Genomic DNA, 55,955 nt, shown 5'->3' on the forward strand with positions numbered 1-55,955 from the left:
AGGCTTCGAGTCGGTCGAACACGTGAAACGTTATACGGCGATGGGTTTCGGCACCGATCAGGGCAAGCTCGGCAACATCAACGGCATGGCGATTCTCGCGCAGGCGCTCGGCAAGACGATTCCCGAAACCGGCACGACGACATTCCGTCCGAACTACACGCCGGTGACGTTCGGCACGTTTGCCGGTCGCGAACTCGGCGAGTTTCTCGATCCGGTGCGCAAGACAGCGGTGCACGAATGGCACGTGGAGAACGGTGCGGCGTTTGAGGACGTCGGCAACTGGAAGCGTCCGTGGTACTTCGCGAAGCCGGGCGAGGACATGCACGCCGCTGTCGCGCGTGAGGCGCTGGCGGTGCGCACGAGCGTCGGCATTCTCGATGCCTCGACGCTCGGCAAGATCGATATTCAGGGCCCCGACTCCGCGAAACTGCTGAACTGGGTCTACACGAATCCGTGGAGCAAGCTGGAAATCGGCAAGTGCCGCTATGGTCTGATGCTCGACGAAAACGGCATGATTTTCGACGACGGCGTGACCGTGCGTCTCGCCGACCAGCACTACATGATGACCACCACCACGGGCGGCGCGGCGCGCGTGCTCACCTGGCTTGAACGCTGGCTGCAAACCGAGTGGCCGGACATGCGCGTGCGGCTTGCTTCCGTGACGGATCACTGGGCGACCTTCGCCGTAGTCGGTCCGAACAGCCGCAAGGTTTTGCAGAAGGTGTGCCACGACATCGACTTTGCAAACGCGGCGTTCCCGTTCATGAGTTATCGCGAAGGCACCGTGGCAGGCGCAGCATCACGCGTGATGCGGATCAGCTTTTCAGGCGAACTCGCTTATGAAGTGAACGTGCCCGCGAACGTAGGTCGCGCGGTGTGGGAAGCGCTGATGGCCGCGGGCGCGGAATTCGACATCACGCCGTATGGCACGGAAACTATGCACGTGTTGCGTGCGGAGAAGGGTTACATCATCGTCGGTCAGGATACGGACGGCTCAATGACACCGTACGATCTCGGCATGGGCGGGCTGGTCGCGAAGTCGAAAGACTTTCTTGGCAAGCGTTCATTGACACGAACGGACACGGCGAAGGCGGGGCGTAAGCAGCTGGTCGGGCTGCTCTCCGACGACCCGTCGTTCGTGATTCCCGAAGGCTCGCAGATCGTTGCGGGTCCTTTCCAGGGCGATACCGCGCCGATGCTCGGACACGTCACGTCAAGCTATTACAGCCCGATCCTGAAACGCTCGATTGCAATGGCGGTGGTGAAGGGCGGTCTCGACAAGATCGGCGAAACGGTCACGATTCCGCTCGCGAGCGGCAAGCAGATTGCAGCCAGGGTCACCAGTTCGGTGTTCTACGACAGCGAAGGAGCACGTCAACATGTGGAATGAAACTAGAGGGACGGTGTCGGCGGTGGATTGCGCGGTCGGCCAGCAAACGGGCGTGTGGCAGGAGTCGCCGCTGGTGGGGACGGATGCGCTGCTGAAGAAGCATCAGGCGACGGCCTCGGCGGCGTTCCGGTTGAGCGAGCGGCCGTTTCTGGAACTGGTGAACGTGCGCGGCGATACGCGCGATGCGGCGTTCATGAAGGCAGTGGAAAGCGTGATCGGCTGCCGCCCGCCCGAGAAAGCGAATACCTTCGCCCGAGGCAATGGCTATGATTTGCTCTGGCTCGGCCCGGACGAGTGGCTGGCGCGCTCGGCGATGGCGCACGACGCCACCCGCACCGCGCCGTTGCAGGCGAAGCTCGGTGCTGCATTTGCGGGCGTGTTCGCATCGGCGGTGGATATCGGCAGCGGCTATACAGCGCTCGAAATCAGCGGCACGCGTACGCGTGAAGTGTTGGCACGCGGTTGCCCGCTCGATCTGCACCCGAAATTGTTCGGTGAAGGGCAGTGCGCACAGAGCCACTACTTCAAGGCATCGATGACGCTGTTGCCCACAGGCGCGGATAGTTTCGATATTGTCGTACGCCGCAGCTTTGCGGACTACTTCGTCAAGATGATGCTCGACGCGGCCGAGCCGCTGATGTCGTGAGATGCGGCGAGTGGTGTCTTGCTGAGGCACCGCTCGCGGCTCTCCGGGCCGCCGACTGACATGACGTCGACACGTCTCACTACCTCGCGCCTCACTGAGCGCGCGTGCCATCAAGGCGATGCGCACGCCGCGCTCGCGCTGCTCGATCAGAGCATTGTGTTGCGGCACCGGCGCATCGCGCTGATCCGCTATCTGCTCGCGCAACAACTCGGCGCACCGCTTCAAACGCGGCATCACGAATACGTTGAGAAAATCGCCGCCCGGTTGAGCGTGGATGCGCTTGCGCGCATTGCCGGCGCTGCGCGTGCACGGCTGCGACCGTAAGGCTCGCGAACGGCCGGAACGACGCTCCCGTTCCATCCCCATGACGTATTTCTTCTATGTGGCCGATTTATGTCGGCGTCTACTGAATTGCACTGATCGGAACGTCCACGCGGCAGCCGCCGCATCAACGAGGGAATGACATGTCCACCGCTTTTCAGCCTCGCGCGAGCGCAGCCGCCAGACTCGAGCGACTGCCGTTCTCCGGATATCACCGGACCATCTTCATCATCATCGCGGTCGCATTCTTTTTCGACTCGGTCGATCTCGGCACGATGACCTTCGTGCTCGGCTCGATCAAGACCGAATTCCATTTGTCGACCGCGACGGCAGGGCTGGTCGCAAGCGCGAGCTTCTTTGGCATGGTGATCGGCGCGGCCGTTGCCGGATTGCTGGCTGATCGTTTCGGACGGCGTCCCGTGTTTCAGTGGAGCATGGTGTTATGGGGTCTCGCATCGTATCTGTGCTCGACGGCGCAGAGCGTCGAGGCGCTGATTTTCTATCGCGTGCTGCTTGGTTTCGGTATGGGGATGGAGTTTCCCATTGCGCAGACGCTCCTGTCCGAATTCGTGCCTGCCGCGTCGCGCGGACGTTTGATTGCGCTGATGGATGGCTTCTGGCCGCTCGGCTTCATCACGGCGGGCGTGGTGTCGTATTTCGTGTTGCCGGCATTCGGGTGGCGCACGGAGTTCGCGCTGCTGGCGATTCCTGCCGTGTTCGTGCTGATCGTGCGCCGCGTCGTACCGGAATCGCCGCGCTGGCTGGAGCATCGCGGACGCCTCGCCGAAGCGGACAAGATTCTCGCCGAAGTCGAAGTGAAGGTGATGAAAGCGGCCGGCCTGAGCCAGTTGCGTGCACCGGTGATGCTGCAGGAACCGCCGGCCGCGAAGGGCTCGGGCGCATTTCGCGAGATCTGGAGCATGGCCTACCGGCGTCGCACGATCATGGTGTGGACGCTGTGGTTCTTCGCGCTGCTCGGATTTTATGGGCTGACGTCGTGGCTCGGCGCGTTGATGCAGCAAGCGGGCTTTGCGGTGACGAAGTCGGTGCTGTATACGGTGTTGATTTCGCTCGGCGGGATTCCGGGCTTTATCTGCGCGGCGTGGCTTGTCGAACGTTGGGGACGTAAGCCGACCTGTATTGCGTCGCTGGCCGGCAGCGCAGTGATGGCGTACGTCTACGGACAAACCGCGCTGCACGCGCAAGCGCCGACGCTGTTGATCTGTGCCGGGCTCGCCATGCAGTTCTTCCTGTTTGCGATGTGGGCCGTGCTTTACACGTATACGCCTGAGCTTTATGGCACCGGTGCACGGGCTACCGGGTCGGGGTTTGCCTCAGCGATCGGCCGCGTGGGTTCGTTGATCGGCCCTTACGTGGTGGGTGTCGTGCTGCCGGTGTTCGGCCAGGGCGGCGTGTTCTCGCTCGGCGCGATGTGTTTTGTGATCGCGGCTGCGGCCGTGTGGATCATGGGGATCGAGACGCGTGGACTCGCGCTGGAGACCCTGGTGTCCGAGGCAGTTGATTCGGACGCGCATGGGGTGTTGAGTCCTGCGCGGGAGTGACCCAGGCAATAAGGCCGCGAAAATATTCGCGGCCTTATTGCTGACACCCGGTTCGATAGTTTGTGTCGACGTGCATTAGACCGTCGCCCCTTCACGCTTCCTGGACGCCACGCCGTTCGCCACAAAGTAGGGCGTTTCCACCCGGGCCAGTGCTTCCCGACCACGAATCCGATCCGCGATCTTCTCTGCAAGCATGATCGTTGGCGCGTTCAGATTGCCCGTTGTGATCAAGGGCATGATGGACGCGTCGACCACGCGCAATGCTTCCATGCCATGCACGCGCCCTTCGTTATCGACGACAGACATATCGTCGTAACCCATCTTGCACGAGCACGACGGATGAAACGCCGTCTCCGCGCGCATCCGCACGAAAGTGTCGAGTTGCTCGTCCGTGGTCAATTCCGCGCCCGGATTCAACTCCCGGCCACGATAACGATCGAGCGCCGGCTGGCGCATGATCTCGCGCGTTATGCGGATGCCGTCACGGAATTCGCGCCAGTCGAGCGGATCGGCCATGTAGTTGAAGAGGATGCTCGGATGTGCGCCAGGATCGCGCGACGTGAGCTTCACACGGCCACGGCTCGGCGAACGCATCGAACCGACATGCGCCTGAAAACCGTGCATTTTGATCGCGTTAGACCCGTTGTAGTTGATCGCGACGGGCAGGAAGTGATACTGGATGTTCGGCCATAAATCCTCGTCGCGAGTACGGATGAAGCCGCCCGCTTCGAACTGGTTGCTTGCACCAATGCCCGTGCCATTCAGCATCCATTCCAGCCCGATTGCTGGTTGATTCCACCATTGCAACGCCGGGTACAGCGAGACCGGCTCCTTGCATTCGTACTGGATATACATCTCCAGATGGTCCTGCAGGTTTTCGCCAACGCCCGGCAGATCGTGCACGAGCGGCACGTCGAGTTCGCGCAGCCACGTCGAGCGGCCGACGCCTGAGCGTTGCAGCAATTGCGGCGAGGCAATCGCGCCGCTGCATACCAGCACTTCGCGGCGTGCGTGCGCAGTCACTGCACTGCCATGATGCAGATACGCGACGCCAATCGCACGCTTGCCCGAGAACAGCACGCGATCGGTCACGGCATGCGTCACGATGGTCAGATTCGCGCGCGTCTTCGCGCGATCCAGATAGCCGCGCGCGGTGCTGGCGCGTCGGCCGTTCGCCGTGACCGTGCGATCCATCGGACCGAAGCCTTCCTGTTGATAGCCGTTCAGATCGTCGGTACGCGGAAAACCCGCCTGCACGCCGGCTTCGACCATCGCCGCGAACAAGGGATTATTGCCGGGCTTGCTCGTCGTTACATGCACGGGACCGTCGCCGCCGTGATATGCGTTCGCGCCCACATCGCGCGTTTCGGCTTTGCGGAAGTACGGCAGACAATCCAGATACGTCCAGTCTTCCAGCCCAGGGCGTCCGGCCCAGCCGTCGTAATCGAGCGCATTGCCGCGGATGTAGCACATGCCATTGATCAGCGACGAACCACCGAGTCCCTTGCCCCGTCCGCATTCCATGCGGCGGTTGTTCATATGCGGCTCGGGGTCGGTTTCGTATGCCCAGTTGTAGCGCCGCCCCTGCAGCGGATAGGCGAGGGCCGCGGGCATCTGCGTGCGGAAATCGAAACGGTAGTCGGGGCCGCCTGCTTCGAGGAGCAGCACGGTCACGCCCGCGTCTTCGGTCAGACGCAAGGCGAGCACGTTGCCTGCTGAACCCGCGCCGACGATGATGTAGTCGTATTCGTTCGAAGCCATCGTCGCCTCTCCTTAGAACACCGGTTGATACGGGCCGAGTTCGACCTGCACGGACTTGATGCGCGTGTAGTGTTCGAGCGTGGTGATGCCGTTCTCACGGCCGACGCCCGATTGCTTGTAGCCGCCCACCGGCATCTCGGCCGGCGATTCGCCCCACGTATTGATCCAGCAGATACCCGCTTCGAGACGATGAATCACGCGATGCGCACGTGACAGATTCTCGGTCACGACACCTGCGGCGAGACCGTAAGCGGTGTTATTTGCACGCGAGACCGCTTCGTCTTCGTCGTCGAACACGAGGATGCTCATCACCGGGCCGAAGATTTCTTCGCGCACGATACGCATGTCGTCATGGCAGCCGGTGAAAACCGTCGGTTCGACATACTGGCCGTTGGCGAAGTGGCCTTCCGTCAGTCGTTTGCCACCGGCAATGAGTTGAGCGCCTTCCTGCACACCGTTTTCGATGTAGCCGAGTACTTTTTGCAATTGCGCGGCGCTGACCAGCGGGCCGAAGTTGGTATCGGCGTCAGTTGGCGCGCCGACGCGAATCCGCTTGACACGTTGGAGCACCAGCGCTTCGAACCGTTCCAGCACGCTACGCTGCACGAATACACGCGTGCCGTTCGTGCAGACCTGACCGGAGCTGAAGAAGTTGGCGCTCATCGCGATGTCGGCGGCGCGCTCGAGATTGGCATCGCCGAAGACGAGCAGGGGGGACTTGCCACCTAGCTCCATTGTCACTTCTTTCAGCGACGATGCGCCTGCCAGCGACATCACCTTCTTGCCCGTTTCCACACCGCCCGTGAACGAAATCTTCTCGATGTCCGGATGCGCGGCAAGCATCGCACCAACGCGCCCGTCGCCTTGCACGACATTGAACACGCCCGCCGGTACACCGGCTTCGGTATAAATCTCAGCGAGTTTCAACGCGGACAGCGGCGTGATTTCGCTCGGCTTGAAGATCATCGCGTTGCCGGCCGCCAACGCGGGCGCCGACTTCCAGCACGCTATCTGAATAGGGTAATTCCACGCGCCGATACCAGCGCACACGCCCAGCGGTTCACGCCGCGTATAAACGAACGACGACGGCCGCAACGGAATCTGCTGCCCCTCGATCGCGGTGGCGAGTCCCGCGTAGTACTCGATCACATCCGCGCCGGTGACGATATCGACCGCCTGGGTCTCCGCGATCGGCTTGCCGGTGTCGCGCGTTTCGAGCGCGGCGAGTTCGTTGTTGCGTTCCCGCAGGATATCGACTGCGCGGCGCAGGATGCGTGAGCGCTGCATTGCCGTGAGCGCGGCCCACTCGCGTTGACCTTCGCGTGCCGATTGCACTGCGCGATCGACATCGGCCGCCGAGGCCTGTTGCACCGTCGCGAGCGTTTCGCCGGTGGCGGGGTCGAGCGTGTCGAAAGTTTCGCCACTGGTTGCGTCGACGTAGGCGCCGCCTATATAGAGACGTTGCGTTGCGAATACCGCCATGACTTGCTCCTTTCTAAAATGTCGCCGGTCTAGTTGCGTGCTTCCAGGACCAGATCGATGTATTCGTTCGCCACGCGCAGTGCCGCCTTCGTATCGAAGGGTTCACCGGACAACGCGCCGCGCAGCCATAGACCGTCGATCAGCGCCGCGAGACCGCCAGCCGCACGGCGCGCCGCCGGCCGCGGCAGCGCTTTCGAAAAATCCGCGCACAGGTTCGAGTTCAACCGCCGCGTGTTGACGTACTGAAGCCGCCGTAATTGCGGCTTGTGCATGCTCTCGGACCAGAACGCGAGCCACGTTTTCATCACGGGGCCGCTGGTTTGCGCTGCGTCGAAATTCGCCGCGACGACGGCACGGAGTTTCGAGCGCGGATCCGCCTTCGCCGCACGGCGCCTGCGTGAGGTGGCTTGCCACAGATCGCGCAGCACGTGGCGCATGGTGGCTTCGAGCAAACCGTCCTTGTCGCCGAAATAGTGACTGACGATGCCGGTGGAAATGCTCGCGCGCTGCGCGACCGAGGCGAGCGTTGCGCCGGCGAGACCGGCCTGGTCGATGGTCAGCAGCGTGGCGTCGATCAACTGTGCGCGGCGGATTTCGCGCATTCCAAGTTTGGGCATGGTGCTGGAGGCGGCAGGCGCAGGCAGGCCGCCCAAGTGTTCGATGGGCTATGTTAGTTTTTTTATATTGAACGGTCAATCAATAAAAAACGGGTTGCATCAGTGCACACATGAGCATTGCCCGGGAATCAACGCCGCGTTGAAGCGCAGGCGTTTAAGCCTCACGCCTCGCGACTTAGCACACGGAATCGGCCGGGACTCTGTCCGGTGGAGCGCTTGAACGCGATGCTGAATGCCGTGTCCGACAGATAGCCGATTCGCGACGCGATGTCCGTCAACGGTTCCTCCGAATGTTTGAGCGCGGAGCGGGCAATCGTCATGCGCCATTGAGCGAGGTATTCGACCGGCGCGCAGCCCACTTGCTGACGAAAGCGCGTCGCAAACGCGGTGCGCGACATGCCCACCGAAGACGCGAGGCTATCGACGGTCCAACGTTCGCCGGGTTGCGCATGCATCATCGACAGAACTCCGCCGATCTTCGGATCGGCCAGGGCGCCCAGCCAGCCCTCGGGTTGCGGCGTTGACGCCAGATAAGCGCGTAGCACGTGAACGAGAACTAATGCGGCAAGACTGCTGCTCGCGACATCCGCGCCGGCTTGCAGGCCGCTCGTTTCCCATTCAAGCAGGTCGAGGAGACGCGAAAGCGCGTGCGACCCCAGATCCGCAGCACGAAGATGAATCAGCGGCGGCAGATGCCTGAGCAGAATCTCCGTGACGTCGTTTTCGAACGTGAAGCGGCCGCTCGCGATGCTCACCTGTTCGTGATCGCCATCGTCACCCTGGTAGCGAACCACGCCGTTGGCACCGCGAATGCTGCGATAAGCCGCCGGGCCATCGAGCGGCACACGCTCGGGGTCGCTCGCCGAACAGAATTGCTGGCCGTCCGTGAGCATGTAGAAATCGCCCTTTTCGAGCGTCAAAGGCGCTTTGCTGCCGACGATCCACAGATGAAAACGCCCCGATAGCACGCCGCCGAACTTGACGCCCTGGTATGCGGGAAAACGGAAGGCCCACGCGCCACGTCCTTCGAAGCGGGACGACAACACGCTGCTTACCCGCAGCATCGAGAGCACGTCGGAAAGTGCGTCCATAAATGTACGATCTAATAGAAATGAGGGCGTTTCTATTATAGGCACGAATGTTCGTTAGCAGGATCATAGCGTCAACCTTGCATCGAATACCCCGCTTGACGTACGGAGCATCTACCCATGAAAGCCTGGCAACTCGAGCGGCTCGGCGGCACGCTGAGCCTGACCGATATTCCTGTTCCTGAACCACGCGCGGGCGGTGTCGTGGTTCGCATCGAAGCGTCGTCGTTGATGTCGTACATGAAGCAGTATGTCGGCGGCGAACTGCCGATCTATCATGCGCCGCCGCAACCGTTTATTCCCGGCGGAAACGGTGTGGGTGTCGTGCATGCGGTGGGCCGCGACGTGTGGCATCTGCAGCCTGGGCAACGTGTTGTCCTGCAGTCGCATTTCGTCGCGCAGGAAAACGTGCGGGAGCCGGCGCAGATCCTGATCGGCGTGACGGCGAACGGATCCGTCGGCCACCGTGTGCAGGCCGACTGGCCGGACGGCACGCTCGCTGAATATGCATCCTTTCCTGCGAGCGCGGTGACGCCGGTAGACGATCTGCCGCAACTCAGCGCAGTACAGCTCGCTTTGACGACACGCTGCATCGTGCCGTTCGGTGGTTTGCTGCGCGGGCGTCTCGCAGCGGGAGAAACGCTGATCGTGTCAGGCGCGACAGGCGCGTATGGCAGTGCCGCCGTACTCGTCGCATTGGCGATGGGGGCGAGCCGCGTCGTCGCGGTCGGAAGAAATGCGCAAGTACTCGAGTCTGTTGCGGCGCTCGGCCGCGGGCGTGTGGTCACGGTGGTGGCGACAGGCGATGTAGCTGCCGACGCCGAAGCGATACGCGCGGCGGCAGGTGGTGGCGCGCACATGGCGTTCGATATGGTCGGCAACGCGCGCGACCCCAATCTGACGCTTGCCGCGCTGCGCGGCCTCGCTCAGGGCGGCAGGCTTGTGCTGATGGGCAGCATGACCGTCCCGCTGCCGATTCCCTATACCGAAGTCATGCTGAACGGCTGGGAGATTCTTGGCCAGTTCATGTATCCACGCGACGCGTACCGGCGTCTGCTCGATCTCGTTCGCAGTGGACAACTTCACATCGCCGCGCTGCATGCGCGTGTTTATCCGCTCGCTGAACTACCGGAAGCCATGGAGGCCGCCGCGACAGCGAGCGCCTTTGAATGTGTCGTCATCGATCACGAGCAATAGGGACTCATGCAAGTACTCAAAAAGGCCTTCGGCAAAGGCGCGCTCAGGCAGCACTTCATTTCAAGGAAAATCCATGACAAACCTGCAAACTCCGCTTCATTCCGGATTCGGTTCGCGTAGCACCGCGGCCGACGTGATCGCCGGCGTCGATCTGCGCGGCAAGGTGGCGATCGTCACCGGCGGATATTCCGGCATCGGCCTCGAGACGACACGCGTGCTGGCCGAAGCAGGAGCAACGGTGATCGTTCCCGCGAGGACGCCGGACAAGGCCTATGAGGCACTCCACGACATTCCGCGCACCGAAGTGGCAATACTCGACTTGCTCGATCCCGCCTCGATCGACGCTTTCGCGGATACATTTCTGTCGAGCGGTCGCCCGTTGCATCTCCTGATCAATAACGCGGGCATCATGGCTGTGCCTTTCACGCGCGATACCCGAGGGTATGAGGCGCAATTCGCGGCAAATCATCTGGGGCATTTCCAGCTCACGGCGAGGCTCTGGCCGGCACTGAAGCGCAGCGGTTCCGCGCGGGTTGTCACGCTGTCGTCCGGTGCGCACCGGCGCGCCGCGTTCGATTTCGACGATCCTCACTTCGAACGTCGTCCCTACGATAAATGGATCGCCACGGTCAATCCAAAACCGCCGGTGTGTTGTTCACGATAGCGCTCGACAGGCGGGGCTCGCCGCACGGCATTCGCGCATTCGCGGTGCATCCAGGCCGGATCGAGACGGCGCTGCAACGATCGATCACGACGGAGGAGCTCCAGGCGCTGGGTTTTCGCGACGCGGCGGGACAGATTCCCGCGGATCAACGGTCGTTATACAAGACCGTCGGACAGGGCGCGGCCACGACAGTATGGTGTGCCACGAATCCGGCGCTCGAGCATATGGGTGGCGTGTATTGCGAGGATGTCGATATCGCAGAAGCCGTGCCGGCAGATCACAAAGCGTTGAACGGCGTGTTGCCGTGGGCCGTTGAAGCAGATGCCGCGGAACGCCTGTGGGCATTGAGCGAGGACCTGAGCGGGGTGCGTTTGTAGCGGCAGTAGCACGGTCTGGTTCGACACTGACGAAAACAGGTCACCGTTCATACGGTTGCGCCTTGCTTGTCGGTTCCTGCCAAACCGGTGTCGTGTTCGGTGCATGTCCTTTGTTTCGGCGGGCGCTACGCTCGTTGAACGGCGTGTCACGTAGAGACAGGCGCGCCGCTCACGAGACATGGAGACAGACAAATGAGCAGCAATCGCGGCGTCGTGTATCTAGGGCAGGGCAAGGTGGAAGTGCAGTCGATCGACTATCCGAAGATGGTCGATCCGCGTGGCCGGTCGATCGGCCACGGTGTGATTCTGAAGGTGATAAGCACGAATATTTGCGGCTCCGACCAGCACATGGTGCGTGGCCGCACAACCGCCGAAGTCGGGCTCGTGCTCGGCCACGAAATCACCGGCGAGGTGATCGAAATAGGGCGTGACGTTGAAACGCTCAAGATCGGCGACCTGGTGTCAGTACCGTTCAACGTGGCCTGCGGACGCTGCCCGACCTGTAAGGCGCAGCACACCGGCGTGTGCCTGAACGTGAATCCGTCGCGCGCGGGCGGCGCTTATGGCTACGTCGACATGGGTGGCTGGATCGGCGGCCAGGCTGAGTACGTGCTGGTGCCGTACGCGGACTTCAATCTGCTGAAATTCCCCGACCGCGCTCAGGCGATGTCGAAGATCCGCGATCTCACGTGCCTGTCCGATATTCTGCCAACCGGTTATCACGGCGCTGTGATGGCGGGCGTGAAGCCTGGCGCCACGGTCTATATTGCAGGCGCGGGGCCGGTGGGGATGGCAGCGGCCGCTTCGGCACGCTTGTTGGGCGCAGCCTGCACGATCGTCGGTGATATGAACGAGGAGCGTCTTGCACATGCTCGCAAGATGGGATTCCAGACTGTCGACCTGTCGAAGGACGCTACGCTAGGCGAGCAGATCGAACAGATTCTCGGCACGCCCGAGGTGGATTGCGCGGTGGACTGCGTCGGCTTCGAGGCGCACGGCCACGGCAGCACCGGCTCGCATGAGGAAGCACCAGCCACAGTGCTCAATTCGCTGATGGAAATCACCCGGGCCGCTGGCGCGATCGGCATTCCGGGTCTGTACGTAACGGATGATCCGGGCGCCACCGATGCCGCCGCCCGCAAAGGCAGTCTGAGCATCCGCTTCGGTCTCGGCTGGGCCAAGTCGCACTCGTTCCATACCGGGCAAACGCCGGTGATGAAGTACAACCACAATCTGATGCAGGCGATCCTGTGGGACCGGCTGCCGATCGCGGACATCGTGAACGTGACCGTCGTGTCGCTTGACCAGGCGCCGGACGGCTACCGACAGTTCGATGGCGGTGCGCCGAAGAAGTTTGTGATCGATCCGCACGGGCTGTTGAAAGCGGCCTGAGGCACGGAGCGGCATGACACGGGCGGGGAATGTTTCGCGATCTCGCCCGAGACTGCCGGGTAAGCCTGAATAGCGTGACTAAAACATAACGCGTTGAACGGTTTCCCGTTCAACGCGTTATGTTTTCAGACGGTGAGGTTGCCGGCGAGACGAGCGGATCAAGCCGCCATGACCGGCACAGCAGCCAGCGAGGGCGCCTGCTTGCGCCGTTCGCGCGTCGGCGCGGTGCCGAATGCGTCGCGATAGCTCTTCGAGAAGTGGCAAGCCGACTGGAAGCCGCAAGCCATCGTGATATGCATGATCGACATGTCGGTCTGCAACAGTAATTCACGCGCACGCCGCAAGCGCAGCGTCAGATAGTAATGCGTTGGCGTCATGCCCAGATGCTCCCGGAACAGGCGCTGCAACTGCCGTTGCGACATACCGGCGAGCCGCGCGAGTTCTTCGCGTGAAAGCGGTTCTTCGATGTTGTTCTCCATCAGCGAGATCACTTCGAAGAGCGACTTGTTGGCCGAGCCGAGTCGCGCCACCAACGGCATTTTCTGTTGTGCGCTCGTATCGCGTACATGTTCGACAATGAACTGCTCCGCGATCTGCGTGACCCTCGCCGTGCCGACACGCGGCGCGATCAGGTTGAGCATCATGTCGAGCGGCGCGACGCCACCCGTGCACGTGACGCGATCGCGATCGATCACGAACAGTTCTTTCAGAAAACGCGTATCGGGAAACTCTTCTTTGAGCGCCGACATGTTCTCCCAGTGAATCGCGCACGCGTAACCGGCCAGCAAGCCGGCGCGCGCGAGCGCATAGGTGCCGGTGCACAGGCTGCCGAGCACGCTGCCCGTGCGGGCGAAGCGGCGCAGGGCGGACAGATGGGCGGGCGTCGTAGCGCGCTGCACATCGATACCGCCGACCACGAACACGATATCCGGCTGACCGACGCATTCAACTGGGCCGGTGTCGACCGAGAGGCCGTTGCTTGCCGTCACCGGACCGCCTTCGGGGCTCACGATCGACCAGCGGTAAAGCGTTTGTCCTGTCAGGTAGTTCGCCATGCGGAGGACTTCGATCGCGTTACTGAACGCAATCATCGTGAAGTTCGGAACCGGCATGAATGCGAAATGCGACAGCGACGCCGTGCGATCGGTGGACATGGGAGGAATGATTCCTTCGAATCTGTAATGTCGCGTCGCCGTGGGGAGCGGCGACTCCTGCAATTTTGAGGACTAGCGCAACTACCGTGCCATCAGGCTAAACCCTCGGTTACACATTAATAAAGTTGGATAGCTAAACAAACGGCACCAGAACGGCGCCGCCAGCGTTCGTACACGCACCCGAACTGCGCACAGCGATCAGCCGCAGTGCAGCAAAAGCGCGAACGCGCGGACGACCGTTCGAGATTCACCCTCGCCGACTTGTCGAAAAAGGACGCGGATGGCGGAAAAGGCAAAGAACACGTCTGAATTCGTAAATTGACGCGCGGGGCGAACGTCAAGAATAGACGCAATGCAGACCGGTAGCGACAGGGCTTTAGAGCCCGCTTCACAGCCCGCTTTAAAGCCCGCTTCACGGCAGCTTCCGGCCCTCCGCCAACCACCCCACGGACCTTCCATGTCGAACCCGAATCCTTTCTTCGAAGAGTCGCTCGCCACGCGTGATGCGGCGGTGCGCGGCGCCGTTCTGAAAGAACTTGAACGCCAGCAGTCGCAAGTCGAATTGATCGCGTCGGAAAACATCGTGTCGCGCGCGGTGCTCGAAGCGCAAGGCTCGGTGCTGACCAACAAGTACGCGGAAGGGTATCCGGGCAAGCGCTATTACGGCGGTTGCGAATACGTCGACGTGATCGAAACGTTGGCGCTCGATCGCATCAAGCAGCTCTTTAACGCGAAATTTGCCAACGTGCAGCCGCATTCCGGCGCGCAGGCCAACGGCGCGGTGATGCTCGCACTGGTCAAGCCGGGCGACACGGTACTCGGCATGTCGCTCGACGCGGGTGGTCACCTGACGCATGGCGCCAAGCCGGCGATGTCGGGTAAGTGGTTCAACGCGGTGCAATACGGCGTTAATCGCGACACGATGCTGATCGATTACGAGCAGATTGAGGAACTCGCACAGCAACACAAACCGGCGCTGCTGATCGCCGGCTTCTCGGCCTATCCGCGCGCGCTGGATTTCGCACGGCTGCGCAAGATCGCCGATGGCGTGGGCGCGAAGCTGATGGTGGACATGGCGCACATTGCCGGCGTGATCGCGGCGGGGCGTCATCAGAATCCGGTCGAGCACGCGCATGTTGTCACGTCGACCACGCACAAGACTTTGCGTGGTCCGCGCGGCGGCTTTGTTCTGACGAATGACGAGGACATCGCCAAGAAAATCAACTCTGCCGTGTTTCCGGGTTTGCAGGGCGGCCCGCTGATGCATGTGATCGCCGGCAAGGCGGTGGCGTTTGGCGAGGCGTTGCAACCTGGCTTCAAGACTTACATCGACAACGTGCTCGCCAATGCGCAGGCGTTGGGCGATGTGTTGAAAGCGGGTGGCGTCGATCTGGTCACGGGCGGCACCGATAGCCATTTGCTGCTTGTCGACCTGCGCCCCAAGGGCCTCAAAGGCAATCAGGTCGAGCAGGCGCTGGAACGCGCCGGCATCACCTGCAATAAGAACGGCATTCCTTTCGACACCGAGAAGCCGACGGTCACGTCCGGCGTTCGCCTCGGCACGCCGGCGGGGACGACGCGCGGCTTCGGTGTCAGCGAATTTCGCGACGTCGGGCGGTTGATTGTCGAAGTGCTCGATGCGCTGCGCGATTCGCCGGAAGGCCATGCTGCAACCGAACACCGCGTGCGCCGCGAGATTTTCGCGCTGTGCGAACGCTTTCCCATCTACTAAGCACGCCTGGAGCAAACGATGAGCACTCTGCACGACAACAGCATCATCATCGACGGTTTGAACATCTCGAAGTTCGAGCGCTCGGTGTTCGAAGACATGCGCAAGGGCGGTGTGACGGCGGTGAACTGCACCGTGTCGGTCTGGGAAAGTTTCCAGAAGACCGTCGACAACATCGCCGGGATGAAGCAGCAGATCCGCGAATACGGCGAGATCCTGACGCTCGTGCGCACCACCGACGACATCTTCCGCGCGAAGAAAGAGAACAAGACCGGCATCATTTTCGGCTTCCAGAACGCGCACGCGTTCGAAGACAACCTCGGCTATATCGAGGCCTTCAAGGACCTCGGCGTGAACGTGGTCCAGCTTTGCTACAACACGCAGAACCTGGTCGGCACGGGCTGCTATGAGCGCGATGGCGGTCTGTCGGGCTATGGCCGTGAAGTGATTCAGGAGATGAACCGCGTCGGCATCATGGTTGATCTTTCGCATGTGGGCGGCAAGACTTCATCCGAAGCGATTGCCGCGTCGAACAAGCCGGTGTGCTACTCGCATTGCTGCCCGTCGGGACTGAAAGAGCATCCGCGCAACAAGAGCGACGAGCAACTGAAAGAGATTGCAGATGCAGGCGGTTTCGTCGGCGTAACGATGTTCGCGCCGTTCCTCAAGCGCGGCCCGGACGCGACGGTCGAAGACTATATCGAAGCCATCGAATACGTGGTGAACCTGATCGGCGAAGACCAGGTTGGCATCGGCACGGACTTCACGCAAGGCTATAGCACGGAGTTCTTCGACTGGATCACGCACGACAAGGGCCGTTATCGTCAGTTGACGAACTTCGGCAAGGTGGTGAATCCGGAAGGCATCCGCACGATCGGCGAGTTTCCGAACCTGACGGCCGCGATGGAACGCGCCGGCTGGAGCGAAACGCGCATCAAGAAGATCATGGGTGAGAACTGGGTACGGGTATTCGGCGAAGTCTGGACAGTCTGATTCTCCATTCACCGAACCTGAACCTGTAAAAACGGAGCCCCACATGCAACCCCAACTGCCTATCGACGTCGATCCGAATACCGGCGTCTGGACGACCGACGCGCTGCCGATGCTTTACGTGCCGCGTCATTTCTTCACGAACAATCACACCGCCGTCGAAGAAGCACTCGGCCTCGACACGTATGCCGAGATTCTCTACAAGGCCGGTTACAAGTCCGCGTATTTCTGGTGCGACAAGGAAGCGAAACAGCACGGCATTGCCGGCATGGCGGTGTTCGAGCATTACCTGAACCGTCTGTCGCAACGTGGCTGGGGCCTCTTCACGATTTCCGAAGCCGATCCGTCCAGCTCGCGTGCCCGTATCGAATTGCACCACTCGTCGTTCGTGCTTGCGCAGCCGGGCAAGGAAGGCAAGCTTTGCTACATGTTCGCCGGCTGGTTCGCGGGCGCGATGGACTGGGTCAACGACACCGCCCCGGAATCCCAGCGCAAGGGTCCGCCGTCTCATTCGAAGGAAGCGCGATGCGCGGCTGAAGGCCACGATCACTGCGTGTTCGAAGTGTCGCCGCTCGCGTCGTAAAACGCAAAAAAGCCTATTCATTCCGAGGTCGATCGCGATGCGTTACCCGAACCTTTTCAAGCCTCTCACGCTGAACAAACTGACCTTGCGCAACCGCATCGTCAGCACCGCGCACGCGGAGGTGTATGCGGAACCGGGTGGTCTGCCCGGCGACCGTTATATCCGTTACTACGAAGAGAAGGCCAAGGGCGGCGTGGGCCTCGCCGTGTGCGGCGGCTCGAGCCCGGTGTCGATCGACAGCCCGCAAGGCTGGTGGAAGTCGGTCAATCTCTCGACCGACAAGATCATCGATCCGCTCGCGCGGCTCGCCGAAGCGATGCATCAGCACGGCGCCAAGATCATGATTCAGGCCACGCACATGGGCCGCCGTTCGGCGTTTCACGGCGAGCACTGGCCGCATCTCATGTCGCCGTCGGGCGTGCGTGAACCGGTGCACCGCGGCAATGCGAAGATCATCGAAGTAGAAGAGATTCGCCGGATCATTTCGGACTTTGCAGCGGCGGCGAAGCGCGTGAAGGATGCCGGTATGGACGGCATTGAAATCTCGGCGGCGCATCAGCATCTGATCGATCAATTCTGGAGCCCGCGCACGAATTTCCGCACCGACGAATGGGGCGGCTCGCTAGAAAACCGTCTGCGTTTCGGCACGGAAGTCCTGAACGCAGTGCGCGAAGCGGTAGGCGCGGATTTTTGCGTCGGTCTGCGTATGTGCGGCGACGAATTTCATGAAGACGGTCTTGATCACGAACAGTTGAAAGAGATCGCTCAGGCGATGAGCGAATCCGGCCTGATCGATTACCTCGGCGTGATCGGTTCCGGCGCGGATACGCACAACACGCTGGCAAACTGCATGCCGCCAATGGCGTTGCCGCCCGAACCATTCGTGCATCTCGCAGCCGGTATCAAGTCGGTGGTGAAACTGCCGGTGATGCATGCGCAAAGCATCCGCGATGCGGGCCAGGCGGAACGCTTGCTCGCGAGCGGCATGGTCGATCTGGTCGGCATGACGCGCGCGCAGATCGCCGATCCGCATATGGTCATCAAGATCCGCGACGGCCGCGAGGACGAGATCAAGCAATGCGTCGGCGCGAACTATTGCATCGACCGCCAGTACAACGGGCTTGACGTGCTGTGCGTGCAGAACGCCGCGACGTCGCGCGAAGAAACCATGCCGCATGTAATCGCGAAGACACGTGGGCCGAAGCGCAAGGTGGTCGTGGTCGGTGCAGGGCCGGCCGGACTGGAAGCCGCACGCGTGGCGAAATCACGAGGTCACGACGTGGTGCTGTTCGAGAAGAACGATTACGTTGGCGGTCAGATCATGCTGGCTGCAAAAGCGCCGCAGCGCGAGCAGATGGCGGGCATTGTCCGCTGGTTCGATATGGAAACGAAGCGCCTCGGCGTGGATCGCCGTCTCGGTGTCGCTGCCGACGAAAAAACCATCATGGCCGAGAAGCCGGACATCGTGGTGCTGGCCACGGGCGGTTCGTCGTTCACCTCGCAAGTGCCGGCGTGGGGCGTTGAAGACGGGCTCGCGGTCAGTTCATGGGACGTGTTGTCGGGCAAGGTCGAACCAGGCAAGAACGTACTGGTTTACGACGGTGTCAGCACGCATGCCGGCGCAGGCGTCGCCGATTTTATGTCGAGCCGCGGCTCGAACGTCGAGATCGTCACGCCTGACGTGAAGGTTGCCGACGACGTTGGCGGCACCACGTTCCCGATCTTCTATCGCCGTCTCTACGCGCAAGGCGTGATTCATACGCCGAACTACTGGCTCGACAAGGTCTACGAGGAAGATGGCAGGAAGATCGCCGTGATCCGCAACGAGTACACGGAGGAGCAGGAAGAGCGCGTGGTCGATCAGGTGGTGATCGAGAACGGCAGCACGCCGAACGACGAGCTCTACTGGACGCTCAAGCCCGAGTCGGTCAATCGCGGTCAGGTAGACGTGCACAAGCTCTTCGCATCCGAACCGCAACCGTCGCTCAGCGAAGAACTCGGTAACGGCCGCTTCCTGCTGTTCCGCGTCGGCGACTGCATTTCCATGCACAACATTCACGGCGCGATCTACGACGCGCTGCGCCTTTGCAAGGATTTCTGACGATGAGCCCCGTGTTTGTCATCACCGTCCTGCTGTGGTTGTCGGTGGCGGGTCTCGCGTTCGCGCTTGCCAAACGCGCTGCGTACTGGCGCGAAGGGCGCGCCACGGCGGCGGGCGCGTACGGCTGGACCAATCTGCTGTCGATTCCGAAGCGTTATTTCGTCGACTTGCACCATGTGGTTGCGCGCGACCCATACATCGCGAAGACGCACGTGGCGACAGCGGGCGGGGCGATCCTCGCGATGGCGCTGGTGTTCGTCAACTACGGTCTGGCGATCTATTCACCGTGGCTTGATAAGCTGATCTTTCTGGCGGCGCTGGTGATGCTGGTCGGCGCGGTGTTCGTCTGGCGCCGGCGGCATGGCGCGAAGGCCGTGCCGGCACGGCTCTCACGTGGGCCCTGGGATCATCTGCCGTTACTGCTTGGCTCGTTCGCGCTTGGCCTGGTGCTGTTCATCGCACTGCCTGCTGCGGCGATGTCCGGTGCGCTGGCGATTATCGTGGCGTTGCTGATCGCGGTGGGCGCGTTCACGATGACCTTCGGCGCTGCGCGCGGCGGTCCGATGAAGCATGCGCTCGCCGGTCTGCTGCACCTCGCGTTTCATCCGCGTCAGGAGCGCTTTGCCGAGCACAACGACAATGATGTCGTGCCTCCGACCGCGCTGAAGGCGCCGCTGCTCGACGCGAAGGAATATGGCGTTGGCAAGCCGGTCGAGTTTCGCTGGAACCAGTTGCTGAGCTTCGACGCCTGCGTGCAGTGCGGCAAGTGCGAGGCAGCGTGCCCCGCGTTTGCTGCCGGGCAACCGCTCAATCCGAAGAAGCTGATTCAGGATCTTGTTACGGGTATGGTGGGCGGCACGGATGAGGCTTATGCCGGTAGCCCGACGCCCGGCATTCCGGTCGGCAAGCATAGCGGCGCGCCGGGCAAGCCGCTTGTATCGAGCCTGATCGAAGCGGACACGCTGTGGTCATGCACCACCTGCCGCGCGTGCGTGCAGGAATGCCCGATGTTGATCGAACACGTCGACGCGATCGTGGATATGCGCCGCAACCAGACTTTGGTCGAAGGCACTGTACCCGGCAAAGGCCCCATCACGCTCGCCAATCTGCGTGAAACCGGCAGTTCGAACGGTTACGACATCGGTGCGCGTTACGACTGGGCAGTGGACTTGCAGGTTCAGGTCGCGCAACCGGGACGTCCGGTCGACGTGCTGTTGATCGCCGGCGAAGGCGCGTTTGACATGCGCTATCAGCGCACGCTGCGCGCACTGATTAAAGTGCTGAATAAAGCAGGGATCGACTACGCGGTGCTCGGCGGCGTCGAAACCGATACCGGCGATACGGCACGGCGTCTTGGCGACGAAGCAACCTTCCAGCAGCTCGCGCAACGGCTGATCGGCACGCTGTCGCAGTACTCGTTCGGCAAGATCGTGACCGCCGATCCGCACGTGCTGCACAGCCTGCGCAACGAATATCGCGCGCTCGGCGGTTTCTACGAGGTGCAGCATCATACGGCGCTGATCGACGAACTGGTATCGAGTGGCAAACTGTCGCCGAAGGCAGTCGCCGCGTTCACGGACCGCAAGATCACGTATCACGATCCGTGCTATCTGGGCCGCTATAACGGTGAGACGGAAGCACCGCGCCGTTTGCTGAAATCCATCGGCATCAAGGTGGTCGAAATGGAACGCAACGGGTTGCGAGGGCGTTGCTGCGGCGGTGGCGGCGGTGCACCGTTGACCGATATCCCGGGCAAGCGGCGCATTCCGGATATCCGCATCGACGACGCCCGCGCGATCAACGCGGAGATCGTCGCGGTGGGCTGCCCGAATTGCACGGCGATGCTTGAAGGTGTGGTCGGCCCGCGTCCGGAAGTACTGGACGTCGCCGAACTGGTTGCAGCGGCGCTGGAGTAACGCCATGAACACTCTCAAACGAATCGATCCGCGCCGGCCGTTCACGATCACGGCCGAGGGGCTCAAGCGCATCACGCTCGGTATGACGTCTGTTGCCGGTTCGATGGAATTCGCGGTGCATGGCTCAACCGGGTCGGCGCATCGCGAACACGTGAAACCGTGCCGCACGACAGCGACGCCACAGCGTGTGCTGCTGGTAGCCGCGCACACGGACCGCGGCGCGCTGGATGATCACGCGTGCCAGACCCTGGCCGCCGCCGCGCTGATCGCGGACGCGACAACCGAAGTCGTACTGCTCGTATTCGGCGAGTTTACCGGCGACGCCGCCGCGCTCGGTGCCGACAAGCTGATCGAGTTGCCGATATTCGACCGTCGCATTTTCGCGCCACTGGACGAATTGAACGCACTGGCTGCGTGCGTCGCGGCCTATGCCCCTGCGCACATTTTCCTGCCCGACAACGCTACCGGTGACGGCGACCTCGGCCGCCGTTATGCGGCGGCCGCGAACGCGAGTGTCGCGACGCATGTCGTCGAGATCGACGCGGCCCATGTCGCGGCTTATATCCAGACGAATACGGCGTTCGCCGCGCGAGCACTGCCTGAAGTCGTTTTGCTGGCACCGAATGCGGTCGATCCGAAATTGCCGTTTGTCGGCGCGGGTGAGCGCGTGGTGTGGCGTTTTGATGGCGAACCGGCTTCGTCCAAGGGCATCGTGCGCGATTTGGGTATCGAGGAAATCGATGCGGCCCAGCTCGCGCTCGAAGAGGCGGATTTTATCGTCTCGGCAGGCAATGGTGTCCGTGACGTCCCGGCGTTCGAGCGTCTTGCGGCCACGTTGGGCGCCGCGATCGGCGCAAGCCGTGTCGCCGTGGACGACGGCAAGTTCACCCGCGACAAGCAGATTGGCGCCACCGGCAAGACGGTCGAAGCCAGCGTCTATATCGCGTTCGGTATTTCCGGCGCGGTTCAGCATCTGCAGGGCATCAAGGATTGCCGGCACGTGATCGCCGTGAATCTCGACGCCAGCGCGCCGATCGCCAAACGCGCGAACCTGACCGTCATCGCCGACGCGGAGGAAACGATCGCGGCGCTGAACGACGCCGCGGCGGCCGCGCGCACGGCACGCGGTACCGGTGCTGCGCTACTGAATTCAACGGCTGTTGCGGAAGGAGCGCTTGCATGAAGATTGCCGTACTGGTTTCCGTGGGCCGGCATCCGGTGAGCGGCACGGCGCGTTACAGCCGTAACGACGCCGCCGCGCTGACGATCGCACTCTCGCTCGCTAAAACGCACGACGCGACGCTCGACGTGTTGCACGCGGGCGATCCGTCGAATCCGGCGCTGAAGGAGTATCTCGCGCTCGGTGCGCGCGCTGTCGAAGTGCTGGACGTGTCGGCAACGTCTGAATTGCCCGGTGATGCGATAGCGCCGCTCGCCGCACGCCTACGTGGCTACGATCTCGTATTGACCGGCACCCGCGCCGAAGGCGCATTCGATAGCGGCATGCTGCCGTATCGCGTCGCCAGTGCGCTGGACATGCCGCTGGTCGGCGCAGCAGTCGATCTGACGCTCCACGACGGCTGCGCGGAAGTCCGGCAATTCATGCCGAAGGGCTTGCGCCGCCGCGTCGAAGTGCAATTGCCGGCCTTGATCGCCGTGCATCCGATGGCGAATACGGCCCCGAGCTACGCCTATGCAAGGCTGCGCGAGGGCACGATCCGTCCGGTCGCGGCACAAACACCTGGTAACCCCGACGACCTTGCCTGGACCACCCGTCCCGCGACGGCCAAACCGGTGCGCCTCGCCGCCGCCGAAAAGCGCTCCGGCCACGCCCGCATGCTCTCGGCGACGACGACCGAAAGCCGCGGCGGCAGCGTCGTAATAGAAGGGAGTTCCGTCGAAAAAGCACAAGTGATTCTCGCGTATTTGCGCGAGCATCAACTCGTGGATTACTGATTTCCGGTTCGGGCCAGCATGCGACCAGGAGGGCCTGGCGCAGCGCCAGACGTGACATGCAACGGAGCACACAATGAAAGTTTCGGCAGACGTTCGCGCAATGATCGAACGCCGCAAAAAGAATCACACGCTGGAAGCGCCGTTCTATACGGGCGAGGGTATTTTCGCGCTCGATATGGAGGTGATTTTCCGCAAGCACTGGATTCAGGTCGCGGTGGAACCGGATGTGCCAGAACCTGGCGACTACATCACGGTGGAAGTGGGCAACGATTCGATTCTGATCGTGCGCGACGACGATATGCAGGTGCGGGCGTTCCATAACGTTTGCCGCCATCGTGGTGCGCGTTTGTGCAATACGGACAAGGGTTCGCTCGGCAATATCGTTTGCCCGTACCACAGCTGGACGTACAACCTGAACGGCGATCTGATGTTCGCCGAACATATGGGCGACCAGTTCGACCGCTGCAAGCACAGCCTGAAAGCGGTGCACCTCGAGAATCTCGCCGGGCTGATCTTCATCTGTCTCGCGGACGAACCGCCTGCCGACTTCGCCGTGATGCGCGCCGCGATGGAACCGTATCTGTTGCCGCACGATCTCGCCGGTTGCAAGGTTGCGGCCTCGATCGACATCATCGAAGAAGGCAACTGGAAGCTCACGATGGAAAACAATCGCGAGTGCTACCACTGCGTCGCGAATCATCCCGAGCTGACAATTTCGCTTTACGAATACGGTTTTGGCTATCAACGCACGCCCGCCAACGAGGAAGGCATGGCTGCATTCGAAGAGACCGTGGCGCGCCGTACCGCGCAATGGGAGGCGATGAATTTGCCGTCGGTGGAAATCGACCGCCTGGCCGATCTGGTCACGGGTTTCCGCACGCAACGCCTGCCGCTCGATCGTGACGGCGAATCGCAAACCATGGACGCAAAAGTGGCCTCGAAGAAACTGCTCGGCGGTTTCGAGCAGGCCGATCTCGGTGGCCTCTCGTTCTGGACGCAGCCGAATTCGTGGCATCACTTCATGAGCGACCATATCGTCAGCTTTTCAGTGATCCCGTTATCGGCGGGGAAAACGCTGGTGCGTACCAAGTGGCTCGTTCACAAGGATGCACGCGAAGGCATCGACTACGACGTGCACAATCTCACGGCCGTGTGGCGTGCGACCAACGACCAGGACCGCGCGCTCGTCGAGTATTCGCAACGCGGCGCGACCAGCAGCGCCTACGAGCCGGGCCCGTATTCGCCGTTCACCGAAGGTCTCGTCGAGAAGTTCTGCGAATGGTACATCGGCCGTATTGCGGAGTACAGCAATGCGCCCCAAACCCAGGATGCCGGCGATGTGCCGGTTTCGCACGGCGAAAAAGTCGTGTCCTTCATGCGCTGAGCGCAACGCCGCAACCAGGAGCGGGAGAAAATGATGATGCGCGATCAGGCGATGTTTCAGCTAAGCCCCGAGCCGGCTCCAAACCCCGAGACTTCAGGCAGCGAGACATCGAGCCGTGTCACGCAACCCCGATTCTGGGAGGCGTTGCCGGCACGCTGGAACAGCGACACCGACGAAACGCTGGTGTGCTGCCAGGTCCGTCAGGAAACCCATGACGTCAAGAGCTTTTTCTTTCGCGCGCCTTCCGGGCGGGCGTTCGTATTCGAGCCAGGGCAGTTCATCACACTGGAGCTGGAGATCGATGGCGAGGCGGTGAATCGCTGCTATACGATCTCTTCGCCACCCACGCGTCCGCACACCATCTCCATCACCGTGAAGCGTGTGCCGGGCGGCAAGGTGTCGAACTGGCTGCACGACAATCTGCACGCAGGGTCGCAGGTTCGTGTGCTGGGACCGGCCGGCGAGTTCACCTGCGCGCGGCATCCGGCGCGTAAGTTCCTGTTTTTGTCGGCAGGCTCGGGCGTTACGCCACTGATGTCGATGAGCCGCGCGCATCATGAGCTTGGCGAGGACAGCGACATCGTATTCGTGCACAGCGCCCGCACGCCAGACGACATCATCTTCGCGCGCGAGCTCGATCTGATTGCGTCGAATCAGACCCATTTTCGCACCGCGTTCGTCTGTGAACGGCTTGGCGCGCGGACCAATTGGCCCGGCGTCATGGGTTTTCTGACCTTGCCGTTGCTTAAACTGATCGCGCCGGATTTTCTCGATCGCGAGATTTTCACCTGCGGTCCTGCACCCTATATGCAGGCCGTGCGCAATCTGCTAGATGAGGGCGGCTTCGATCGCGGTCATTATCACGAGGAAAGCTTTTCGTTCGAGACGATCGGAGAAGTGGCCGCGCAATTGACGACCGCGCATGTCGCGGATGCGTTGCAGGCGCCGACCGCCACTGCGGAGAGCTTTGCCGAAGCGCGTGAGCAGGCGCCTGGCTTCACCCCCGCACAGGTCCCGCTCGAGACGGACACAAAGTTCAAGGTGAGTTTTGCCAAAAGCAATCGGGAGATTGAATGCGGCAGCGGCCAGCATGTACTCGACGCGGCGAAGAAAGCCGGCGTGCGGCTTGCGGCGTCGTGCACGCAAGGCATGTGCGGTACTTGCAAGGTGAAGCTGGTGTCAGGCGAAGTCGCCATGAAACATGCTGGCGGAATTCGTCAGCGCGAAATCGATCAGGGCATGGTGCTGCTGTGCTGCAGCAAGCCGTTGAGCGATCTGGTGGTCGATAAGTAAGACAAGAACGGGACCCGGACTCGCGGTCGAGGTCGCCTGCGGACAACTGGATGTCGGAAAACAACGCTACCCGGCAATTCTGGCTGGCGATTCTAAATGCTCAATGGGTAGGACGGCGAACGGGAGAACGGCGATGAGACTGGTCAAAAAGATACTGATATTGAGTGCGTTGAGCGCGGCGCTGGCAGCAAGCAGCGTGGGTGTGTCGGCCGATGCCAGGCCGACGATCAAGATTGGTTACGTGGAAGGCTGGGACGACAGCGTTGCAACGTCGAACGTAGCCGCGCGTGTGATCGAAAAGCGCCTCGGCTATCAGGTGCAACTCGTGCCGGTCGCGGCCGGTGTGATGTGGCAAGGCGTGGCGCGTGGCGACCTCGACGCAACGCTGTCCGCGTGGCTGCCGGTCACACATGGCGCGTACTGGAACAACTTCAAGGACAAGGTTGTCGACCTTGGCACGAACTTCAATGACGCGAAGATCGGTTTGATCGTGCCGGATAACGCGGACGTGAATAGCGTCGGCGATCTGGAAGCGAAGAAGGCGGAGTTCGGTTCACGCATTGTCGGCATCGACGCCGGCGCGGGCGTGATGGAGAAAACCAGCGAAGCGATCAAGGCATACGGGCTCAACTATACGTTGATGTCGAGTTCGGGCAGCGCGATGACGGCGGAACTGGCTCGTTCGGAAGCGGCGAGCAAACCGATCATCGTAACGGGCTGGAAGCCGCACTGGATGTTCGCGAAGTACAAGCTCAAATTCCTCGACGATCCGAAGAAAGTGTTCGGCGAAGCGGAGCACGTGGATAGCGTTGTGAATCCTGATCTGGAGAAGAAGGCGCCGTCCGTTGTTGCGTTCCTCAAGAAGTTCCAATGGAAGCCGGGCGAGATCGACAGCGTGATGCTCGCAACACAAAACGGTGAGAAGCCGACAGCCGCCGCCGATGCGTGGATCGGTGCCCATACTGATCGCGTGGATAGCTGGGTGAAGTGACTTCGTGCTTCGCGTGAATGCGTTGCCGCTTCTTTTGAGCGGCAACCTGAACAGGAAACGCCGCTATTTTCAGCGGCGTTTTTTATTGCAGCACGACAGTGCGGTCGCCGTTGATGAATACACGCCGCTCGATAAACGCCTTCACGGCCCGCGCGAGCGTGATGCATTCGACGTCGCGTCCCGTCGCGAGCAGCCGCTCCGGGCTGTACGAGTGATCGACGCGCTCTACGACCTGCTCGATGATCGGACCTTCGTCGAGATCGTCGGTGACGAAGTGCGCGGTTGCGCCGATCAGTTTCACGCCGCGTGTATGCGCCTGGTGATAGGGTTTGGCGCCTTTGAAGCCAGGCAGAAACGAATGGTGAATATTGATCGCGCGAGCCGCGAGCGCACGGCTCGTTTCGCCCGAAAGAATCTGCATGTAGCGTGCAAGGATCATCAGCTCAGCGCCGGATGTTTCGAACAGGTCGAGCAAACGTGCCTCCTGTTGTGGTTTGGTATCGGCACTGATCGGCAGATGATGGAACGGCAAACCATGCTGCTGTGCAAGCGGTTCGAAATCGCGATGGTTCGAAGCGATGCCCACGATATCCATCTTCAACTCACCCATGCGCCAGCGGAATAGCAGATCGGCGAGACAGTGTTCGAGTTTCGATACCATGATCAGCACCTTCGGCCGCATGCCGACGTCATGCATGGCCCATGTCATCTGAAAGTGCCCGGCGATTGATTCGAATTCGCGTTTCAGCGCCGCGATATGCAGGGTTTCGTTGGTGTCGACGCCATGAAACACACAACGCACGAAGAAGCGCTCGCTGAGGTCGTCGTCGAAAACGGTTAGTTCGTCGATATAGCAATGGTGCCGGTCGAGAAAGCCGACGACGGCGGCAACCTGGCCCGCCGCGCTCGGACACGCGACAGTGAGAACCAGTTGATCGGGACGGGAATCGGCAGACATGCACTCTCCACTTGAGGCGATAGGGCAACGCCGCGGGACGCGGCATGCATCATCGCAGTAGAGCAAATCAATGGTGTGCGGGGATAGAAGCTAAACGCCGTCGCAGTGGAATGGGAGCGTCAGGCGAAGCCGGGCCGGGGCGACGGAACGCAAGGGAAGGGCATTGACGTGTCTTAGGCTCATTCGGCATCGAGTCCGCATTCGCCGAGGAGCCATTGGCGGAATGCGCTGACCGCCGGAGTCGCCGCGCGCTGCGTGACGAGCAGATAGCCGCGCTCAGTGACCACGGACGTATCGAACGGTTCGACGAGTTGCCCTGTGGCGAGCAGTTCGTCAACCAGAGGCGCCCAGCCGAGCGCGATGCCCTGGCCCATGATCGCGGCATGAGCCACGAGCGTAAAACTGTTGAATGTGATGCCGCGATGCGCGGCAGGCGCATCCAGATCGTGCGCCGTGAACCAGTCGGCCCATGATAGCCAGCGTGCGGGCTGCGTGGGTTCGAGATGCAGCAGCGGCAAGCTCATCAGATCGGACGGCATACGCAACTGCGGATGCGCCGCAAGAAACGCCGGACTGCACACCGGCGTGACGCGCTCGGGAAATAGCTTGATCGCGCCTCGTGCGGTCCAGTCTGCATCCTCATCGCCGAACGCTATCGCAATGTCTGCCTGATCGTGCGATGGATCGAACACGTTTTGCGACGTGATGATCTTTACGTCTACGTCCGGCATGAACGCCTTGAATTGTGACAGGCGCGGCATCAGCCAATAGGTCGCAAAACCGAAGTCGGTGGAGAGTGTGAGGGTTTGCGGCGTGCGTCGCGCGCGGATCTCGGCGGTAGCGAGGCGGATGGTGTCGAGGGCGTTGCGCACCGCTTCGAAGAGGCGCACGCCGTCTTCCGTCAGCGTGACGCCGCGGTGGCCGCGCTCGAAAAGCGGCGTGCCGAGTGCTTCTTCGAGTTGCACCACGCGCTGGCTGACCGCCGGTTGCGTCGAACCCAGCTCGCGCGCGGCCGCCGTGAAGCTCGCGAGACGCGCTGCGGATTCGAACATCGCCAACGCCTGCATTGGCGGCAAGCGATCCTGCCTCGACATAAGGCCCCCTTATAGGCATATAACGATTTGCCGTCTTCACAGCGGCGAATTGGACGGCAATAGTGGTGTCATGCGGAGCCGGCACGCCGGTTATTCCGCTTGCAACGACACTGCACCAACACTTGCGATTCTATTCGAGGCGCGCTCCAATGCTTGACACGAAACAGAATATTCTCATTCTGATGGCTGACCAGATGACGCCGTTTGCACTTGCCGCATACGGACATCGTCTAACGAAGACTCCTAATCTCGACCGCCTCGCGAAGCAGGGCGTGGTATTCGACTCGGCGTATTGCGCCAGTCCGCTATGTGCACCGTCGCGCTTTTCTTTTTTGTCGGGCAAATTGCCGTCCGCGATCGGCGCCTATGACAATGCAGCAGAATTTCCGTCGCAAACGCTGACATTCGCGCATTATCTTCGCGCTGAAGGGTATCGCACGATCCTGTCCGGCAAAATGCATTTCTGCGGCGCCGATCAGTTGCATGGTTTCGAAGAACGGCTCACAACCGATATCTATCCCGCCGATTTCGGCTGGACGCCGAACTGGGACGATTTCGACACGCGGCCTACGTGGTATCACAACATGAGTTCGGTGATCGACGCAGGCCCTTGCGTACGCACGAACCAGCTCGACTTCGACGACGAAGTTACATTTACCACCCGCCAGAAGCTCTTCGATATTGCGCGTGAGCGGCATGCCGGCAAAGATGCCCGGCCGTTCTGCATGGTCGCCTCGCTGACGCATCCACACGACCCGTACGCAATTCCACGGAAGTACTGGGACATGTATGCGGACGAAGACATCGAGATGCCCGCGCATCGCGACTCGTTCGACGAAGCCGATCCGCATTCGAAGCGCTTGCGGCATGTGTGCGAAACCGACCGCACGCCGCCGACCGATCAGCAGATCCGCAATGCGCGGCGCGCTTATTACGGTGCGATCTCTTACGTCGATGACCAGTTCGGTGCGATCCTCGAGGCGCTCGAACAGTCTGGGCTCGCGGAAGATACCGTTATTGTGGTGACTTCCGATCACGGTGAGATGCTCGGCGAGCGCGGGCTCTGGTACAAGATGACCTTCTTTGAAGGCGGCTGCCGCGTGCCGCTGATCGTGCATGCGCCGCAGCAGTTCGACGCGCATCGTGTGCACGAGTCGGTCTCGCATCTCGATCTGCTGCCCACGCTGGTGGAAATGGCGCGCGGCGAACAACCCGCGGTGTGGCCGGATCCGCTCGATGGGCAAAGTCTCGTGCCGCATCTGCAAGGTACCCAACGTGGTCACGACGAAGCGATCGGCGAATACCTGGCGGAAGGTGCTATAGCGCCGATTGTGATGTTGCGGCGTGGACGCTTCAAGTTCATTCACACGCCGGCCGATCCCGACCAGCTCTATGACGTGGCAGCGGACCCTCTGGAACGCGAGAACCTCGCCGCGCGCGCCGAATATGCACCGCAGGTCGCTTCGTTTCGTGAAGAGATCGCACAGCGCTGGGACCTCGCCGCACTGCACAACGAAGTACTGCGAAGCCAGCGCCGTCGTCATTTCCATTTCGAGGCCACGACGCAAGGCACCGTCGCGTCATGGGACTGGCAACCGCATGTCGATGCGAGCCAGCGCTATATGCGCAATCACATCGATCTCGACACGCTCGAAGCGATGGCACGTTTTCCCGCTGTGACGCGTTGATGTCTTTGCTTACGATTCATCCCACCTACAGGAAGCCGACATGATGAAAAAGCTCTTCAAACAGGCTGTATCCGGCGTTGCGCTGCTGTGCGCGGCGACCACCTTTGCCGCGGCCGCCGAGCCGCAGTCCTGTACGCAGGTCAACATGGCGGGGCCCGGCTGGACCGACATCGACGCCACCAATGCAATGACCGGCGTGCTGTTGAAGGCGCTCGGCTATCACCAGAACGTATCAAATCTGTCGGTGCCGATTACCTATCAAGGCCTGAAGAAAGGACAGATCGACGTGTTTCTCGGTAACTGGATGCCGGCGCAAGCGCCGGTCGTCAAGCCGTTCGAGGATGAAAAATCGATCGAGGTCGTGCATCCGAATCTGAGCAACGCGAAGTTCACACTTGCGGTGCCAGACTACGTGGCGGCCGCGGGCGTGCATTCATTCGCGGACCTCGCGAAGAACGCCGACAAGTTCGACAGCAAGATTTATGGCATCGAACCCGGGGCGCCGGCCAATCAGAACATCAAGAAAATGGTCGACGACAAGGCGTACGGCCTCGGTAGCTGGAAGATTGTCGAATCGAGTGAGACCGGCATGCTCACGCAGGTCGACCGAGCGGTGCGTGAGAAGAAATGGATCGTGTTCCTTGCGTGGGAGCCGCATCTGATGAACACGAAGTTCAAGCTGTCCTACCTCGACGGCGGCGACAAATACTTCGGGCCGAACTACGGCGGCGCTACGGTCAATACCGTTGCGCGTAGCGGGTATGCCGAGCAGTGTCCAAATGTCGGCCGCCTGTTCAGGCAGCTCACGTTCAATGTCGATCTGGAAAACGGTGTGATCACCGAAGTGCTGGAGAAGAAAACCGGCATCGATGTGGCTGCGACCGAAGCACTCAAGCGCCACCCCGAATTGCTCAAGTCATGGCTCGACGGCGTGAACACCGCCAGCGGCAGCAACGGCTTGCAAGCGGTACAAACCGCACTCGGTGTGAAATAACCTCGGCATTCCTGGCGCCCAGGTCGCTACTCGACAGATTCATGTCGCATCCGGTCGAATCCTTATAAATCTGGACCCGTATTCTTGATCCGTCGATGCAGGCATGCCAGATGATCGTATGCAGTGCCGATAGCTTCAATCAGCTTAGTCAGCTTTAATCAGCTTTAGTCGGCTTGGTCTGCGCGAGTGAGCTTCAATCCGTTTCAATCAGTCTCAGCCGGTTTCGAACTGCCCGTCATGCGAGAAGCGCCGCGCGTTGGAAGAAGGCGCGCAGCGGGGATCGCTTTATCCAACGAAATACGCAGGCAAAGAGCAGGGGAGAATTAGATGAAGAAGAAAAATGCCGTTAGTCTTTCGGGGCTCGCCCTCGCGGCAAGCGCGGTATGCGCACCGACGGCGGCCCATGCACAAAGCAGCGTCACCCTGTACGGGATTCTGGACGCCGGCATCACCTACGTGAACAATGCCGGCGGTGCACATCAGTTCAAATTCGACGACGGCATTTCGTACGGCAACCGGATCGGCTTCAAAGGCGTGGAAGATCTCGGTGGTGGCATGCAAGCGGTCTTCGTGCTCGAATCGGGTTTTCACCTGGGCAATGGGCAATATGCATTCGGCGGTGCTGAGTTCGGACGCCAGGCTTACGTCGGCATCAAGAACTCGTGGGGGACTTTCTCATTCGGTAATCAGCTCGATATGACCGAAGAGTTTGTTTTTCTGTACAACATCTCCGCATGGGCGAGCGGCTACGCGATTCACCAGGGTGACTTCGACCGTATGAACGGCGACCGCCTGCCGAACTCGGTGAAATTCCTGTCGAACGATTTTGCCGGCTTCACCTTCGGCGGTATGTACTCGTTCGGTAACACCGCCGGCGACTTCCATCAGAAGAGCGCATGGAGCGTGGGCGCGCATTACGACCACGGTCCGTTCAACATGGGCGCGGCGTATACGCAGTTGAACAATCCGTACGGCATCTATGCTTTCGACCCGTACGCGATGATTGGCACGCGCACCTTCCTCGGCCAGCCGACCGTGTCCGTCGATCCGGCCACCGGCGCGGTGACCGATCTGTATAGCTCGTCGGCATTCCCGGTGGATAGGCAGGGCGCGTTTGCGGTCGGCGCCGCCTATACGATCGGCAACCTGATGCTTACCGGCGATTTCACCTATACGACGATCAAGGGCTTCGGCCAGACCTCGCACATGCAGGTTTATGAAGCGGGCGCCTCGTATAACTTCACGCCTGCGCTGTCGCTCTACGGGGGCTATCAACACACGAGCTTCGAAGGCAATCACTGGAATCAGGGTTCGCTCGGACTGCACTACCTGTTGTCCAAGCGTACCGATGTGTATATTTCCGGCGACTATCTGCGTGCGTCGGATGGCGTGAATGCCGTGATCGGTTACAGCTTCGCGCCGTCGTCGTCGAATACGCAGTCCGATGTGCGGATCGGGATGCGGCATTCGTTCTAGTCTCCAGTCTATTGAAGCGGGCGGCGTTCCGGGTTGCGGGTGCCGCTCGCGTGTTCATTGCCTCACCATCGTATGCATTGCCTGGCGTCGGTTTAACGACGTTGCCGATCATCGTCGACATGCAGGTACTGGTTCTCTCTTACGCGCCGATATGCCGGGCGCTCCGTCATCATCTCTGAAGTAGCCGGCCCCCGCCGCTCCTTGCCTGCCGCCTTTTCCCAATATGTCCGGCCATAAGAAATCTTCGCCGTTTGCATCGCGACGGCCGAAGAATTGACTTTCGAATTAGGTATTTGACGGTTTACGTTATATTATTGACTGAATCCATTGAGTTACCGTCATGTCCGATTCCCAGTCCGATGAAACACGCCTCACTAGCGAAATCGACCGCCTGAAGGCCGAATTCCCCAAAACCCGCGAGCTTTATCGTGAGGTCTGCGCGCTGCTGTTCTTCCGTTTCGGTATTACGCCGACTGCTAACCGGCTGTATCAGCTGGTGAAGCGCGGCAGCATGAGTACGCCGACTCAGGTGCTTGGTGAGTTCTGGGTTGAACTGCGCGAAAAGAGCAGGGTGCGGATCGAGCATCCCGATTTGCCGGCGGAGTTGCGGGCGGCCGCCGGGGAATTGGTCGCGACGCTGTGGACGAAGTCCACAACGTCAGCGCAAGCAGCGCTTGAGACACTGCGGAATGACGCCGAGGCAGAGAAGGTCAGTGCGCGCAATGACGTGACGTCATTGCAGGCCGAGCTCGCGCGAACCGAAACGGCGCTTGAGCAGCGCACCGGCGCGTTGCTGGTGGCCCAGGTGCGGATTCAGGAACTCGAACAGGCGCAGGCTGCAGCGGAGGCGACGCGTCAGGCACTCGAGACTGAAATCGCGCGACAGCAGGACGAGATCAGCGCACGCGACCGGGCGCTGACGCAGGCGAGGGTCGATTTTTCAGGGGAGCTCGACAAACTACGGGGTAGCGCTGCGCTTGCGGAAGAGCGTCTGCGAGCGGCCGAGAAGCGGGCGCTGCTTGAGATCGAACGCGAGCGGGTTGTGAGCACGCGGTCCCAAAAGGAGCATGAGGCAGCCGCGCGCAGGGCGGAGCAGAGCGAAAATCGGCATCGGGAGGAAATCCAGGCGCTGCAGGTCCAGCTTGGCGACGCGCGTCATCAAGCGGGTGTCATGGAAGGGAGCCTGGTGGCACTTCGCGATTCGAGTGCTGCATACGTCGCGGAACTCAACGTATTACGGTTGCAATTGGCAACCGCCAGGACGAATCAGACAACAACACAAAAGCGTCCGCGATCTTCTGCTGAGACTCGTCAGCCTCGCCACGTCACACCCAAGGCCGCGACGAAGAAACGCGCGGCATCCTGAGATGGCAACTTCGGCCGATAGTCCGTCGAAGACGAACACTCAACATTGAGAAGACGATGATAGAACGACATAGGGTTACGACGGCGTTTGAGCTTCCTGGCCTCAGGATAGAGCGATCCTTCGGAGTTGCTCGTGGGATCGTCGTCCGGTCCCGATCCATCGTCGGAGCGCTGGGCGCATCGCTGCAGACGATCTTCGGGGGCAACATCACGCTATACACGTCGCTATGCGAGCGCGCGCGTCAAGATGCGTACGAACGGATGATTGCGCAGGCTGCGGACTTGGGCGCAAACGGCATCATCGGTATGCGGTACGACGCGACCGAGATCGCCAGAGGTATCACTGAGGTGTTGTGTTACGGGACGGCGGTCCATGTAACGTTGCTGGTTTGATGCGTGCGTGCTGGTCGACGCTGGTGACATAGCCATATGACCATGCACAAAGTTCGGAGAGAAGCGGACGGTTATGTGAGCGGTGCAAGCGTGGAACGGTGGTCTTTGGGTTGGACAGTTTCTTGTGATTTCTTAATTTGACATAAGATAAATTATCAACAATTAAGTGGCTATTTAAATAAGAGAGCCGGGTTTGCCCCGGTCCTCTTTGTTTGGTGTTTGTATGTTTTATGTAAGTTATGCGTGGGCACGTCAGGGGCATGTCTTCTTCAATCTCTTACAAGAAAAGCACCATGAAATATCCAAACCTCCGATATGGCAACCCACGCGAAATGGCCTACTACGCGCAAGGCCGCAGCCTTAAAGAGCTTGCGCGTGAATTGCGCCGGTCCGAGCGCAGCGTGCGCGACTGGTTGACCGGCCGGGAACGCGTACCCTGGTGGGTGCCCGAGCTTCTGAGGCTCCGGGACATGGAACATGACCTGCGTCTTCGGCAAATGAATATAGGCCGCCTGGCGCCATCCCTCGGCGTCGTCGGCGAGCCACCTTCAAACGTCTCGCGGCTACGCCCGTTAATTGGCGACAACCTCGCCACCGAACCCAGATCAACCCAGCCGGCGGCCGACGAACAGGAAATGTCGCCGCGCGTCGCCTGACCTTGCAGCAATCATTTATCGTATGTACAATAAATCAAACGGGATCGAGTTCGACCCAGCCAAAGACCAGATCAACCGCAGCAAGCATGGTGTCTCTCTCGCTCTTGCCGAATGCTTTGAATGGGACCGCGCGCTCGACGCACTAGACGACCGACACGCATACGGAGAACCGCGCTTCTTTGCGTACGGGTTGATTGACGGTCGCGTCTACTGTCTGGTCTATACATTGCGTGGCGAAACGCTACGAGTTATCAGCCTTCGCAAGGCAAACAAACGTGAGGTGAATGATTATGTTGAGCAAACGCACGATCGTGATGCCGACTGATGAGGAAGACGCAGCGATCAATCGCGGCATTGCGTCAGATCCCGATACGCGCGAGCTGAGCACCGAAGAAATCCGGCGTATGCGACCAGCGCGTGAGACGCTTCCCCAGCGGATCGGCGAAGGTGCGGCGGCCGAACTGCTGAAGCGCCGCGGCCGGCCGCCGGCCGACGTGACCAAAGTCGCAACGAGCGTTCGTTACGATCGCGACGTGCTCGATGCTTTTCGTTCGACCGGCGAAGGGTGGCAGACACGGATGAACGACGCCCTACGCGACTACGCCAGGTCGCACGGCATGATGTAAAGAAAGCCCGCTTCGGCGGGCTTTTTGTTGTCCCTAAGCTTATATGGGTTCGACGAGGTCCGGCCCATCGGGTCCAGTCCGGTTGACTTTGCGCGACACGGGAAAACTGGCAAACGCCTCGGATGGCTCGGCGGCGGTGCGCGCGAGGTGAACGGCGCGCTCGACGGAGGTTGCCGGGTCCAAATACTCGCGAGCGGCGTCAGCCGAGAACACGACTGGCCGCCGGTCGTGCACGTCTACCAGTCCGGTGCCCGCCTCTGCCGTGACGATCACGAAACCATCGCCTTCCCGTGGCTCTACATCCGGACGAACGTTGGTCAGGCCGGCGACGTACAGAGGCTCGCCGTTCTTTGCCTGAATGGCATAGGGCTGCTTTCCGTTGTTCTCTGTTTTCCACTCGTACCAGTAGTCTGCCGGCACAATGACGCGCCCTTCCCTCCACATCGCTGCCCATGCCGAACTGGTCGCCTTTTCGAGCTTCGCATTGATCATCTGCGGAAGGCCCTTCGCGACAGCCCATGCGGGCCGGTATCCCCAGTGCACCAGCCGCACGACGCCATCTGAATAGATCACGGGTTGCCGACTTCCCGGCGCCGCATTCCAACTTGGTGTATCGGTCGGCGCTGAGTCGTTCAGGATCGGCCAGCGAGTATCACGGTCGCTCGCGAGAGGGATTGCGTAGTCGATGCCGTAACGGGCTCGAGCGTAACGACCGCACATAAGCGCGCTCCTGGTCGTGGGCAAAATTAGCCACAAGGCTTGCATCGAATGATCGCACCATCCAGCAATCGTCGTCCATTGCGGATGACGCCGAACGGCCGGTTCTTGTCCGCCGCTAATCAGCAATTCGCAATTGCTCGATACGACTTGGGATTCGTAGGGCTGCGAAAACCTGGCCTGCACAGCTAGCATTCAGGTACCTGATGGATTGAACTGCCGTCGCTTGCCAGGCACGGCTTGCCGCACGCGTTAAGCCTTGAGATCGCGAAGGCATTAATCGAGTGACCTTGACTTTCAAGGCCGCACGGCTATCACTAATCATTGCTGTCAACCGGTAAGCCGAATGTCCACTCAGGACCGTCGGTCTGGTTTCACCGTGCCGCTGCGAGCTGCGCAATATGTGCGCATGTCTACCGACCATCAGCAATGCTCCCCGATTTTCCAGAGACAGGCGATTGCTGAGTACGCTGCTGCTCACAATATTCGCATCGTTCGCGACTATGAGGACGCCGGTATTAGCGGCCTCACGCTGCGCGAGCGCCCCGCTCTCATCCAGTTGCTGGTGGACGTTGAAAATCCAGCCCGCAAATTCAGCGTGATTCTGGTGTACGACGTAAGTCGTTGGGGACGATTCCAGGATATTGACGAGGCCGCATTTTACGAATACACATGTCGCCGTGCTGGCGTAAAGGTGATTTACGTCGCCGAACCGTTCGAGGACGACGCCAGCCCGACAACGTGCGTCATGAAAGCGCTTAAGCGCGCGATGGCGGGAGAGTTCAGTCGCGAAATCTCGCGCAAGGTGTTCCTGGGGCACTGCGTCAACGTTCAGCGAGGCTACCACTCTGGCGGCCCACCCGGCTATGGTCTTCAACGTGTACTGGTGGACGCCCAAAGCGGCTCCCGCCGACCGCTGGCACCTTATCAGTACAAAAATCTCCAGACTGACCGAGTGATTCTCGCCCCGGGGCCACCTCATGAAACGGCGCTCGTCAGAAAGATGTTTGAGTGGTACGCCGTCCGTGGAACGACCGCTACGGATGTAGCGCGCCGACTGAATGACTTCGGCATCTGCAACGGCGTGGGCCGGCCATGGATGCCCCGCAACATTCTCCAGATTCTCCGCAACGAAAAGTATGTCGGGACTAACGTCTATAGCCGGACGTCTTCGAAGCTGGACGCCGCATGGGAGCAGTTGCCCGCGGAAGAATGGATACGCGTAGCCGGTGCCTTTGATCCCGTCGTGGGCAATCAGATATTTTCGGCTGTTCAGCGCAAGCTCGCCCGTAGCAGACACATTCCCAGCCGGGACGACATCCTCTCTGGCCTGCGCAGGGTCATTGAAAAGGCTGGCAACTTGAACCAGGCAACGCTGCGGCGCTATCGAAGTGCACCCTCGGTTGAACGCATCATGCGGGAGTTCGGCAGCTTGTACGAAGCGTACGAGGCAGTCGGCTACACCCCTCACCTGAATCCTGAGCGCTCGCGGAACAGGCACGTCGAACGACGAACGGAACTTTCAATGGCAGATGTCGCGGCGGAGGAGTTGCGAAGCCGAGGACACGAAGTCAAATTCGAAAAGCACACCAACGTCATGTGCCTGGACAACACGCTCAGGCTGCAGCTTGTGGTGCGAAGTTCATGGCTCATCCGCGGGCATTCACCATACTGGATTGCGCGATGGCCAGATTGTTTCGCCATCGATTTTCTGGTGTACGCCCGTATTGAGCGAGCGGACCCGGACCTGCTCGATTTTCACCTCTTTCCTCGAGGCAGCCTCACGCCCGGGGCTTACACCGTGATCCACAGAAACGGCGTTTCGAGATTTGAAGATTTTTGCCACCCCGACCTGAAGTCGGTCGTCGAACTTTCTGACGTGGTTCCCCTGGAAGTGCTGGGTCGCGCTTCACGTGCGGATGCATGAATCCTCAAACCGCAAAGTTCGACTCAGAAGGCAATGGTAGCGGTCTGCTCACAACATCCGGGGGCAGCATGCACGACGAAGTGGCGGTACCTGAACAGGTTCGAGACAAACAGGCAGCGCGCAAACCGGCTGGGATCAGAATATGGGAAGAGATCAAAGATGAATTTGAACGACAACGTGCTGCGCTCGCCCGGAAAGAAGTTGCGAACGCTCAAATAGCACTTCTTGGAAGCATTCTCGGAGAACTGTTATCTCAGGCCGAGTTTGTTGCCGTGCTCAAGGCCGCGGGATTCACAACAATCCCCTGTCTCATTAGACAGCGTTTGCAACCGCAATTCCCGGAAGCCCGCGCTGTTCCGGCGAGACCAGTCACAGAGTCAGACATCGTCTCTTGTCGGCAAGACAGGCAGATCAATACTCTTGAGGAGGCCGCCACGATCCTCGCGGGGAAAACGCTACCAGTAAGGGCAATTCAGGCACTTGACCGGATGTCCCCGTTGCGCAGGATAGCCGTCGCCAATCTGATGAATGCCGTTGACAACGTGAAGGGAGATTTTGCCCAGGCACTTCTGGCTGCAACACCTGACGGCATGAGAACACACGTCGCTCGATCGCAACGAGTCGATAGCCGCCGTACGCAAAGCTTCGCGAGGATTGAAAAACAGCTGTTGGCAGTACACGCGAGAAACGAGATTCTGTCCGCAGGACACAATGACAGTCTCCACTATCTGGCAGTCTGCGTCAGCTACATCCGTGGCTGGACTCACAATGGTGACGTACTCGCCTGGCTACGGTTACGTTATCCGACCTATGTCGTATCGTTTGAGCGGATCGTTGAGGAAGCAGATTGCGCAAACGAGCCGAAGCGGCCAATGAAGCTACCTTACGTGCGCGACAGGACCACAGTTCCAGCGAAAGAAATCCGGCGACGAGGGCACACACGCGGGACGTAGTGCCTATGAAGGAGCTGGGCCAGTCAGATACGATCAGACGACAACCATTCGCCGGTCAGTTGCCGAGCGACCAGCTCAACGAGAATGTCACGATCAGAATGAATCGATCAAATACGGCGCCTTGTGAGCAGGTCCGCCACCCCGGCACGGGTGGCGATTTCCCAGATATATCCGCGAGAATAGTCAATGCCTACCCGCTGATAAAGCAAGGTGCGCAAATGCGCGGTCGTCCAGTGATCAGCATCTATGTCATGGGCTCGAGGCGACTGCCTGAGCGCCGCGGCAATCCATGCCAGTATTTCGTCATTGATCGGGGAACGCCCCTCCTCTGTTCGCCGCTTCGGCGATCGCATCCGGTGGTCCATTCCAAGCTTCTCGACGACGGTTCTCACGTGTCCACTGGAATGGTAAACGCCGAACTTCTCCTTGATCAACTTTTGAACATCTCCGTTTCTCCAGAGTTCGGTTTCATAGCCATGGCCTATCGGGCTGCCTTCCAATGCCGCCCGTAACCACTCAAGAGCCTCGGGGCCAAGCGTAGCCTTGCGCCCGGATGACTTGAGCTGTTCAACAGCCCCAACTCCATCAGCAACTACCATTGCTCTGTATTTTGTAACGGTGCGCACGCTGATGTTAAGCGCTTTCGAGATGCGCTCGACACTGTCCCCATCCACCAACATTTTCGCAGCAGTCTTCCGACGCGCGGCATAGACGTCGCTCTGCGATTTCTGAGCGCTAGCGGGTGACGCCCTTTCTAGCGTCGAATAAGTGAGGCGATATGCAAGGCCATAGCCTCGAACAACGTGACCAACGTGCGAAGCTGAAAACTGGACTCCGAAACGCCGAAAGATCAGTTCGCGCAGTTGGCCTATAGTCCAGGTCGGCCCCGGATAGCCGTGAAGTTCAGGTGAGTGTTTGATCGCGCTAACGAGCCAGCTTTGCGCAGCATCATCCAAACGAGGGATGTTCCCATGGATACGAAGCCGCGCCAAGGCATCGGGTCCGCCCTGTTCTATCAGGTGCTTGTATTTGCTCACGGTCGGAATACTCAGCCCGGTCTTCCTGGATACGTCGCTGATACCTTCACCGTTCAACAGGAGTTCAGCAGCGAGAGCCCGACGGCGCGGGAGCGGAGCATCGTCTATGTGTTTGCTCATTGTAATTTTCGGAAGTGCTTTGGCGACTATATCGCGCTGGTATTAGCGATATTTATACACGATTTCCAACAGGTTTCGGGCAGCACCAATGGCCGCCGCTCAACAGGATACGAACTCGTACCCATCGGGCATCAGCGGTTTCACTCGAAGTTCAATTTGTGATTTTAGAGATAGCTTTACGGAGAGGGTTGCTTAGGCGATTTGGTTAAATTTAAACGGTCCTAGCCCGGCTTCAACTTAACTTCGCAGGCCGCATAGATCGTTCGGACGATCGGCGACCGGTAGTCCATACGCCAGCCATCGGTGAACAGTTGTGCAAGCGAATCCGAATCTGCACACCCCGGCAACCCAACAAAATCCATCGCTACCTTTTCCGATAGGGCGCCAAGATGCACACGGTCCAGCCAGTTAGCATGGGCTCCGTTGCCGGTTACCCAAATGCTCAGCAACTCCACCACATGATCGGTTCGCAGCCAATCGCCTGTACGCGCTCGCGCGACCAGTTGCCCCACTACCAGGTAGCAGAGCAGTTCAGCGCTGGCTTCGTCGTCAAGGTTGCTCGAATCGGTCATTTATTTGGAGCAAAGGCTACTTCTCTACACGGGCCAACAATGCGCGGCCGCCGCGAATCGCGAGCCAAAGGATCAGGGCAACCGCCACGATTGACGCGAGCAATATGAAGACGAGCGTCAACGTTTCCATGTCATCCACGTTGTCCAGTCGGTTGAGCCCGACTGCTCGCAAGACAAACTGAATTGAATCGGTAAGCGGAGTCATTTCATAGGGCAACCCGGCGACGTAGCGGGCTAACAGATCACCCAAAACGACAGTTGCAACGACAAAGAGAGTAATGCGCGCGAACCTTTTCATTGCACGTCCACCCAGCCGTACGCCTTAAGAGAGCTGCCCGGAACCGGCCACGTAGCGCCCTGCTTCCTGAGGTATGTCGCAAACTGCGCGAAGCTGTGTGGACTGGTCAGCGTGATGCATCCCTCGCTTAGCCCCTGTGGGCCAATCGGATGCAAACGGAACTGGCCGCGGTGAACGCCGTTAATGATTGTTGAATCGCCGGTCTTTTCTCGCCAGAGAGCAAACCATTGATCTCGGTCAGTGCCATAACCGTATTTCCGAACAACGTCGTAAAGCCAGCCAAGATGGCCGCCGGATTGGCGGTCGACTATGTAATAACGGCCGGGCGGCAGCGGTCCAATCATTTCCTTCTCGACGGATGCGGGGTTGTCCCTGCCGCTATCACGACCCGAGAAGGCAACGAAGTTACCAATACCTGCACATTGCAGGACAGACGTTGGTTTGGCGTTTAGCTGAAAAGTGCATGCAACAGGCATAAACGGCCTCGCTTTGCTGTTGAGTGGCCGTCAATTTACCAGAGGATTCACTGCCCGCCTTTTCGAAAGTGCGAGCGGTGCCGCTCGGTCGTCGGGTCGTCGCGCATCTCCATATCGAGCGAGGTCGAAAATCCGCCGTCAGCGTTGATCGTGTGCGTCGCCCTTTTTACAAGCCACGGCGTTTCATCTATCTCCGGTTTGAAGCCCGACACGGTCACGGGCATTTCGGGAAATATCTCAGGCCGCGCCAGTGCCAGCTCGTAACCGAATGTTGCCTGGCTGCGTTGCGTGCGGTCGTATTCGGCTTGCGCCGCCGCACGGGCCTGTGCTTCATTGGGATAGTCTTCAGGCAGTACCTTCACGTTCTTGTTGTTCTCCCCGCCGATCACGACAGATTTGCGCTTGCCTTTCGAATTCGAGTGATAGTGCGCGCGCACGGCCGCGTAACTCTCCCGCTGCGAAACGTGGTATCGATGCCGGTCGCCGCTCGCGCGCGTAATGTCGAGAACGCCTAACGCCTTGCCGCTTACCGTCTTGCCCGTGCCGATCGGCATGAACAGCAGGCGCAAATCCTTCACGTTCATCACGGCGTCGTATCGCTTCGCGAGGCGCGTGAGAAACGACATATCGCTTTCGTGGGTCTGGTCGATGTGGTCGATCAGGATTTTCGCGAGCGCGTCGCCGATTGCCGGCTTGAGGTCGTGCCGGCCGGCGATCGCGCGCACGATCGCGCCGATCGTCTGCCCGTGCCAGCTCTTTTCCCGCCGCTCATGCATTTCGTTGGTCATCGAGGCCGATCGCGCGCGCACGGTGATGATATCGGGCGTGCCGCTGTGTTCGGCTTCGTTGACGGTGAATGTTCCCTTGTCGACGAGCTGGTCGCCGACCCATCCGATCGCCACCTTGATCTCAGCGCCGCGTTTCGGAATGGCGAGATCGCCTCTTGAGTCGTCGAGTACGAGGTCGAGCATGTCGGCTTCGTCGCCGCGTGACTCCGAAACAGACAGGGATATCAGGCGCGGGGCGATCAGGCGAGACAGGTCGCGCCCGTCTAGCGTGATGCGGTAATCGGCTTGTGGCTCGACGCGGTCGATCGGGTCGGCCGTGCGTGCCGTGGCGTTGTTCTGCGCAGCAAACATTATTCGGCCGCCTTCTCTTTCTTCCGTTTAATCATCGAAATCATGTCGTCATCAACACGCTTAAGCGTCAGCGAAAACTCGACTTTTCGCGGGATGCCTTCGGGGGTGTGATACGTCTGCGTTTCGTCCAGCCCGTCAATAATCCATGCGCCGTACACGTTGCCGGCGCCGTCCACCAGCACATAGGCGTCGCCGGTGTCGCCCATGTCGGCCAGTTGCCTGATGGATGCAATCGAGCCGATCGACTCGGGCGCGACGGTGCCGGAAAGCGTGATCGTGTCATCGCCTGCGCCGGTGAACTGGCTTGAATCGCGGGCGCCCACGCGCGAGCTGGTGCGGTGCTTCCAGTTGCGCCGGCGTTGCAGCTCCTTATAGGGCACGGTGGTCAGGCTGAAAACGAACTGGTCGAGGGACATCATCATGATTCTCTTCTCCGTCCGTTAATCCGACAGGCGCGAAGCAAATCGCGACTGCTTTGCGCGCTCGCGCTTGTCCAGCTCGGCAGATACCGCCCGCGCGATCGCGGCCGGGTCGTCGCCCGGTGCCGGGTAAATGTTGATGGTGATCGGCGCCGGCGCCATCGTCTGCACGGCGGCCGCATTTCCGGGTGCTGGTGAGGCTGCGAGGGGGGGCCGGGTGTCAATGGGTACGGTCGCGCGCACGATCGGCACGGCGGCCGCCTGTGCGATCGCGGCGCCGTTAGCCAGTGCCGGCATGCCGAACGAGGTCGCCGCGATGGTGGCGAGGCCGATCGCCGCCTTCGCTACCCTGCCCTGTTCGCCTTCCATGCCGATCGCTGCGCCCTGGGCGATGAAGCCGCCCAGCTCGCCGAATACGCGACTTGGGCTATGGATGCCGAGCTTTTCCTTGAACCATCCGACCGTCGAATCAGCGACGCCCGTAATCGCATCCTTGACGGCGCCTAGCCCGCTGGTGATGCCGTTGACGAGGCCGGAAAGGATGTTCGTGCCGAACTCGGAAAACTTCGCCGGCAGATCAAACCCGAACCATGACAGCACGCCGGAGAACGCCTGGTAGAACACGCCGAGCGGGGACCAGTTGAGGATCAGCGCGCCAATGCCGGCGAGGCCGCCACCAAACGCCGTGGTCGCATCAGACAGGAAGGATTCGATCACGCGCGGCAATGCGGCGATGCCCTTGGCCAATAGCTCAAGCGGCAGGAAAACGAGCCGCAGCGCCCCGCCGAGTACTTCGCCGAACGTGCGGCCGTAGCCGGCGGCCGCACTCAGTTCCACGCCCGTGCTGCGTACTGGGTCGAGCAGGTGCGAAAACCAGTTCCAAAGGCCAGCAAAGAGGTCGATAACCGCCGCAAAGATCGGTTTGAGCGCGGCGCCGATCGCACCCAGGGCGCCGAACGCTGCACCGAGTGCGGCGCCGATCGGCGCAAGGCCGGAAAGCAGACCGTCGAACATGCCGCCGAAAATGGCCTTGATTGGCTCCCAATACTTGCGGATCACCAGCGCCGCGACGGCGACGACCGCGACAATTGCGGCGATTGCCAGCCCGATAGGTGTCGTCAGCATGGCGCGGCCGGCGAGCATCGCGGCCTGGCCAAAGCCACGCCATGCGGTCGCGCCGGCGCCTAGCGCGCGAGTTAGCAGGGCGCCTTGCATGCCAAGCGCTTGCATGCTGAATTTCACAATCGCAAGCGGGCCGAGTACGCCGGCGAGCGCGATCGTCATCGTACCGACGACGACCAGCAATGTGGCGAGCGCGGCCAGCGTAACGAGGATCACGCGGGCGGCCGTGCTGTGTTGCTTCATGAAACCGACGACCCTATCGGTCGCCGCGGCCGTTGCCTTGAGGCCGGCGTTATAGAGCGGCGAGATTTTTTCACCGATCTCGAGCTTGAGGTCGCGCAGTTTGGAGAGTGCTGCGATTTCGCGGCCGTGCGTGAGTTGCTGGCCTTTCGCGTTCGCCTCTTCGATGCCATCGGCGCCGGCGTTCAGGTGCTCGTTCTTGTGAATTTGATCCTTCTGCATATACATGGTCGTGAACAGATTGGCCGCCGTCCGATTCGTGAAAATCGTGGCGATCATGTCCTTAACCTTGTCCGGTTCGGTGATGCCCTTCGCGGCCAGCTTGGGCAGCAGAACCTTTTCCATCCATTCGAGCGGCGAGGCCTTGAGCATGTCGCCGCCGGCCAGCGCGCCGGGTTTGATTTGCTTAATCATGCCGATCTTGTTGTATTCGACCTTGTTCTTATCGAACAGATCGAGCGCCATCATCTGCTTTGCCGCCTTCACGGTCGTCTTGCCCTGATAGACGTTGCTGTAAGCGGACATAAGCCCGGTGCCGACAGCATGGCCGCCCATTTCCTGAATAAGCGGCTCCATCTGGTAATAGAACGCATCCTTGCGCATCTGTTTGGCCGCGACGCCGCCCGTCTGGATGAAGTTACGCCACTCGTCGCCGCCCACGCGGCCGCCGGTCGCCGTCAGCACCTTTTGCACCATGTTCGCCTCGTCCTTGAACGTGGCTTCGTCTTTGGTGCCGCCGCGCAGCTCGATCACCTTCAGCATGTTCATGAACTTTTCTTCGTTCGCGTGCGCGTCCTCCGCGCCGAACATCGCTTCGTTGGCGAACTTCATTTTCGACAGCGTCGGCATGACCATTTGCGCATGATGTTCGTCCGCGAAAATCGTCAGCGCGTCGCGCATCATCGTGACATTGTCGGTCGTACTAGTGCCATAGACTTTCATTGCGCGTGCGTACTTCGCCGCGTCTTCGGACGCGTGATTGCCGAGACCCAGCGCCCGGATACGCATCACTTCGATTTCGTATTTCTTCGACTCGTCGAGCGATTCGCGCATGTCGCCAAGCATATGCGTGCCGGTCGATCGCGCCGCATAGCCGCCGACCGCCATGCCGGCGGCCACGCCCTGCATGGCCTGCATCTGCGTACGGGCGGCCGCCATCTTGCGTTCGCGCTGGCTGATTGCGTCGAGCTTGCCCATTTGCGCATTCATCGTTGCCGTGGTGGCGGCGATGTTCGTGCGCAGCTCGCGTTCGTGCTGTGACAGATTGCGCGTGTCGATGCCGGCGCCGGCGAGGCGTTCGCGCATTTCCTGCAGGCCGGCCGTCTGTTTCTTCTGTTCGGCGTTGAGCTGCGAAGCGGCCTGGCGTGCCTTCGCCAGATCGGCCGTCATCTGCTGCGAGGGTGGACCAAAAGCGCGCAGCGAATCGGCCATTTCCTTGACACGTTTGCGGGCCGCCGTGAGTTTGGTCGAGGTCTCCGACAGACCTGCATGCATTTCACGGAACGCGCCAACGTTCTTTTGCGCCTTGCCCATTTCGGCCAGCTCGCGCCGTGTTTCCTTGAGCGAGCTGGCAAGCCCCTTATTTCCGGCCAGCATGTTTTTCAGGGGCTTCGTGAATCCGTCAATCATGTCGAACATCACGCGCAGTTTCAGGGCGTTATCCATCGCTATTTGTTCCGCTACGTTGTCGCGCTCGCTCGCGCCATTCCATCAGCTCGGTAAGGCTGAAGGCGTCCATCGCGTCCGGCATCCATCCAAATACCGTCGCAATATCGGCCATCGGGTCTTCTACGCGCTCAGGGATTCCAGTTTCGATTTCATGGCCTTCGGCATTAAAAAACCGGCGAAGATACCCCCCAATTGAACGAGGTCGGCCGGGTCGATTTGCGCAACGTCCATTTCGGTGAGTGTCGGCGTGCTGATACGTGGCAACACCTTCTGCAATGCTGCGATATCCAGATCGACGAGGCTAGACAGGGACGTGCCGCGCAGCTCGCCGGAAGTCGGTCGGCGCAGCGTGATTTCAGTGATGGTCTGTTTGCCGCGCACGATCGGGAAATCGAGCGTGTGAGTGTTCGGGTCTTTCGCCGTTGCGCTGGCGTCGGCTTCGGCGCAGTGGTTGTGGGCTGGGTCGGAAACGCCGAGGCTGTGAGACTGGCCGGCGTCCGTGATGCTGTGTGCGTGCGAAGCGGCGTCTTGCGTGTTCATGGTCTATCCGTGAGAGTGATGAATGGGGGTTGTCAGGCCTGCCCGATCATGGGGCAGGCCTTCGGGAACTACAGGCCGATCGCGTTGCGCAGTTGTTGCAGCAGATCCACGCCATTGATTTTCTCCACCATGTTGATGAAGTCCATTTCAATGAGGTCTTCGCCGTTCATCGAGAGCTTGTAATAGCTCGCCACGGTCGTAACCTTGAAATCGGTGTCTTCCTTCGGCTTCGCGGTGCCGGGGTCGATTTCCTTGTGCCGCCCCTTCACGACGATTTCGATCGCGTCGTAAGTGTCCCTGTCTTCGGCCTGGTAGCCGCCGGCGAAGCGCAGCAAGACGCCATCGTGTTTCGTGATGCCGTACTGTTTGATGACTTCCGGCATAAAGCCGCCGCACGTCCATTCCATCTGGATGGCTTCCTGCCCAAAGTCGATTTGAATCGGGCCGCTCATGCCGCCGCCCATATATTCCTCCATCTTGCGCGATAGCTTCGGCAGTGTGATTTCTTTCGTCTGACCGACGAAATTCGCGCCGTTCTGGAACAGGTTGAACCCCTTAAGCTTGCGTGGCATGCCCATCTGTTTTTACTCCTGGTTAGGCCGTGACGCGTGCAGCGAAATCGGCAAGATAGCGGTCGGTGATACGTTGGCGAAGCATCAGGTTTTCGAGCGGTGGAACCGGGCAATAGTCGTAATCGATGTACGACTTACCCGACTTGAGAACATCGGTTGTATTCGGCTCGGGATCGAACCATGACGAACCGTCGATCAGATAGCCTTGCGATTTCCACTCGCGGAACTTGCCGTTAATGCCTTCGATAATGTCGCGGGCAAGCGACGGATTAAGCGGGCCGTCGACGACCGGCATCTGCGCTTCGGCCATCGTGTCGGCCAGCACCTGTGCGGTACGCGTGTAATTCTCGAATGCGAACAGCGGATCATCGGAACAGGTGCGCGAACCCCAGAAGCGATAACCGTTCCGGTTGATAAGCGTCGTCACGTCCTGTTCGTTCAGATAGCCGGCATCGGTGGCCGGGTCTTGCAAATCCCATGAAACCGGAATGCTGATACCTGTAACGCCGTTGACCGCCACATTGGAAAGCGTCTTGTGCCAGCCGGTTTCTTCGTCGATGCGGGCGCGCAGACCAACGGCGTAAGCCGTGGCTGGCACTTCGACCGTTTTGTTTTCGTTGTCGTCCCACGCAAGGAAATTCGGCCAGATCACCATGACTTCGCGGCCGCTGAACTGCTTGCGGTAGGCGGTCGCTTCTTCCTTCGTCCCGGCACCGGCGGCGTAGATATAGGCGAAGCCTTTCAGCGCTTGCGCGGTGGCGGCCAGCTCAGTCCCAACGGCCTGTGTGTCGAGCAATGGTGCGCCGATGATGCGTGGCTTCACGCCGAGCGATGCCTGCGCCGAGCGCAGCGCCTTGAGACCCGTATATTTGCCATCGGGCGTAACCTTGCCGATCACGTTCGAGGTCGTTTCGGCATCGTCCTTGCCTTCCGCGACCCGCACAACGACCGTGATTGGCTTGGTCTGTTTGCCGATCGCGTTCAGCGTCTTGTAAAGCGTGCCTTTCGTGCCAGCCTTGCCGAGCGCCGAAACAACGTTCGTCAGCAGCACGGGCGTGTCGAGCGGGAACGTGGTTGCGTCCGCGTCTTCCGCCGTGCAGACAACGCCGACGATCGCCGTCGAGATTGCGCGAATCGGTCGCGTGCCCTGGTTGATTTCTTCGACGCGTACGCCGTGGTGATAGTCCTGCGCCATTTTGTACAGATCCTATGGTGAGAGAAAACGGGAGTCTTCCCGGTTGGGTGTTCCGGCGCCAGGCCGGCGTATGCCATGCGGGCGACTAATTGGCGATTTCAGCGCCTGCGAACAGGTATCGGTTCTGTGAGCCGGGATACAAGGTCGGTTCGTTTGCGCCGTCTTCCGGTACTTTCTGCGCAAGCATTTGCTCGGCGTAGCGGAAACAGTCGACGCCTTCGTCCGGGATGCCGACGAGCGCGATTGAGGTCGCCATGCCGAGCGGTTGCTTGCCGGCCTTACAGGTTTCTTCCGTGTAATAGCTCGTGACCATAACGGCGGTGATATTTGAGCTTCGGCTCACGTTGACGTTATCGACGACATGGAACGCGGCCGGGACGCCGATAGAGTCAATCAGAATGGTTTTCTTGAGGGCCATGCTTTGCCTTTCGAGGTTGGGTATTGAAAGCCAGTGTTGGGCGTCGTGATGCGATTTACGCGGCCGGCGGTGCCGGTTCTTCCGCGCGGTGTTGCTGCGAAAACTGCGTTTCCGCCTGCTGCATAAGCGGGTGTGCAATCCGGTACGGCAGCTCGGCAACGGCGGTCATAACCATTTCCATCGCGGCAACGGGCAGCGTCAGCGTGTATTCCTTTGCTGGGGTGTTCATGTGTTTTTCTCGGTTCGGAAATGTGGTTTAAAGTCAGGCCGGAATAGCCGGCCAGGTGATATCGAACGGGAAACCCGCCTGGTTGGTAACGTCGCGCAGTGCGTCGCGATACTCAGCCCAAGCCGCCGCTTTCGCCTTGGCGGACTCGGGCGCATCGGTCGGGGCGTCTGCCCGTCCGTCAGAATTCAAAAGCGCTTCATCGCGATAAGCACGGACGCGTGCCGCGCGCAGCTCGTGTTCGTTGTCGAGAAAATGCTTGCGCACGTCATCGGCGGACGGTTGCGGGACGTCGCTATTCCATGCAGCAATGAACGGGTCGCCATCCTGTTCGCCCGTGGTGCGTGATATCGGATGCGCTACCCAGAAATCACGCCCGTGTACGAGGGTCTTGCCGAACATGCCGTGAATGGCCGACACCATCAGGTCATGCGTGTAATTTTTAAAGTCGAGCATTGCGTTTCCTTATTGGTTTCTCAGCACAACGCCGCGTTGCCAGATTCGGTTAATGTCGGTGCCGACTGCGACGCGCAGTCCGGTCACAACGTAAGGAGCAGGGAGATCAACAATCGAAACGGTTCGGCCGTTCGCTTCTGCAAACTCAACAAGCCCGCTGTCGTACTGCACGCGCGCGTTAATTGCTGCCTTGCCGTTGATGTTGTTTTGAAGGCTACTAATGTTGCTATTCAGCCAGTTACTCAGGTAGCCGCCCCAAATGCCGCCGTAGACGTTGCCGTCCATAGCGAGCCACGAGCCGCCGCCGCCTGTGCTTACAGTGCCGTTCACCCGGAAATTGCCCGTGTTGTCCATTGAGGCCGGGACGGAGTTGTAATCGCTATTGACCCACTCCATGCCGCCACCGCTTGCGCGGCCACGCATATACATGAACGTGTTGTCCGAGCTACGCAATCCAAGCTCGCCATACGACCCGCTTGCCGTGAGCGTGAGGCGGCCAGTCATCGTGCCGCCGCTCAAATTCAGCTTGGCAGCCGGGTCGAAATTCCAGCTACCCCACACGGAGCCACCAGCGCCGCGAGCAATTTCATTGCGGCCAAATGACCAGGCGTTATTGCGGCCATCAAGGTGAAAAACGATTGATGGTTCAGTTGTGGTCAGGCCGCCTTCATAGCCTTCGATTGCTGCGAAATGTCGCCCGCCCCAGCGCGTCCAGCGCATTCCCAAGTAGGCGGCCGCCGGGTCGAATGCATCAATCTGAAGCCCTGGAATGCGTTTGTTGGTGCCGTTCCAGTCCGCGAAAGCGCCGCCGATATTGCCGGTCGAGCGGAAAGCGCCGAGAGTGTTCGCGCTAACCGTTGCGCTAGACGTGAGGCTTACCGTCGCCGCCATGCTTTCGGTGCCAAAGCGAACGGTTTCCTTGCCGTTGTTGGTGATCCCGAATACGCCATCGGCGATATGGAATAGCCCAGTGTCGGGCGCACCGTCATTGATGAACGTGAGCGAGGGAAGGAGCGCGCTACCCTCACTCAACCAGAGCCGCTTGCCCGCCGCAAACGCCAGGTCGTTATTGAGCGTGCCGCCCTTGTTCGCATCGAGCGGGACAAGGTTGCCTGCATGCCACACCGCATTGTTACTTGCGCCGACAAACAGGTTTTGATTCGTGAAGTCGTAACGAAACGCGCCCTTTGTTGGCGAGTACCAGCCGCATTGCGCAGCGTTGCCGTAGAAATATCCATCGTTGCCGCCAAGTGCCAGTTGGCCTTCCCCGGCGACCCGGTTGACCGAAATACTCCCGGCTATCTGCAACCGGGTATTGCCGTCATCGGTCGACGTGCCGATAAGCACACGGCCACCGTCGTTCATCAGCTTCATGACGCCTAGATTCACGCCGTTGCCAGTCGGCCGCGTAATTTCAATTGCCGACTTTCCCGCCGAGTACGCATCATTCACGGAGCGTAATGAGAGCGTGCCTTGGGAACCAAAGAGCAGTTCCCATTGCCTTTCGTCAGCCGGCGCACCCTCGCGAGTGAGCATGAGCGAAGTCTGTCCGGTGCCGCCACCGTTCGAGGCATAAAGCGCTCGCACCGCTGCAATGCCCTTGACGATGCCATTGACCTGCAAGGTGCTCGCGCCGTCATCGGTCGACGTGCCGACGAGCATGCGGCCGCTGGGTAGGATTCGGGCGCGCGCGGCGTTGCCGGCAAAGAGATCGAGAAATCCCATGGTGCTTTCGGAGCCGACCGATACGTGACCATTCGAGCGGAAATAGGCCATCGTCGCGTCGGCCGTGACCCATCCGACCGTCGCGCCATAGCCGAACGTATGCACGCCGCGCGTGCTCGCGTTGCCGCCAATCTGCACGAGGTTCGTGCCGTCATCGGTCGCGGTGCCGAACAGCGCGCGAACGCCGGCCGCGACCTGAATATTCTTGTCGAATACGGTTCCACCTGCCGTGAAGCGAGCGACAGATTTCCCGTTACTGGTGATGCCAAACGAACCGTCAGAGATGTGATACAGGCCGGTGTCAGGCGCACCGTCTTTGTCAAACGTCAGGCTAGGAACAAGAACGCTCCCTTCGGGCAGGACAACTTGCCCGCTAAACGTGGCGCCCGTGAGCGCTGCATAACGGGCCGCCGCCGTCTTGGGGGTAATGGCGCGCAAGTCGTCAGTGCCGGCGTTGACTTCGGCTTGCGTCGCCAGCTCGACGACGCCTTGCCGCTCGGTCGTCGCCGGCGGATTGGTGAAGCTGGCATCGCCGAAAACCAGCTTCGTCGCGTCGATGGTCGTGAACTGCATATCGGCCGAGAGAAGCAGCAGCGCCGCCGGCGACTTCTCCATGATTGGGCCGTCCGCGGCGTTCTGGCAATAGACGCCGAATAGCACGCCGTTTTCGAGGTACAGGCCGAGGCCGTACAACTTGTACTGGTCGGGCGTGTCGTCCCGCAACGTGACGTGAATCGTATCGAACGCGACATTCTCGCCCGCGAAAGTGGCGATGCGCTTCAACTCGTTCGGCAGTTTCTTAAGCGTGTGATCGGTCGCATCGAACAGCGCAGTACTCAGGCCAATTTCGACGATCTTGTGTGCGTTGGTGCCAGCGTTGCCAGGCGCGACGAGCGCGGCACGGCCAGCATCGGTGATGTTTATGAGTGCTCCGGCCATGTTCATTTATCCGTGAGTGAAAGGCGGCGATACAGGGCCGGCCGAACGGCCGCTGCAACGCCTTGACGGCCTTGCATGGAAAAGCCTTGAGTGAAGGTGTAGTGAGCGCGTACCGGCTTGGTGCGTTCGATCTCCGCGATGATGTCGGCGACATAGGCGGCCGTGGCCGGCACACCATCACGGCCGCTTACGGTCATGACAATGTCAAACGTGCCGGGGATGCCGGGCGGGTTCATCTGAAACCATTCGCGCAGCGCGATATTTCCGCCGAACGTCGCAACGACTTCGCGCACCGCTGCCGCCGTGCCGTTCTTTCGGGCGATCGGGATCGCCGCCTTGACGCGGGCGCGCTTGATTTGCTCGGGCCAGTAGTCTTTCCATGCGTCGATGCCCATGTGCCACGCGAGCCAGGGCAACAGCGCGAGCGGAATTCTGTCCGGGTTCATCAGGTCGCGCAGTGGAGTTTCAATGTCGCTAATACGCGCATTGACGGCTGCAAGGTTGCGTTCATGCACCGTCGAATTCGGGGGCAGCAAATTAGACATTCGCGTACACCCCGCCGTCGCGCAGATCAATAGACGTGCAGTAAGGCGCTTGCGTCTTCGATGCCGGGATGCTCGCTAGTGGGCTTTTGAGATTCACCTTTTGCACGCCAGCCGCACGCGCGGCGCCATAGATACCGTCAAGCGTGATCTCCATGCCAAGTTTGTGCATTTCGATCGTGTACGCGGCCATGCGCTTACGAGCTTCCGCGAGTGCGACAGAGCGGTCAGGCCCGGAAAAGAAAACCAGATCGGCGCTTACCGCATAGCGGTTGATGCTTGCGCCTTGCACAGTCACCTTGTCGGTGAGCGGGCGAATATCGTCGGCTTGCAGGTTCGCGGTTACGGCGTCGATCAGGTCTTTGGGCGCGGTGCCGTCGCCTTCACGCGAAAGGATTGTCACCAGCACTTCGCACGGAGCGGGACTAATCGCCGAGGCATCCAATACGCGGCCATCGGTGTTGAGCGCGTGCGAGATATACGCGCCTTCGGGGCCGGCCACAGAGAAGCCTTGCGGCGCGAGCTGCGTGCGCTTGCGCAAGTCCGTATTGCTTTCCATCACCGCCGGCATGCCGTTCGCGGGATCGGCAGGCGTCAGCGTAAGCCGCTTGATATCGAAGAACGCCGCGAGCTGTTCGAGGTCGCCGTCCATCGCGTAGGCGAGCATGACCGCGCGCGCGGCGTCATTTACGCGCTGACGCAAGACGACTTCACGATAGGCGTTCTCTTGCAGAGAGATCGCCATCGGCTCTGATTCCAGTTCGAGCGCTGCGGCAACATCGGCTTGCTCGTCGACCGGATACAGGGAAACGAGCCGCGCCTTGCGTTCGGCCAGCAGCGTTTCATAGTCGATCGTTTCGACGATATCCGGGGACGGCAGCTGCGACAGGTCGATAGGGGTCACGCTCACGCTGCACCCCCGTTGCTAACCGGTATGCGCGTTGCTACTGCGTCGCCCGTATCGGTCGTCGTGCCTTCGATATCGACGACCTGAACGCCAGCGCCGCTTTCCGTGGTATCGGTCGAGAGCTGCACGCGGGTAAGCGTCAAACGCGGCTCCCAGCGCATGAGTGCGGTCGCGATCGCGGCATACAGACGCACACGCGTTTCACCATTGTTCGGTGCGTCGATCAGGTCGGGGATTTCAGAGCCGAACGGCCGGCGCTTCACGCGCGAGCCGATCGAGGTCGTCAGAATCTTGGCGATCGATTGGTAAAGGTGAGCCAGCCCGGAAATGGCGCGGCCGGTTTTAGCGTCCATGCCTTTCATTTCATCGGCTCGCTGGTCGGGGCGTTAGCGCCTTGCGCCTGGTGTTTGTGCGTCGATACGCTCACGCCGGCCGCAGTTACGTCCTTCGTGAATTCCGCCCCGCCGTCGATCTTCATGACTGCATCGCCGCCGGCGCCGCCCTTCCCTGTCATACCGGCCTGGAAAGCGAATGCGCCGATCACGGTCATTGACCGCTTGACGATCACGTCCGCATCAAGCGTGACGGTGTCGGCCGTAACCGTGGCTTCCTTCGTGTTGACGTTGACCGCGCCGGGAGCCGTCACATTGACGGTTGCGCCGGCGGGCAGCTTGGCAGAAAGCGAATGCTCGGCGTGGTTGTATTCAACGATCGCGCCATCGGGGTAAGCGCGGGTGTGCGTGTCGGGGCTATTGCTGGGTGCCGGCGCATCGTCAGAATTCAGGCCGCAGAGAACAACGCCTTGCGCGGGGTCACCCATCGGGCAGAACAGCACGACCTTTTCATCTTTGGTCGGCGGGTTCCATTCGCGGGTCGCGCCGGCGCGGGCCGAAATGAACGGCAGCCAGTCCGTTTGCAGGCCTTCGCCGTCCGGGTCGGTCGGGTCGCCAACAGACACGCGGCAAGTCGGCGGGTTGCTGGCGTGATTAACGTCCATGATCGCGCCCTTGCGGATCATATTGATAATCAGTCGTCGGATTTCGTTAGCGTCCATGCCGACCATGTTGCCGGCCACATGCGCGCGACGCGAGTCGCGGCTAATGTAGGTGGTTTGGGTACAAAGAAGTCCTTATACAAGGGCTATTTCGTGATGTGCTTAAGCAACACGTCGCGTATCAACTCGCGATCTTGGGCCGTGAAGCCGAGCAGCGATCGCGCGGGGTATTGGTATTCGACGCCTTTGGGTGAGACGCGATCGCGTAACCCGAACTGGTGGACGCGCGCTACGCGGGAAACGCGGCCGGCGAAGCCAACGGCGAGGCCCATCGCATCCGATTCGACTTTGAGATAGCGAGCCGTGCGCAGCTTCGCGAACATAGCGGCACGTTTGATGCGCCCTTTCTTTTCGCGCAGCTTGCCGCCCTTCCCTGTCCGCGGCTTGCGTGCAGCGAACGGGCTTTCGTCGGGGTTGCGCTGCGTGCCAATGCGCGTTTGCTGGCTGCGACGCAGCTCGCGGGCCACGTCGCGAGTGACAGCGCGCCGGCCAGCCGGCGCGAGCTGCGCCAGCAGACCGCCTGCCCACCTGTCGAGCGCCTGTAGATTGTTGTCCATCATCCAAGCCAGTGATCGGCCGCGTCGTCGACGTGCCTGATCGTGCGTTTGCCGCTTGCGTCGGTCGATACGACGACGCTTTCAGTGAGTTGCAGCTTGATCGACAGATCGACCGTTTGATTGTTGAGAATATCGGCTTCGAAAGTAATGCCGGATTCGCGCTGGTCGGCATTCGTGACAAGGTCAGGCTGATTGGCACGCGCCCATTCGACGATAGCGATAAAGACTTGATCGGCTTCACCGGCGAAGTCCATCACCAGCGCATTCACGGTGTACCGATATTCGAATGACG

55 protein-coding genes and 1 pseudogene (2 of these 56 running past the window's edge) are annotated in these 55,955 nt (G+C 60.5%); 27 read left to right on the plus strand and 29 right to left on the minus strand.

Annotated features, from left to right (window positions below):
• The 4 genes from ACUN0E_RS13415 to ACUN0E_RS13430 form a co-directional block, all read left to right on the plus strand.
• Positions 1-1,390 carry the 3' end of a sarcosine oxidase subunit alpha family protein gene (locus tag ACUN0E_RS13415; RefSeq protein ID WP_445566879.1) on the plus strand. The gene continues 1,613 nt to the left of window position 1, outside the view, so 1,390 of the gene's 3,003 nt are visible here — the last part of the coding sequence; the start codon falls outside the window, past its left edge; the stop codon is at positions 1,388-1,390.
• Positions 1,380-2,036, plus strand: a complete 657-nt coding sequence (locus tag ACUN0E_RS13420; protein ID WP_445566880.1) for a sarcosine oxidase subunit gamma — start codon at positions 1,380-1,382, stop codon at positions 2,034-2,036. The genes ACUN0E_RS13415 and ACUN0E_RS13420 overlap by 11 nt, the downstream gene beginning before the upstream one ends.
• Before the next feature lie 60 nt (positions 2,037-2,096).
• Positions 2,097-2,360: a hypothetical protein gene (locus tag ACUN0E_RS13425; RefSeq protein ID WP_445566881.1), complete on the plus strand. Its 264-nt coding sequence runs from the start codon at positions 2,097-2,099 to the stop codon at positions 2,358-2,360.
• Between the two features lie 140 nt (positions 2,361-2,500).
• Complete coding sequence (locus ACUN0E_RS13430; protein WP_445566882.1) at positions 2,501-3,919, plus strand: MFS transporter; 1,419 nt, start codon at positions 2,501-2,503, stop codon at positions 3,917-3,919.
• A 75-nt stretch (positions 3,920-3,994) separates the two neighbouring features.
• On the opposite strand, the gene betA is transcribed toward ACUN0E_RS13430, so the two are convergent.
• From betA to ACUN0E_RS13450, 4 genes are all read right to left on the minus strand, one after another.
• Positions 3,995-5,680: a choline dehydrogenase gene (betA, locus tag ACUN0E_RS13435; protein ID WP_445566883.1), complete on the minus strand. Its 1,686-nt coding sequence runs from the start codon at positions 5,678-5,680 to the stop codon at positions 3,995-3,997.
• A gap of 12 nt (positions 5,681-5,692) precedes the next feature.
• Positions 5,693-7,162 (minus strand): betaine-aldehyde dehydrogenase, encoded by a 1,470-nt coding sequence (betB, locus tag ACUN0E_RS13440; protein ID WP_445566884.1) that lies wholly within the window; start codon positions 7,160-7,162, stop codon positions 5,693-5,695.
• A gap of 29 nt (positions 7,163-7,191) precedes the next feature.
• Positions 7,192-7,779 (minus strand): transcriptional regulator BetI, encoded by a 588-nt coding sequence (gene betI / locus ACUN0E_RS13445; RefSeq protein WP_408225035.1) that lies wholly within the window; start codon positions 7,777-7,779, stop codon positions 7,192-7,194.
• 161 nt (positions 7,780-7,940) lie between these two features.
• Entirely contained in the window at positions 7,941-8,870 is a 930-nt protein-coding gene (locus ACUN0E_RS13450; RefSeq protein WP_445566885.1) for an AraC family transcriptional regulator, read from the minus strand.
• Between the two features lie 117 nt (positions 8,871-8,987).
• Here ACUN0E_RS13450 and ACUN0E_RS13455 point away from each other — a divergent pair, with 117 nt between their 5' ends.
• The 3 genes and pseudogenes from ACUN0E_RS13455 (at position 8,988) to fdhA (ending at position 12,497) form a co-directional block, all read left to right on the plus strand.
• Entirely contained in the window at positions 8,988-10,064 is a 1,077-nt protein-coding gene (locus ACUN0E_RS13455) for a zinc-binding dehydrogenase (RefSeq protein ID WP_445566886.1), read from the plus strand.
• Between the two features lie 73 nt (positions 10,065-10,137).
• Positions 10,138-11,105: pseudogene (locus tag ACUN0E_RS13460) on the plus strand (oxidoreductase).
• 192 nt (positions 11,106-11,297) lie between these two features.
• Positions 11,298-12,497, plus strand: coding sequence for a formaldehyde dehydrogenase, glutathione-independent (gene fdhA, locus ACUN0E_RS13465; protein ID WP_408225023.1), 1,200 nt, complete (start codon positions 11,298-11,300; stop codon positions 12,495-12,497).
• A 158-nt stretch (positions 12,498-12,655) separates the two neighbouring features.
• On the opposite strand, the gene ACUN0E_RS13470 is transcribed toward fdhA, so the two are convergent.
• The gene (locus tag ACUN0E_RS13470) at positions 12,656-13,651 is read right to left on the minus strand and encodes a GlxA family transcriptional regulator (protein ID WP_325043064.1); all 996 of its coding nucleotides are present in this window, start codon (positions 13,649-13,651) and stop codon (positions 12,656-12,658) included.
• A gap of 457 nt (positions 13,652-14,108) precedes the next feature.
• Here ACUN0E_RS13470 and ACUN0E_RS13475 point away from each other — a divergent pair, with 457 nt between their 5' ends.
• The 10 genes from ACUN0E_RS13475 (at position 14,109) to ACUN0E_RS13520 (ending at position 26,594) form a co-directional block, all read left to right on the plus strand.
• Positions 14,109-15,383 carry a serine hydroxymethyltransferase gene (locus ACUN0E_RS13475; protein ID WP_445566887.1) on the plus strand — a complete coding sequence of 425 codons (1,275 nt, stop codon included), beginning with the start codon at positions 14,109-14,111 and terminating at the stop codon, positions 15,381-15,383.
• 18 nt (positions 15,384-15,401) lie between these two features.
• Complete coding sequence (locus tag ACUN0E_RS13480) at positions 15,402-16,373, plus strand: dipeptidase (RefSeq protein ID WP_408339034.1); 972 nt, start codon at positions 15,402-15,404, stop codon at positions 16,371-16,373.
• Between the two features lie 43 nt (positions 16,374-16,416).
• A complete protein-coding gene (locus ACUN0E_RS13485) occupies positions 16,417-16,953 on the plus strand; it encodes a DUF5943 domain-containing protein (protein ID WP_408225014.1) in 537 nt (178 codons plus the stop codon).
• Between the two features lie 37 nt (positions 16,954-16,990).
• Positions 16,991-19,054: an oxidoreductase gene (locus ACUN0E_RS13490; protein ID WP_445566888.1), complete on the plus strand. Its 2,064-nt coding sequence runs from the start codon at positions 16,991-16,993 to the stop codon at positions 19,052-19,054.
• A gap of 2 nt (positions 19,055-19,056) precedes the next feature.
• Positions 19,057-20,970: a (Fe-S)-binding protein gene (locus ACUN0E_RS13495; RefSeq protein ID WP_445566889.1), complete on the plus strand. Its 1,914-nt coding sequence runs from the start codon at positions 19,057-19,059 to the stop codon at positions 20,968-20,970.
• 4 nt (positions 20,971-20,974) lie between these two features.
• Positions 20,975-22,153, plus strand: a complete 1,179-nt coding sequence (locus ACUN0E_RS13500) for an electron transfer flavoprotein subunit alpha/FixB family protein (protein WP_445566890.1) — start codon at positions 20,975-20,977, stop codon at positions 22,151-22,153.
• On the plus strand, positions 22,150-22,926 hold the full coding sequence (locus ACUN0E_RS13505; protein WP_408509540.1) for an electron transfer flavoprotein subunit beta/FixA family protein: 777 nt from the start codon (positions 22,150-22,152) through the stop codon (positions 22,924-22,926). The genes ACUN0E_RS13500 and ACUN0E_RS13505 overlap by 4 nt, the downstream gene beginning before the upstream one ends.
• Positions 22,927-22,999: 73 nt before the next feature.
• The gene (locus tag ACUN0E_RS13510) at positions 23,000-24,310 is read left to right on the plus strand and encodes an aromatic ring-hydroxylating oxygenase subunit alpha (protein ID WP_445566891.1); all 1,311 of its coding nucleotides are present in this window, start codon (positions 23,000-23,002) and stop codon (positions 24,308-24,310) included.
• Between the two features lie 33 nt (positions 24,311-24,343).
• A complete protein-coding gene (locus ACUN0E_RS13515; protein ID WP_445570433.1) occupies positions 24,344-25,603 on the plus strand; it encodes an FAD-binding oxidoreductase in 1,260 nt (419 codons plus the stop codon).
• 133 nt (positions 25,604-25,736) lie between these two features.
• Positions 25,737-26,594, plus strand: coding sequence for a glycine betaine ABC transporter substrate-binding protein (locus ACUN0E_RS13520; protein ID WP_445566892.1), 858 nt, complete (start codon positions 25,737-25,739; stop codon positions 26,592-26,594).
• A gap of 82 nt (positions 26,595-26,676) precedes the next feature.
• Here the strand turns inward: ACUN0E_RS13520 and purU are convergent, their stop codons facing one another.
• Both purU and ACUN0E_RS13530 read right to left on the minus strand, forming a co-directional pair.
• On the minus strand, positions 26,677-27,552 hold the full coding sequence (purU, locus tag ACUN0E_RS13525) for a formyltetrahydrofolate deformylase (RefSeq protein ID WP_445566893.1): 876 nt from the start codon (positions 27,550-27,552) through the stop codon (positions 26,677-26,679).
• Between the two features lie 179 nt (positions 27,553-27,731).
• Complete coding sequence (locus tag ACUN0E_RS13530) at positions 27,732-28,646, minus strand: choline sulfate utilization transcriptional regulator (RefSeq protein ID WP_445566894.1); 915 nt, start codon at positions 28,644-28,646, stop codon at positions 27,732-27,734.
• A gap of 149 nt (positions 28,647-28,795) precedes the next feature.
• Between ACUN0E_RS13530 and betC the strand changes: the two genes are divergently transcribed.
• From betC to ACUN0E_RS13570, 8 genes are all read left to right on the plus strand, one after another.
• Positions 28,796-30,334 carry a choline-sulfatase gene (betC, locus tag ACUN0E_RS13535; RefSeq protein WP_445566895.1) on the plus strand — a complete coding sequence of 513 codons (1,539 nt, stop codon included), beginning with the start codon at positions 28,796-28,798 and terminating at the stop codon, positions 30,332-30,334.
• 40 nt (positions 30,335-30,374) lie between these two features.
• Positions 30,375-31,328: a choline ABC transporter substrate-binding protein gene (locus ACUN0E_RS13540; RefSeq protein WP_445566896.1), complete on the plus strand. Its 954-nt coding sequence runs from the start codon at positions 30,375-30,377 to the stop codon at positions 31,326-31,328.
• A 327-nt stretch (positions 31,329-31,655) separates the two neighbouring features.
• Entirely contained in the window at positions 31,656-32,804 is a 1,149-nt protein-coding gene (locus ACUN0E_RS13545; protein WP_445566897.1) for a porin, read from the plus strand.
• A gap of 340 nt (positions 32,805-33,144) precedes the next feature.
• On the plus strand, positions 33,145-34,170 hold the full coding sequence (locus ACUN0E_RS13550; protein ID WP_445566898.1) for a DNA-binding protein: 1,026 nt from the start codon (positions 33,145-33,147) through the stop codon (positions 34,168-34,170).
• Positions 34,171-34,226: 56 nt separating this feature from the next.
• Positions 34,227-34,562, plus strand: coding sequence for a YbjQ family protein (locus ACUN0E_RS13555; RefSeq protein WP_445566899.1), 336 nt, complete (start codon positions 34,227-34,229; stop codon positions 34,560-34,562).
• A 260-nt stretch (positions 34,563-34,822) separates the two neighbouring features.
• Complete coding sequence (locus ACUN0E_RS13560; RefSeq protein ID WP_445566900.1) at positions 34,823-35,218, plus strand: hypothetical protein; 396 nt, start codon at positions 34,823-34,825, stop codon at positions 35,216-35,218.
• 22 nt (positions 35,219-35,240) lie between these two features.
• The gene (locus tag ACUN0E_RS13565; protein WP_445566901.1) at positions 35,241-35,543 is read left to right on the plus strand and encodes a BrnT family toxin; all 303 of its coding nucleotides are present in this window, start codon (positions 35,241-35,243) and stop codon (positions 35,541-35,543) included.
• Positions 35,509-35,844: a BrnA antitoxin family protein gene (locus tag ACUN0E_RS13570; RefSeq protein WP_408339008.1), complete on the plus strand. Its 336-nt coding sequence runs from the start codon at positions 35,509-35,511 to the stop codon at positions 35,842-35,844. Before ACUN0E_RS13565 ends, ACUN0E_RS13570 begins: the two co-directional genes overlap by 35 nt.
• 39 nt (positions 35,845-35,883) lie before the next feature.
• Here ACUN0E_RS13570 and ACUN0E_RS13575 read toward each other — a convergent pair whose 3' ends face one another.
• Positions 35,884-36,564 carry an SOS response-associated peptidase gene (locus tag ACUN0E_RS13575; protein ID WP_445566902.1) on the minus strand — a complete coding sequence of 227 codons (681 nt, stop codon included), beginning with the start codon at positions 36,562-36,564 and terminating at the stop codon, positions 35,884-35,886.
• A gap of 343 nt (positions 36,565-36,907) precedes the next feature.
• Between ACUN0E_RS13575 and ACUN0E_RS13580 the strand changes: the two genes are divergently transcribed.
• Entirely contained in the window at positions 36,908-38,488 is a 1,581-nt protein-coding gene (locus ACUN0E_RS13580; protein ID WP_445566903.1) for a recombinase family protein, read from the plus strand.
• On the plus strand, positions 38,485-39,441 hold the full coding sequence (locus ACUN0E_RS13585; protein ID WP_445566904.1) for a plasmid partitioning protein RepB C-terminal domain-containing protein: 957 nt from the start codon (positions 38,485-38,487) through the stop codon (positions 39,439-39,441). Before ACUN0E_RS13580 ends, ACUN0E_RS13585 begins: the two co-directional genes overlap by 4 nt.
• A gap of 107 nt (positions 39,442-39,548) precedes the next feature.
• Here ACUN0E_RS13585 and ACUN0E_RS13590 read toward each other — a convergent pair whose 3' ends face one another.
• The 21 genes from ACUN0E_RS13590 to ACUN0E_RS13690 all read right to left on the minus strand — a co-directional run.
• Positions 39,549-40,598: a winged helix-turn-helix domain-containing protein gene (locus ACUN0E_RS13590; protein ID WP_445566905.1), complete on the minus strand. Its 1,050-nt coding sequence runs from the start codon at positions 40,596-40,598 to the stop codon at positions 39,549-39,551.
• 221 nt (positions 40,599-40,819) lie between these two features.
• Positions 40,820-41,170 (minus strand): hypothetical protein, encoded by a 351-nt coding sequence (locus tag ACUN0E_RS13595; protein ID WP_445566906.1) that lies wholly within the window; start codon positions 41,168-41,170, stop codon positions 40,820-40,822.
• 16 nt (positions 41,171-41,186) lie between these two features.
• On the minus strand, positions 41,187-41,468 hold the full coding sequence (locus tag ACUN0E_RS13600; protein WP_445566907.1) for a hypothetical protein: 282 nt from the start codon (positions 41,466-41,468) through the stop codon (positions 41,187-41,189).
• Positions 41,465-41,944, minus strand: coding sequence for a DUF2778 domain-containing protein (locus tag ACUN0E_RS13605; protein WP_445566908.1), 480 nt, complete (start codon positions 41,942-41,944; stop codon positions 41,465-41,467). The genes ACUN0E_RS13600 and ACUN0E_RS13605 overlap by 4 nt, the downstream gene beginning before the upstream one ends.
• A 47-nt stretch (positions 41,945-41,991) precedes the next feature.
• Positions 41,992-43,083: a phage late control D family protein gene (locus tag ACUN0E_RS13610; RefSeq protein ID WP_445566909.1), complete on the minus strand. Its 1,092-nt coding sequence runs from the start codon at positions 43,081-43,083 to the stop codon at positions 41,992-41,994.
• A complete protein-coding gene (locus tag ACUN0E_RS13615) occupies positions 43,083-43,505 on the minus strand; it encodes a phage tail protein (RefSeq protein ID WP_445566910.1) in 423 nt (140 codons plus the stop codon). The genes ACUN0E_RS13610 and ACUN0E_RS13615 overlap by 1 nt, the downstream gene beginning before the upstream one ends.
• Positions 43,506-43,523: 18 nt before the next feature.
• Positions 43,524-46,529, minus strand: coding sequence for a hypothetical protein (locus ACUN0E_RS13620; protein WP_445566911.1), 3,006 nt, complete (start codon positions 46,527-46,529; stop codon positions 43,524-43,526).
• Entirely contained in the window at positions 46,522-46,644 is a 123-nt protein-coding gene (locus ACUN0E_RS13625; protein ID WP_445566912.1) for a GpE family phage tail protein, read from the minus strand. Before ACUN0E_RS13625 ends, ACUN0E_RS13620 begins: the two co-directional genes overlap by 8 nt.
• Positions 46,645-46,652: 8 nt before the next feature.
• On the minus strand, positions 46,653-47,072 hold the full coding sequence (locus tag ACUN0E_RS13630) for a phage tail assembly protein (RefSeq protein WP_445566913.1): 420 nt from the start codon (positions 47,070-47,072) through the stop codon (positions 46,653-46,655).
• A 68-nt stretch (positions 47,073-47,140) separates the two neighbouring features.
• Complete coding sequence (locus tag ACUN0E_RS13635; protein WP_408340630.1) at positions 47,141-47,650, minus strand: phage major tail tube protein; 510 nt, start codon at positions 47,648-47,650, stop codon at positions 47,141-47,143.
• 16 nt (positions 47,651-47,666) lie between these two features.
• Positions 47,667-48,839, minus strand: a complete 1,173-nt coding sequence (locus ACUN0E_RS13640) for a phage tail sheath protein (RefSeq protein ID WP_445566914.1) — start codon at positions 48,837-48,839, stop codon at positions 47,667-47,669.
• A gap of 85 nt (positions 48,840-48,924) precedes the next feature.
• Entirely contained in the window at positions 48,925-49,257 is a 333-nt protein-coding gene (locus ACUN0E_RS13645) for a hypothetical protein (RefSeq protein ID WP_445566915.1), read from the minus strand.
• A gap of 55 nt (positions 49,258-49,312) precedes the next feature.
• Entirely contained in the window at positions 49,313-49,486 is a 174-nt protein-coding gene (locus ACUN0E_RS13650; protein WP_445566916.1) for a hypothetical protein, read from the minus strand.
• 33 nt (positions 49,487-49,519) lie between these two features.
• Positions 49,520-49,939, minus strand: a complete 420-nt coding sequence (locus ACUN0E_RS13655) for an XkdW family protein (RefSeq protein WP_445566917.1) — start codon at positions 49,937-49,939, stop codon at positions 49,520-49,522.
• A gap of 9 nt (positions 49,940-49,948) precedes the next feature.
• A complete protein-coding gene (locus tag ACUN0E_RS13660; RefSeq protein WP_445566918.1) occupies positions 49,949-52,603 on the minus strand; it encodes a hypothetical protein in 2,655 nt (884 codons plus the stop codon).
• A 2-nt stretch (positions 52,604-52,605) separates the two neighbouring features.
• Entirely contained in the window at positions 52,606-53,148 is a 543-nt protein-coding gene (locus tag ACUN0E_RS13665) for a phage tail protein I (RefSeq protein ID WP_445566919.1), read from the minus strand.
• The gene (locus tag ACUN0E_RS13670; protein ID WP_445566920.1) at positions 53,141-54,055 is read right to left on the minus strand and encodes a baseplate J/gp47 family protein; all 915 of its coding nucleotides are present in this window, start codon (positions 54,053-54,055) and stop codon (positions 53,141-53,143) included. Before ACUN0E_RS13670 ends, ACUN0E_RS13665 begins: the two co-directional genes overlap by 8 nt.
• Positions 54,052-54,414, minus strand: a complete 363-nt coding sequence (locus ACUN0E_RS13675; RefSeq protein ID WP_445566921.1) for a GPW/gp25 family protein — start codon at positions 54,412-54,414, stop codon at positions 54,052-54,054. The genes ACUN0E_RS13670 and ACUN0E_RS13675 overlap by 4 nt, the downstream gene beginning before the upstream one ends.
• Positions 54,411-55,106, minus strand: coding sequence for a phage baseplate assembly protein V (locus ACUN0E_RS13680; protein WP_445566922.1), 696 nt, complete (start codon positions 55,104-55,106; stop codon positions 54,411-54,413). Before ACUN0E_RS13680 ends, ACUN0E_RS13675 begins: the two co-directional genes overlap by 4 nt.
• Positions 55,107-55,192: 86 nt before the next feature.
• Positions 55,193-55,663: a phage virion morphogenesis protein gene (locus ACUN0E_RS13685; protein ID WP_445566923.1), complete on the minus strand. Its 471-nt coding sequence runs from the start codon at positions 55,661-55,663 to the stop codon at positions 55,193-55,195.
• Positions 55,663-55,955: the 3' portion of a phage tail protein gene (locus ACUN0E_RS13690; RefSeq protein ID WP_445566924.1), read on the minus strand. 124 nt of this gene lie beyond the right edge of the window; only the last 293 of its 417 coding nucleotides appear in the window; the start codon falls outside the window, past its right edge; it ends in the stop codon at positions 55,663-55,665. Before ACUN0E_RS13690 ends, ACUN0E_RS13685 begins: the two co-directional genes overlap by 1 nt.

Source organism: Paraburkholderia sp. D1E (genome assembly GCF_052682275.1).

What these genes read in the sequence shown, in the direction of transcription:
- betI (WP_408225035.1), bottom strand. Translation starts at nt 7,779, where the DNA reads ATGCCCAAACTTGGAATGCGCGAAATCCGCCGCGCACAGTTGATCGAC.
- ACUN0E_RS13500 (WP_445566890.1), top strand. Translation starts at nt 20,975, where the DNA reads ATGAACACTCTCAAACGAATCGATCCGCGCCGGCCGTTCACGATCACG.
- ACUN0E_RS13615 (WP_445566910.1), bottom strand. Translation starts at nt 43,505, where the DNA reads ATGATGATGTCCCTCGACCAGTTCGTTTTCAGCCTGACCACCGTGCCC.
- ACUN0E_RS13625 (WP_445566912.1), bottom strand. Translation starts at nt 46,644, where the DNA reads ATGGCCGATATTGCGACGGTATTTGGATGGATGCCGGACGCGATGGAC.
- ACUN0E_RS13455 (WP_445566886.1), top strand. Translation starts at nt 8,988, where the DNA reads ATGAAAGCCTGGCAACTCGAGCGGCTCGGCGGCACGCTGAGCCTGACC.
- ACUN0E_RS13550 (WP_445566898.1), top strand. Translation starts at nt 33,145, where the DNA reads ATGTCCGATTCCCAGTCCGATGAAACACGCCTCACTAGCGAAATCGAC.
- ACUN0E_RS13495 (WP_445566889.1), top strand. Translation starts at nt 19,057, where the DNA reads ATGAGCCCCGTGTTTGTCATCACCGTCCTGCTGTGGTTGTCGGTGGCG.
- ACUN0E_RS13570 (WP_408339008.1), top strand. Translation starts at nt 35,509, where the DNA reads ATGTTGAGCAAACGCACGATCGTGATGCCGACTGATGAGGAAGACGCA.
- ACUN0E_RS13425 (WP_445566881.1), top strand. Translation starts at nt 2,097, where the DNA reads ATGACGTCGACACGTCTCACTACCTCGCGCCTCACTGAGCGCGCGTGC.
- ACUN0E_RS13540 (WP_445566896.1), top strand. Translation starts at nt 30,375, where the DNA reads ATGATGAAAAAGCTCTTCAAACAGGCTGTATCCGGCGTTGCGCTGCTG.
- ACUN0E_RS13580 (WP_445566903.1), top strand. Translation starts at nt 36,908, where the DNA reads ATGTCCACTCAGGACCGTCGGTCTGGTTTCACCGTGCCGCTGCGAGCT.
- purU (WP_445566893.1), bottom strand. Translation starts at nt 27,552, where the DNA reads ATGTCTGCCGATTCCCGTCCCGATCAACTGGTTCTCACTGTCGCGTGT.
- betA (WP_445566883.1), bottom strand. Translation starts at nt 5,680, where the DNA reads ATGGCTTCGAACGAATACGACTACATCATCGTCGGCGCGGGTTCAGCA.
- ACUN0E_RS13545 (WP_445566897.1), top strand. Translation starts at nt 31,656, where the DNA reads ATGAAGAAGAAAAATGCCGTTAGTCTTTCGGGGCTCGCCCTCGCGGCA.
- ACUN0E_RS13480 (WP_408339034.1), top strand. Translation starts at nt 15,402, where the DNA reads ATGAGCACTCTGCACGACAACAGCATCATCATCGACGGTTTGAACATC.
- betB (WP_445566884.1), bottom strand. Translation starts at nt 7,162, where the DNA reads ATGGCGGTATTCGCAACGCAACGTCTCTATATAGGCGGCGCCTACGTC.
- ACUN0E_RS13630 (WP_445566913.1), bottom strand. Translation starts at nt 47,072, where the DNA reads ATGAACACGCAAGACGCCGCTTCGCACGCACACAGCATCACGGACGCC.
- ACUN0E_RS13575 (WP_445566902.1), bottom strand. Translation starts at nt 36,564, where the DNA reads ATGTGCGGTCGTTACGCTCGAGCCCGTTACGGCATCGACTACGCAATC.
- ACUN0E_RS13430 (WP_445566882.1), top strand. Translation starts at nt 2,501, where the DNA reads ATGTCCACCGCTTTTCAGCCTCGCGCGAGCGCAGCCGCCAGACTCGAG.
- ACUN0E_RS13420 (WP_445566880.1), top strand. Translation starts at nt 1,380, where the DNA reads ATGTGGAATGAAACTAGAGGGACGGTGTCGGCGGTGGATTGCGCGGTC.
- ACUN0E_RS13620 (WP_445566911.1), bottom strand. Translation starts at nt 46,529, where the DNA reads ATGGATAACGCCCTGAAACTGCGCGTGATGTTCGACATGATTGACGGA.
- ACUN0E_RS13685 (WP_445566923.1), bottom strand. Translation starts at nt 55,663, where the DNA reads ATGGACAACAATCTACAGGCGCTCGACAGGTGGGCAGGCGGTCTGCTG.
- ACUN0E_RS13660 (WP_445566918.1), bottom strand. Translation starts at nt 52,603, where the DNA reads ATGGCCGGAGCACTCATAAACATCACCGATGCTGGCCGTGCCGCGCTC.
- ACUN0E_RS13530 (WP_445566894.1), bottom strand. Translation starts at nt 28,646, where the DNA reads ATGTCGAGGCAGGATCGCTTGCCGCCAATGCAGGCGTTGGCGATGTTC.
- ACUN0E_RS13680 (WP_445566922.1), bottom strand. Translation starts at nt 55,106, where the DNA reads ATGGACGCTAACGAAATCCGACGACTGATTATCAATATGATCCGCAAG.
- ACUN0E_RS13605 (WP_445566908.1), bottom strand. Translation starts at nt 41,944, where the DNA reads ATGCCTGTTGCATGCACTTTTCAGCTAAACGCCAAACCAACGTCTGTC.
- ACUN0E_RS13560 (WP_445566900.1), top strand. Translation starts at nt 34,823, where the DNA reads ATGTCTTCTTCAATCTCTTACAAGAAAAGCACCATGAAATATCCAAAC.
- ACUN0E_RS13595 (WP_445566906.1), bottom strand. Translation starts at nt 41,170, where the DNA reads ATGACCGATTCGAGCAACCTTGACGACGAAGCCAGCGCTGAACTGCTC.
- ACUN0E_RS13520 (WP_445566892.1), top strand. Translation starts at nt 25,737, where the DNA reads ATGAGACTGGTCAAAAAGATACTGATATTGAGTGCGTTGAGCGCGGCG.
- ACUN0E_RS13515 (WP_445570433.1), top strand. Translation starts at nt 24,344, where the DNA reads ATGATGCGCGATCAGGCGATGTTTCAGCTAAGCCCCGAGCCGGCTCCA.
- ACUN0E_RS13485 (WP_408225014.1), top strand. Translation starts at nt 16,417, where the DNA reads ATGCAACCCCAACTGCCTATCGACGTCGATCCGAATACCGGCGTCTGG.
- ACUN0E_RS13510 (WP_445566891.1), top strand. Translation starts at nt 23,000, where the DNA reads ATGAAAGTTTCGGCAGACGTTCGCGCAATGATCGAACGCCGCAAAAAG.
- ACUN0E_RS13470 (WP_325043064.1), bottom strand. Translation starts at nt 13,651, where the DNA reads ATGTCCACCGATCGCACGGCGTCGCTGTCGCATTTCGCATTCATGCCG.
- ACUN0E_RS13590 (WP_445566905.1), bottom strand. Translation starts at nt 40,598, where the DNA reads ATGAGCAAACACATAGACGATGCTCCGCTCCCGCGCCGTCGGGCTCTC.
- ACUN0E_RS13635 (WP_408340630.1), bottom strand. Translation starts at nt 47,650, where the DNA reads ATGGGCATGCCACGCAAGCTTAAGGGGTTCAACCTGTTCCAGAACGGC.
- ACUN0E_RS13610 (WP_445566909.1), bottom strand. Translation starts at nt 43,083, where the DNA reads ATGTTTGCTGCGCAGAACAACGCCACGGCACGCACGGCCGACCCGATC.
- ACUN0E_RS13555 (WP_445566899.1), top strand. Translation starts at nt 34,227, where the DNA reads ATGATAGAACGACATAGGGTTACGACGGCGTTTGAGCTTCCTGGCCTC.
- betC (WP_445566895.1), top strand. Translation starts at nt 28,796, where the DNA reads ATGCTTGACACGAAACAGAATATTCTCATTCTGATGGCTGACCAGATG.
- ACUN0E_RS13600 (WP_445566907.1), bottom strand. Translation starts at nt 41,468, where the DNA reads ATGAAAAGGTTCGCGCGCATTACTCTCTTTGTCGTTGCAACTGTCGTT.
- ACUN0E_RS13640 (WP_445566914.1), bottom strand. Translation starts at nt 48,839, where the DNA reads ATGGCGCAGGACTATCACCACGGCGTACGCGTCGAAGAAATCAACCAG.
- ACUN0E_RS13665 (WP_445566919.1), bottom strand. Translation starts at nt 53,148, where the DNA reads ATGTCTAATTTGCTGCCCCCGAATTCGACGGTGCATGAACGCAACCTT.
- ACUN0E_RS13645 (WP_445566915.1), bottom strand. Translation starts at nt 49,257, where the DNA reads ATGGCCCTCAAGAAAACCATTCTGATTGACTCTATCGGCGTCCCGGCC.
- ACUN0E_RS13655 (WP_445566917.1), bottom strand. Translation starts at nt 49,939, where the DNA reads ATGCTCGACTTTAAAAATTACACGCATGACCTGATGGTGTCGGCCATT.
- fdhA (WP_408225023.1), top strand. Translation starts at nt 11,298, where the DNA reads ATGAGCAGCAATCGCGGCGTCGTGTATCTAGGGCAGGGCAAGGTGGAA.
- ACUN0E_RS13490 (WP_445566888.1), top strand. Translation starts at nt 16,991, where the DNA reads ATGCGTTACCCGAACCTTTTCAAGCCTCTCACGCTGAACAAACTGACC.
- ACUN0E_RS13450 (WP_445566885.1), bottom strand. Translation starts at nt 8,870, where the DNA reads ATGGACGCACTTTCCGACGTGCTCTCGATGCTGCGGGTAAGCAGCGTG.
- ACUN0E_RS13505 (WP_408509540.1), top strand. Translation starts at nt 22,150, where the DNA reads ATGAAGATTGCCGTACTGGTTTCCGTGGGCCGGCATCCGGTGAGCGGC.
- ACUN0E_RS13565 (WP_445566901.1), top strand. Translation starts at nt 35,241, where the DNA reads ATGTACAATAAATCAAACGGGATCGAGTTCGACCCAGCCAAAGACCAG.
- ACUN0E_RS13675 (WP_445566921.1), bottom strand. Translation starts at nt 54,414, where the DNA reads ATGAAAGGCATGGACGCTAAAACCGGCCGCGCCATTTCCGGGCTGGCT.
- ACUN0E_RS13650 (WP_445566916.1), bottom strand. Translation starts at nt 49,486, where the DNA reads ATGAACACCCCAGCAAAGGAATACACGCTGACGCTGCCCGTTGCCGCG.
- ACUN0E_RS13475 (WP_445566887.1), top strand. Translation starts at nt 14,109, where the DNA reads ATGTCGAACCCGAATCCTTTCTTCGAAGAGTCGCTCGCCACGCGTGAT.
- ACUN0E_RS13585 (WP_445566904.1), top strand. Translation starts at nt 38,485, where the DNA reads ATGAATCCTCAAACCGCAAAGTTCGACTCAGAAGGCAATGGTAGCGGT.